50 protein-coding genes, 4 tRNA genes and 1 riboswitch (1 of these 55 cut by a window edge) are annotated in these 57,671 nt (G+C 46.0%); of the genes, 15 read left to right on the forward strand and 39 right to left on the reverse strand.

What is annotated here, in order from left to right:
* The 8 genes from KN811_RS08635 to KN811_RS08670 form a co-directional block, all read right to left on the reverse strand.
* Positions 1 to 437 carry the 5' portion of an acyloxyacyl hydrolase gene (locus KN811_RS08635; protein WP_187965340.1) on the reverse strand. 667 nt of this gene lie to the left of the window's left edge, so the window shows 437 of its 1,104 coding nt (coding positions 1–437); the start codon lies at positions 435 to 437; the stop codon falls past the left edge of the window.
* A gap of 142 nt (positions 438 to 579) precedes the next feature.
* Positions 580 to 1,533, reverse strand: a complete 954-nt coding sequence (metF, locus tag KN811_RS08640) for a methylenetetrahydrofolate reductase [NAD(P)H] (protein ID WP_187965341.1) — start codon at positions 1,531 to 1,533, stop codon at positions 580 to 582.
* Positions 1,534 to 1,613: 80 nt separating this feature from the next.
* Complete coding sequence (metH, locus tag KN811_RS08645) at positions 1,614 to 4,346, reverse strand: methionine synthase (protein WP_187965367.1); 2,733 nt, start codon at positions 4,344 to 4,346, stop codon at positions 1,614 to 1,616.
* Between the two features lie 151 nt (positions 4,347 to 4,497).
* Positions 4,498 to 5,508 carry a homocysteine S-methyltransferase family protein gene (locus KN811_RS08650; protein WP_187965342.1) on the reverse strand — a complete coding sequence of 337 codons (1,011 nt, stop codon included), beginning with the start codon at positions 5,506 to 5,508 and terminating at the stop codon, positions 4,498 to 4,500.
* A gap of 107 nt (positions 5,509 to 5,615) precedes the next feature.
* Positions 5,616 to 5,721: riboswitch (SAM riboswitch) on the reverse strand.
* A gap of 254 nt (positions 5,722 to 5,975) precedes the next feature.
* A complete protein-coding gene (locus KN811_RS08655; protein ID WP_187965343.1) occupies positions 5,976 to 7,034 on the reverse strand; it encodes an NAD(P)/FAD-dependent oxidoreductase in 1,059 nt (352 codons plus the stop codon).
* Positions 7,035 to 7,139: 105 nt separating this feature from the next.
* The gene (locus tag KN811_RS08660) at positions 7,140 to 7,718 is read right to left on the reverse strand and encodes a precorrin-2 dehydrogenase/sirohydrochlorin ferrochelatase family protein (RefSeq protein ID WP_187965344.1); all 579 of its coding nucleotides are present in this window, start codon (positions 7,716 to 7,718) and stop codon (positions 7,140 to 7,142) included.
* A gap of 22 nt (positions 7,719 to 7,740) precedes the next feature.
* The gene (cobA, locus tag KN811_RS08665) at positions 7,741 to 8,544 is read right to left on the reverse strand and encodes a uroporphyrinogen-III C-methyltransferase (protein ID WP_187965345.1); all 804 of its coding nucleotides are present in this window, start codon (positions 8,542 to 8,544) and stop codon (positions 7,741 to 7,743) included.
* 63 nt (positions 8,545 to 8,607) lie between these two features.
* Complete coding sequence (locus tag KN811_RS08670) at positions 8,608 to 10,725, reverse strand: HEPN domain-containing protein (RefSeq protein ID WP_187965346.1); 2,118 nt, start codon at positions 10,723 to 10,725, stop codon at positions 8,608 to 8,610.
* A 325-nt stretch (positions 10,726 to 11,050) separates the two neighbouring features.
* On the opposite strand from KN811_RS08670, the gene KN811_RS08675 reads away from it, so the two are divergent.
* From KN811_RS08675 to KN811_RS08690, 4 genes are all read left to right on the forward strand, one after another.
* A complete protein-coding gene (locus KN811_RS08675; protein WP_187965347.1) occupies positions 11,051 to 11,725 on the forward strand; it encodes a PrsW family intramembrane metalloprotease in 675 nt (224 codons plus the stop codon).
* 177 nt (positions 11,726 to 11,902) lie between these two features.
* Complete coding sequence (locus tag KN811_RS08680; protein ID WP_187965348.1) at positions 11,903 to 12,394, forward strand: acyl-CoA carboxylase biotin carboxyl carrier protein subunit; 492 nt, start codon at positions 11,903 to 11,905, stop codon at positions 12,392 to 12,394.
* A gap of 94 nt (positions 12,395 to 12,488) precedes the next feature.
* Positions 12,489 to 13,937, forward strand: coding sequence for an acetyl-CoA carboxylase biotin carboxylase subunit (accC, locus tag KN811_RS08685; RefSeq protein WP_187965349.1), 1,449 nt, complete (start codon positions 12,489 to 12,491; stop codon positions 13,935 to 13,937).
* A gap of 77 nt (positions 13,938 to 14,014) precedes the next feature.
* Complete coding sequence (locus tag KN811_RS08690; RefSeq protein ID WP_187965350.1) at positions 14,015 to 15,556, forward strand: acyl-CoA carboxylase subunit beta; 1,542 nt, start codon at positions 14,015 to 14,017, stop codon at positions 15,554 to 15,556.
* Between the two features lie 4 nt (positions 15,557 to 15,560).
* Here KN811_RS08690 and KN811_RS08695 read toward each other — a convergent pair whose 3' ends face one another.
* The 3 genes from KN811_RS08695 to KN811_RS08705 all read right to left on the reverse strand — a co-directional run bounded on the left by KN811_RS08695 (position 15,561) and on the right by KN811_RS08705 (position 18,677).
* Positions 15,561 to 17,321: an aromatic amino acid hydroxylase gene (locus KN811_RS08695; protein ID WP_187965351.1), complete on the reverse strand. Its 1,761-nt coding sequence runs from the start codon at positions 17,319 to 17,321 to the stop codon at positions 15,561 to 15,563.
* 153 nt (positions 17,322 to 17,474) lie between these two features.
* Positions 17,475 to 18,164 carry a tRNA (5-methylaminomethyl-2-thiouridine)(34)-methyltransferase MnmC2 gene (mnmC2, locus tag KN811_RS08700; RefSeq protein WP_187965352.1) on the reverse strand — a complete coding sequence of 230 codons (690 nt, stop codon included), beginning with the start codon at positions 18,162 to 18,164 and terminating at the stop codon, positions 17,475 to 17,477.
* Between the two features lie 21 nt (positions 18,165 to 18,185).
* A complete protein-coding gene (locus tag KN811_RS08705; RefSeq protein WP_187965353.1) occupies positions 18,186 to 18,677 on the reverse strand; it encodes a DUF4920 domain-containing protein in 492 nt (163 codons plus the stop codon).
* A gap of 130 nt (positions 18,678 to 18,807) precedes the next feature.
* On the opposite strand from KN811_RS08705, the gene KN811_RS08710 reads away from it, so the two are divergent.
* Positions 18,808 to 19,878 (forward strand): branched-chain amino acid aminotransferase, encoded by a 1,071-nt coding sequence (locus KN811_RS08710; protein WP_187965354.1) that lies wholly within the window; start codon positions 18,808 to 18,810, stop codon positions 19,876 to 19,878.
* Between the two features lie 80 nt (positions 19,879 to 19,958).
* Here the strand turns inward: KN811_RS08710 and KN811_RS08715 are convergent, their stop codons facing one another.
* The gene (locus KN811_RS08715) at positions 19,959 to 20,345 is read right to left on the reverse strand and encodes a pyrophosphohydrolase domain-containing protein (protein ID WP_187965355.1); all 387 of its coding nucleotides are present in this window, start codon (positions 20,343 to 20,345) and stop codon (positions 19,959 to 19,961) included.
* Between the two features lie 139 nt (positions 20,346 to 20,484).
* On the opposite strand from KN811_RS08715, the gene KN811_RS08720 reads away from it, so the two are divergent.
* The 5 genes from KN811_RS08720 (at position 20,485) to KN811_RS08740 (ending at position 25,624) form a co-directional block, all read left to right on the forward strand.
* Positions 20,485 to 20,673 carry a hypothetical protein gene (locus tag KN811_RS08720; RefSeq protein WP_187965356.1) on the forward strand — a complete coding sequence of 63 codons (189 nt, stop codon included), beginning with the start codon at positions 20,485 to 20,487 and terminating at the stop codon, positions 20,671 to 20,673.
* Between the two features lie 444 nt (positions 20,674 to 21,117).
* On the forward strand, positions 21,118 to 22,161 hold the full coding sequence (locus KN811_RS08725; RefSeq protein WP_187965357.1) for an SRPBCC family protein: 1,044 nt from the start codon (positions 21,118 to 21,120) through the stop codon (positions 22,159 to 22,161).
* Between the two features lie 606 nt (positions 22,162 to 22,767).
* On the forward strand, positions 22,768 to 23,106 hold the full coding sequence (locus tag KN811_RS08730) for a P-II family nitrogen regulator (RefSeq protein ID WP_187965358.1): 339 nt from the start codon (positions 22,768 to 22,770) through the stop codon (positions 23,104 to 23,106).
* 55 nt (positions 23,107 to 23,161) lie between these two features.
* Positions 23,162 to 24,406 (forward strand): ammonium transporter, encoded by a 1,245-nt coding sequence (locus tag KN811_RS08735; RefSeq protein WP_187965359.1) that lies wholly within the window; start codon positions 23,162 to 23,164, stop codon positions 24,404 to 24,406.
* Between the two features lie 150 nt (positions 24,407 to 24,556).
* Positions 24,557 to 25,624 carry a porin gene (locus tag KN811_RS08740; RefSeq protein ID WP_187965360.1) on the forward strand — a complete coding sequence of 356 codons (1,068 nt, stop codon included), beginning with the start codon at positions 24,557 to 24,559 and terminating at the stop codon, positions 25,622 to 25,624.
* Between the two features lie 236 nt (positions 25,625 to 25,860).
* Here KN811_RS08740 and KN811_RS08745 read toward each other — a convergent pair whose 3' ends face one another.
* Positions 25,861 to 26,508: a DUF1684 domain-containing protein gene (locus tag KN811_RS08745; RefSeq protein ID WP_187965361.1), complete on the reverse strand. Its 648-nt coding sequence runs from the start codon at positions 26,506 to 26,508 to the stop codon at positions 25,861 to 25,863.
* Between the two features lie 238 nt (positions 26,509 to 26,746).
* On the opposite strand from KN811_RS08745, the gene KN811_RS08750 reads away from it, so the two are divergent.
* The 3 genes from KN811_RS08750 (at position 26,747) to dnaJ (ending at position 29,922) form a co-directional block, all read left to right on the forward strand.
* Positions 26,747 to 27,970: an MDR family MFS transporter gene (locus KN811_RS08750; protein WP_187965362.1), complete on the forward strand. Its 1,224-nt coding sequence runs from the start codon at positions 26,747 to 26,749 to the stop codon at positions 27,968 to 27,970.
* Positions 27,971 to 28,126: 156 nt separating this feature from the next.
* On the forward strand, positions 28,127 to 28,705 hold the full coding sequence (locus KN811_RS08755) for a nucleotide exchange factor GrpE (protein WP_187965363.1): 579 nt from the start codon (positions 28,127 to 28,129) through the stop codon (positions 28,703 to 28,705).
* Positions 28,706 to 28,800: 95 nt separating this feature from the next.
* Positions 28,801 to 29,922: a molecular chaperone DnaJ gene (gene dnaJ, locus KN811_RS08760; protein WP_187965364.1), complete on the forward strand. Its 1,122-nt coding sequence runs from the start codon at positions 28,801 to 28,803 to the stop codon at positions 29,920 to 29,922.
* Between the two features lie 215 nt (positions 29,923 to 30,137).
* Here the strand turns inward: dnaJ and KN811_RS08765 are convergent, their stop codons facing one another.
* A complete protein-coding gene (locus KN811_RS08765) occupies positions 30,138 to 31,457 on the reverse strand; it encodes a replication-associated recombination protein A (RefSeq protein ID WP_216334781.1) in 1,320 nt (439 codons plus the stop codon).
* Positions 31,458 to 31,551: 94 nt separating this feature from the next.
* On the opposite strand from KN811_RS08765, the gene KN811_RS08770 reads away from it, so the two are divergent.
* Positions 31,552 to 32,241 carry a rhomboid family intramembrane serine protease gene (locus KN811_RS08770; RefSeq protein ID WP_187967707.1) on the forward strand — a complete coding sequence of 230 codons (690 nt, stop codon included), beginning with the start codon at positions 31,552 to 31,554 and terminating at the stop codon, positions 32,239 to 32,241.
* A 102-nt stretch (positions 32,242 to 32,343) separates the two neighbouring features.
* Here KN811_RS08770 and KN811_RS08775 read toward each other — a convergent pair whose 3' ends face one another.
* The 14 genes from KN811_RS08775 to KN811_RS08840 form a co-directional block, all read right to left on the reverse strand.
* Positions 32,344 to 33,141, reverse strand: coding sequence for a hypothetical protein (locus KN811_RS08775; protein ID WP_187967708.1), 798 nt, complete (start codon positions 33,139 to 33,141; stop codon positions 32,344 to 32,346).
* Between the two features lie 228 nt (positions 33,142 to 33,369).
* A complete protein-coding gene (locus KN811_RS08780; RefSeq protein WP_187967709.1) occupies positions 33,370 to 33,687 on the reverse strand; it encodes a DUF3467 domain-containing protein in 318 nt (105 codons plus the stop codon).
* A 78-nt stretch (positions 33,688 to 33,765) separates the two neighbouring features.
* Positions 33,766 to 38,067, reverse strand: a complete 4,302-nt coding sequence (gene rpoC / locus KN811_RS08785; protein WP_216334782.1) for a DNA-directed RNA polymerase subunit beta' — start codon at positions 38,065 to 38,067, stop codon at positions 33,766 to 33,768.
* A gap of 88 nt (positions 38,068 to 38,155) precedes the next feature.
* Complete coding sequence (rpoB, locus tag KN811_RS08790; protein WP_216334783.1) at positions 38,156 to 41,965, reverse strand: DNA-directed RNA polymerase subunit beta; 3,810 nt, start codon at positions 41,963 to 41,965, stop codon at positions 38,156 to 38,158.
* A 230-nt stretch (positions 41,966 to 42,195) separates the two neighbouring features.
* Complete coding sequence (gene rplL, locus KN811_RS08795) at positions 42,196 to 42,573, reverse strand: 50S ribosomal protein L7/L12 (RefSeq protein WP_187965634.1); 378 nt, start codon at positions 42,571 to 42,573, stop codon at positions 42,196 to 42,198.
* A gap of 48 nt (positions 42,574 to 42,621) precedes the next feature.
* On the reverse strand, positions 42,622 to 43,140 hold the full coding sequence (rplJ, locus tag KN811_RS08800; protein ID WP_187965635.1) for a 50S ribosomal protein L10: 519 nt from the start codon (positions 43,138 to 43,140) through the stop codon (positions 42,622 to 42,624).
* 26 nt (positions 43,141 to 43,166) lie between these two features.
* Positions 43,167 to 43,856: a 50S ribosomal protein L1 gene (gene rplA / locus KN811_RS08805; RefSeq protein WP_187965636.1), complete on the reverse strand. Its 690-nt coding sequence runs from the start codon at positions 43,854 to 43,856 to the stop codon at positions 43,167 to 43,169.
* 19 nt (positions 43,857 to 43,875) lie between these two features.
* Positions 43,876 to 44,313, reverse strand: a complete 438-nt coding sequence (rplK, locus tag KN811_RS08810; protein ID WP_187965637.1) for a 50S ribosomal protein L11 — start codon at positions 44,311 to 44,313, stop codon at positions 43,876 to 43,878.
* A gap of 72 nt (positions 44,314 to 44,385) precedes the next feature.
* Positions 44,386 to 44,937, reverse strand: a complete 552-nt coding sequence (gene nusG, locus KN811_RS08815; protein WP_187965638.1) for a transcription termination/antitermination protein NusG — start codon at positions 44,935 to 44,937, stop codon at positions 44,386 to 44,388.
* Positions 44,938 to 44,947: 10 nt separating this feature from the next.
* Entirely contained in the window at positions 44,948 to 45,139 is a 192-nt protein-coding gene (gene secE / locus KN811_RS08820) for a preprotein translocase subunit SecE (protein WP_247716437.1), read from the reverse strand.
* A gap of 15 nt (positions 45,140 to 45,154) precedes the next feature.
* Positions 45,155 to 45,225 (reverse strand) — tRNA-Trp (locus KN811_RS08825).
* Between the two features lie 73 nt (positions 45,226 to 45,298).
* On the reverse strand, positions 45,299 to 46,486 hold the full coding sequence (gene tuf, locus KN811_RS08830; RefSeq protein ID WP_187965640.1) for an elongation factor Tu: 1,188 nt from the start codon (positions 46,484 to 46,486) through the stop codon (positions 45,299 to 45,301).
* 55 nt (positions 46,487 to 46,541) lie between these two features.
* Positions 46,542 to 46,613, reverse strand: a tRNA-Thr gene (locus KN811_RS08835).
* 186 nt (positions 46,614 to 46,799) lie between these two features.
* Positions 46,800 to 46,872: transfer RNA gene (locus KN811_RS08840), tRNA-Gly, on the reverse strand.
* A 101-nt stretch (positions 46,873 to 46,973) separates the two neighbouring features.
* Between KN811_RS08840 and KN811_RS08845 the strand changes: the two genes are divergently transcribed.
* Entirely contained in the window at positions 46,974 to 47,162 is a 189-nt protein-coding gene (locus KN811_RS08845; RefSeq protein ID WP_187965641.1) for a hypothetical protein, read from the forward strand.
* Between the two features lie 82 nt (positions 47,163 to 47,244).
* Here the strand turns inward: KN811_RS08845 and KN811_RS08850 are convergent.
* The 11 genes from KN811_RS08850 to KN811_RS08900 all read right to left on the reverse strand — a co-directional run bounded on the left by KN811_RS08850 (position 47,245) and on the right by KN811_RS08900 (position 57,389).
* Positions 47,245 to 47,327 (reverse strand) — tRNA-Tyr (locus tag KN811_RS08850).
* Between the two features lie 127 nt (positions 47,328 to 47,454).
* On the reverse strand, positions 47,455 to 47,757 hold the full coding sequence (gene hpf, locus KN811_RS08855) for a ribosome hibernation-promoting factor, HPF/YfiA family (protein WP_187965642.1): 303 nt from the start codon (positions 47,755 to 47,757) through the stop codon (positions 47,455 to 47,457).
* 192 nt (positions 47,758 to 47,949) lie between these two features.
* Positions 47,950 to 48,840 (reverse strand): tyrosine-type recombinase/integrase, encoded by an 891-nt coding sequence (locus KN811_RS08860; RefSeq protein ID WP_187965643.1) that lies wholly within the window; start codon positions 48,838 to 48,840, stop codon positions 47,950 to 47,952.
* A 260-nt stretch (positions 48,841 to 49,100) separates the two neighbouring features.
* The gene (gene rpsU / locus KN811_RS08865) at positions 49,101 to 49,295 is read right to left on the reverse strand and encodes a 30S ribosomal protein S21 (RefSeq protein ID WP_187965644.1); all 195 of its coding nucleotides are present in this window, start codon (positions 49,293 to 49,295) and stop codon (positions 49,101 to 49,103) included.
* Positions 49,296 to 49,446: 151 nt separating this feature from the next.
* On the reverse strand, positions 49,447 to 50,586 hold the full coding sequence (locus KN811_RS08870) for an acyl-CoA dehydrogenase family protein (protein ID WP_187965683.1): 1,140 nt from the start codon (positions 50,584 to 50,586) through the stop codon (positions 49,447 to 49,449).
* A gap of 293 nt (positions 50,587 to 50,879) precedes the next feature.
* Positions 50,880 to 51,746, reverse strand: a complete 867-nt coding sequence (locus KN811_RS08875; protein WP_187965645.1) for a ComEA family DNA-binding protein — start codon at positions 51,744 to 51,746, stop codon at positions 50,880 to 50,882.
* A 26-nt stretch (positions 51,747 to 51,772) separates the two neighbouring features.
* On the reverse strand, positions 51,773 to 51,919 hold the full coding sequence (locus KN811_RS08880; RefSeq protein WP_187965646.1) for a hypothetical protein: 147 nt from the start codon (positions 51,917 to 51,919) through the stop codon (positions 51,773 to 51,775).
* Complete coding sequence (locus KN811_RS08885) at positions 51,916 to 53,589, reverse strand: sodium-dependent transporter (protein WP_187965647.1); 1,674 nt, start codon at positions 53,587 to 53,589, stop codon at positions 51,916 to 51,918. Before KN811_RS08885 ends, KN811_RS08880 begins: the two co-directional genes overlap by 4 nt.
* 15 nt (positions 53,590 to 53,604) lie before the next feature.
* Positions 53,605 to 55,440, reverse strand: coding sequence for an amino acid carrier protein (locus KN811_RS08890; RefSeq protein WP_187965648.1), 1,836 nt, complete (start codon positions 55,438 to 55,440; stop codon positions 53,605 to 53,607).
* Between the two features lie 359 nt (positions 55,441 to 55,799).
* Positions 55,800 to 56,018 carry a PspC domain-containing protein gene (locus KN811_RS08895; RefSeq protein WP_223129387.1) on the reverse strand — a complete coding sequence of 73 codons (219 nt, stop codon included), beginning with the start codon at positions 56,016 to 56,018 and terminating at the stop codon, positions 55,800 to 55,802.
* 93 nt (positions 56,019 to 56,111) lie between these two features.
* On the reverse strand, positions 56,112 to 57,389 hold the full coding sequence (locus KN811_RS08900; protein ID WP_187965650.1) for a DUF2851 family protein: 1,278 nt from the start codon (positions 57,387 to 57,389) through the stop codon (positions 56,112 to 56,114).
* Positions 57,390 to 57,671: the final 282 nt, after the last annotated feature.

Here is a 57,671-nt window from a genome sequence, read left to right on the forward strand (position 1 = left end):
CTCATGATCTGCGACCCGAAAGCAATGTTCCGGTAATTTTCTTCTTTGTCGTACGGATCGGTAGTATAGGCCAGTCCCTGCCCCACCCTTAGCATCAGGTTACGGTTAAAGAAATAGAAATTGTAGTGGGCGTAAAGGCCGTAGTTTTTCCCCAGGTATTCGTTTTTCAGGTTTTGATAACTGAAGGAAAGCCCGTAATCGGGATAGTTGTATAGCTGTTCCCATGCTTTTTGCCCGAAAGTCTTCCGGCTCCAGCCCAGGATCATCCCTTCCGGATGAGCTGTGATAAGATGTTGTATATCGGTGTTATGAAGCGCTATATTCCCATAGAAATAACTGGCATCCACATAGGAAAAGTGTTTGTTCCCTTCCCTTTTTTCCTGGCCGGAGACAAACACCTGAAACAAAATAAAAAAGACAGTAAAAACTTTCTTCATGCCGTTGAGTTCAGCACAAAAGTATATTTTATTTTCTACATAACGCAGGAGAACCGACCTAAGACTACACGGCATAAGACATAGGACTTCAGAACACTCTCTTTTATATCTTATGTCTTACGTCTTTTTGTCCTACGTCTTATTAAAACACTTCCGAAGCAATGGCCTTGATGTTGTTTGATTTTCCCATGGAATAGTAGTGCAGCACGGGGACACCGGCCTCCTTGAGCTCCCTGGACTGTTGTATTCCCCATTCTATACCCACCTGGCGGACTTCCTTGTTGTTCTTACATTGCTCCACGGCACGGATAAGTTCTTCGGGAATATCGATCTTAAATACCTGTGGCAACAATTGCAGATGTCTTTTCACTGCTATGGGTTTAATCCCGGGGATGATGGGGACATTGATCCCTATTTCCCTTGCTTTTTCTACAAATTCAAAAAATTTACTGTTATCAAAAAACATCTGGGTCACTACATAATCCGCCCCGGCATTCACTTTTTCCTGGAGCTTCTTCAGGTCGTAATCCAGCGAAGGGGCTTCCAGGTGTTTTTCCGGATATCCGGCCACTCCTATGCAAAAATCAGGATTGTTGTTGGTCTCTACCACATCGTGCAGGTATTTTCCCCTGGTAACATCCTTTATCTGTTTTACCAGTTGGTCGGCATAGGCATGCCCACCTTTTGTGGGTTCAAAATAACGCTGGTGTTTCATCGCATCTCCGCGAAGGGCCATGACGTTTTCTATGCCCAGGTAGTGGCAATCTACCAGCATGTATTCGGTTTCTTCTTTGGTAAATCCGCCACAGAGCACATGGGGTATGGTGTCTACATTAAACTTGTGTTTTATGGACGCACAGATCCCCACTGTTCCGGGACGCATTCTTACGATCTTACGGTCCAGCAGGCCTTCCTTTTCTATATAAACATATTCCTCCCTGGAGGTGGTTACATCAATAAACGGCGGATCGAACTCCATTAAAGGGTCTATATTGTTGTATAATTCCTGTATGTTCGCTCCTTTTTGCGGGGGAACGATCTCAAACGAAAACAGGGTTTTTCCGTTGGCTCGTTCTATGTGTTCTGTTACCTTCACTCGTTTAGTTATTTTTTTGTGGTCACTTTACTTTTTGAGGACACTTACTGTGTAGCCGTTGCATGCAACGGCTTTACGGGTTAATCTGCTATGTTGGGGCTAAGCCATTTCTGGGCTTCTTCTAGGGGGATTCCCCTTCTTTTGGCATAATCGGCTACCTGGTCGCCCTTGATCTTTCCCAGTCCGAAATACTTGCTTTCGGGATGTCCGAAATAGTATCCGGAAACGGATGATGCGGGCCACATGGCCAGGCTTTCGGTAAGTGCTACCCCACTATTTTCCTCGGCATTCAGCAGCTTCCAGATGGTTCTTTTTTCCAGGTGATCCGGACAGGCAGGATAGCCTGGTGCAGGGCGAATGCCTTTATATGATTCCTTTATGAGTTCCTGATTGGTCAGGGATTCTTTGGCAGCATATCCCCAGAACTCCTTTCGCACTTTTTCGTGCAGGTATTCGGCAAAGGCCTCGGCAAGCCTGTCGGCCAGGGCTTTTACCATGATGGAGTTGTAATCGTCAAACTTTTTTTCAAATTCAGCAGCCTTTTCTTCTACCCCAAATCCGGCAGACACACAAAAGGCGCCGACATAATCCCGGATACCTGCGCTTTCGGGAGCTACGAAATCGGCCAGGGCTATATTCGAAACCCTTTTGTTCTTTTTGGACTGCTGCCTCAGGGTGAGGAAGGTATCTATTTGATTTCCGTCCTCGTCATAGATAGCGATATCATCGTCATTGACCTGGTTTGCCGGGAACAATCCGTAAACTCCCCTGGCCTTTAACCATTTTTCTCCAATGAGAACAGCCAGCATTTCCCGGGCATCTTCAAAGAGGGATGTAGCCTGCTCTCCTACTACCTTGTCGGTAAGGATATCCGGATATTTGCCGTGCAGGTCCCAGGTGCGGAAAAAAGGTGTCCAGTCTATATAATCCAGTAATTCTTCCAGATTGACTTCAATGCTGTGAACTCCCGGTTTTTTGGGCTTCATTGGTTTGTAACCGTCCCATTCCAGTTGCAGTTTATTTTCGCGGGCTTTTTCAATAGTAAGGTATTCTTTTACTTTTGACCTGCTCAGGAAACCTTCGCGCAACTTGTCGTATTCTTCCCGGACGGACCTGCAATACTCCTTTTTTGTCTTTTCGTTGAGCAGGTTACTGGCTACGGTTACCGCACGCGAGGCATCGTTGACATGTACTACCGTCTCCCGGTATGCGGGGGCTATTTTTACGGCTGTATGTGCTCTCGATGTCGTTGCTCCCCCGATGAGTACCGGTATATTAATTTCGAGTTTATCCAGTTCTTTGGCCAGGTAAACCATTTCGTCCAATGACGGGGTGATTAGTCCGCTGAGGCCTATAATGTCCACATTTTCGTCCATGGCAGTCTGAATGATCTTTTCGGGCGGTACCATGACACCAAGGTCCAGCACTTCATAATTATTACATCCGAGTACTACACTTACAATATTTTTACCGATATCGTGAACATCGCCTTTGACCGTGGCCATAAGTATTTTCCCGACGGCCTTTGTCTCGGTCCCTGCGGGAAGTTTTTTCTTTTCTTCTTCAATGAAAGGCAGAAGATAGGCCACCGCCCTTTTCATCACCCGGGCGGATTTTACCACCTGGGGCAGGAACATCTTTCCGCTTCCGAAGAGATCGCCTACGACGTTCATTCCGTTCATCAGGTAGGTTTCGATGACTTCTATGGGTTTATCTACCTGTTGCCGGGCCTCTTCCACATCGCCTTCTATAAATTCGTCTATTCCTTTTACCAGCGCATGGGTGACCCGTTCCTGAAGGTTTCCGGAACGCCATTCCTGCAGTTTTTTCTCTGAGGACTTTCCGTTGCCTTTCACTTTTTCAGCATAATCCAGGAGCCGCTCTGTGGCGTCGTCCCTCCGGTCGAGCAGTACGTCTTCTATATATTCCAGCAGTTCTTTTGGAATTTCATCGTATACCTCCAGCATTTCGGGGTTTACGATCCCCATGTTCATACCGTGTTGTATGGCATGGTACAGAAATGCAGCATTCATGGCTTCCCGCACCGCATTATTCCCCCTGAAGGAAAAAGAAACGTTACTCACCCCTCCGCTTACACTGGCATAAGGAAGGTTTTCCCGTATCCATTTGGCGGCCCTGAAAAAGTCTACCGCATTCTTACGGTGTTCCTCCATTCCGGTGCCTACCGGGAAGATATTGGGGTCGAATATGATGTCTTCCGGCGCAAACTTTACCTTATCTACCAGAATATCGTAGGAGCGTTTGCATATTTCTATCCTGCGCTCGTAATTATCGGCCTGGCCTACCTCGTCAAAAGCCATGACAATAACCGCAGCACCGTATCGCCTGATAGTTTTGGCATGACGGATAAAGGTCTCCTCTCCTTCTTTCAGGCTGATGGAATTTACGATACATTTTCCCTGTACGACCTTGAGCCCGGCCTCGATGATCTCCCATTTGGAACTGTCGATCATGATCGGTACACGGGCGATATCCGGTTCGGATGCGATCAGGTTGAGAAATGTGGTCATGATGCTCACACCGTCTATCATTCCTTCGTCCATGTTCACATCGATGATCTGGGCGCCGCCTTCTACCTGTGCCCGGGCTACTTCCAGGGCTTCGTTATATTTTTCCTCCTTGATGAGGCGCAGGAACCTTCGCGAACCGGTTACGTTGGTACGTTCACCGATGTTGATAAAATTGCTCTCAGGGGTTATGATCAAAGGTTCAAGACCGGACAGCCTTAACGGCCTAACCGTTCTCCGGGCACCTTCTCCTCCCCCATTTTCAAACTGATTTTCTTCTGTTATTTCCTTTTCCACCTCTCTCGACCGATATATTTTATTGGATGTAATGATATTACATTTCCATTATTATGGGTTGGGGCGTAAAATATTACGCCCTTACTGTTTGATTGGGACGTAAAATATCACGTCCTTACTGTGGTGGGGGCTTAATGCATTACGCCCCTACGGTTTCTGTGTTTTGTTTTCGGGGGCTGTACCGGGCCGCTGCTTCTGCTATGAGGCGGATGTGTTCCGGGGTGGTCCCGCAACATCCCCCGATAATGTTTATCAGGTTGTCGTCCAGGTATTCCCTGATCAGGGCCTGCATTTCTTCCGGTGTCTGGTCATATTCTCCAAAGGCATTGGGCAGGCCTGCGTTGGGGTGTGCCGAAATATTGAGATCGGTATTCTGCCCCAGGCGCTTCAGGTAGGGTTTCAGCTGGTCGGCTCCGAGCGCACAGTTGAAACCTACGCTCAACAGCGGAATATGGGTAATGGATATCAAAAAGGCCTCTACGGTCTGCCCGGAAAGGGTTCTCCCGGAAGCATCGGTAATAGTGCCGCTAACCATGACAGGGGTATCCAACCCCCGTTCTTCTTTCATTTCTTCTATGGCAAAAAGTGCAGCCTTGGCATTCAGGGTATCGAAAATGGTCTCTACGAGAAGAATGTCTACCCCGCCATCCACAAGCGCTTCCACCTGTTGTTTATATGCTGTTTTGAGTTCGTCGAAACTGACAGCTCTGTATCCCGGGTCGTTGACATCGGGCGACATGCTTGCCGTTTTGTTTGTGGGGCCAATGGCTCCGGCGACAAACCTGGGCTTTTCCGGGTTTTTAGCGGTAAACTCATCAGCCACTTCACGGGCGATCCTGGCCGACTCGTAATTCAGCTCATAAACCAGGTCTTCCATATAATAATCGGCCATGGCTATTGTAGTGCCCGAAAAAGTATTAGTCTCCACAATATCTGCCCCGACTTCGAAATAACTGGCATGGATCTCTGCAATCGCTTTTGGCTGGGTTAATGACAACAGGTCGTTATTCCCTTTCAACGGGTGCGGATAGTCTTTGAAACGCTCTCCCCGGAAGTCTTCTTCCGTAAACTGGTATCTCTGGAGCATGGTTCCCATGGCCCCGTCCAGCACCAGTATCCTTTTTTGCAGTTCTTCTCTTAACGCACTCATAAGATGATACGGTTAATGACCGTCTTAGCTATAAATATCGGGCTTATAACGATCGGTTAAATTATAGAAAGTTATCAGGAAACAGGGGAAAAATACGGGAAGTATTTTTGTCATCTGTCCCTGCCGATGCAGGGTAGAATTTAGCACCTTCTCCGCAGTGGAGGGTTGCTAAGGCTTCGCCGGGTCTAGTCCCTCTGCCTTTCTTGATAACTTAATTCAATAAATTTGACTTATGACTTCATGACTTACGACATATGACTTTTTTACATATCTTATGCCTTGCATCTTGTAGTCTTTACGTCTGAGCAATAAATCAGATTGCAAAGAAATGTAATACCTTTTTCTTTTGCAAGCGAATTGTTGTTTTTTATTGATAAACAGCCCTCCCCGGATATCCGGCAGGGCTGTTGTGCAATATATGTTCTAAGCGGATCATCGGTGCAATGCATTGCACCCCTACGGGTTGTTTATACCTCGATGGCCTTGATAACCTCTTTCTTGGCTTCTTTTTTGGTGCCGTCGAAACCTTGTATTCCGCCTACGGTGGTGTATTTCATAACATACCGTTTGTCCGGGAATATACGTTGGTAGGCACTCTGGCACATGATAGCAGCCTCGTGGAAACCGGAGAGGATCAGCTTTAGTTTTCCTTTATAGGTGTTGACGTCCCCTATGGCATATATGCCCGGGACATTGGTGGAATAATCATACGAATTGTCTACCTTGATAGCATTCTTTTCGATTTCCAGTCCCCAGTTGGCAATAGGCCCCAGTTTGGGAGACAGTCCGAACAGAGGGATAAAATGGTCTGCTTCATGGATAAATTCTCCCTCGTCTTTATGTCGTATCACTACAGAATTTAACTCGTTTTCACCGAGTAGCCCTACCACTTCGGCCTGGGTTATGAGGTTGACCTTTCCGAGTTTGGCCAGTTCTCCCACTTTTTCCACGGAATCCAGGGCCCCGCGAAATTCGTTCCTGCGGTGCACCAGGGTTACTTCAGATGCTACATCGGCCAGGAAAATAGACCAGTCGAGTGCAGAATCTCCTCCCCCGGCGATCACTACCTTCTTGTCCCGGTAAACTTCCGGGTCTTTTATCATATAAGATACACCCTTGTCTTCGTAGTTCGCAATATTGTCTATAAGAGGCTTCTTGGGCTCGAAAGACCCCAATCCTCCGGCGATAGCGATGACCGGGGCATGGTGTTTCGTACCTTTATTGGTGGTAACGATAAACGTCCCATCTTCGAGCTTTTCAATGGTCTCGGCCCGTTCTCCCAGTGTAAATCCGGGGCTAAAGGGTTTTATCTGCTCCATCAGGTTATCCACCAGATCACCTGCTTTGATCTCAGGAAATCCGGGAATATCGTAAATGGGTTTTTTAGGATACAACTCCGAACATTGCCCTCCGGGTTGTGGAAGGGCATCTATTAAATGCGTCTTTAATTTTAACAACCCGGCCTCAAAAACCGTAAACAGACCTGTGGGTCCCGCTCCGATGATTAAAATATCCGTCTTTATCATTTTCTGTTTCTGTTATAATATTTAGTAGTGTTAATTTTTTCTTTTTCGTAGCAATTTTTTTTGGCGGAGGGAGGTTTATTTGGAGCCCCCCAAGAATAAATTCACTTAGCTTTTGTTAATGAATGACTTCGTTATATGATTCAGTTTTTCCACTTTATTTTCGAAATTTTCCCTGAGAGTGCTGCGGTATTGGTTCAGGTTTTCTACGAGTTCGTCAATATCGTCGGGGATGATCTCTTCGAAGAGCTGCCGCAATCTTTTGGCCATGGTGGGTGACTTTCCATTGGTGGATATAGCGATCTTTACATTACCCTTGGTAACAATTCCGCCGAGATAAAGATCGCACAGCTCCGGAGTATCGGCCACGTTGACCAGTATATTCCTTTCGCGGGCATCCTCACATATCTGTTTGTTTACCTCCGGATCGTTAGTAGCAGCTATGACCAGATGTTTTTTATGCAACACATTGGTGGTATACGGTCTATGCAACAGGGGTACGCCATGTTCTTCTGCCAGTACCCTAACTTCTTCACTAAACTCCTCAGCCACTACGATCACCCTGGCATTGGGACTGGATTTCAGCATAAAGGACAACTTTTCATAGCCTACATTCCCGGCCCCCACGATCAGCACATTGAGTTCGTGTAACTTCAGGAATACCGGGTATAGTTCGTTCTTTTTCATAGTATCTTTTCCCAGCGGGACATTATCGTTTAAACAGTTTCACATTTTTCCCCTCCGGGCCGAATACATGCGGAGCCAGGGTATTCACTTCTTCATACAGTCCCCGGAGTTTTACACTTTGCCTTACAACCTCCCCTATCACAATAATAGCGGGTGATCCCAGCTTTTTATCACGGACTACCTCATCTATGGTATCTACGGTCCCGCAACCGAAATACTCATTGGCCGTAGTGCCATTCTGGATAACCGCTACGGGAACTTCGCCTTTTCCGGCTTTCCGGAACAGTTGCATGATCTGGTTGATCTTGCTCATTCCCATCAGTATCACCACAGTGGCAGTAGACTGTGCGGCAAGCCGGACATCCCCGGACAGTTTCCCGGAAGATGTGGTGCCTGTTATCACCCAAAAACTCTCGGCCACATGTCTTTTGGTCAGGGAAATACCCTGGTATGCGGGGACAGCCACAGAAGAGGTTATTCCGGGTACTGTTTCGGTCTCCACTCCAAAGCTCTCGGCATAATCGATCTCTTCAGTACCACGTCCGAAAATAAAGGGATCGCCCCCCTTGAGCCTCACCACCGTTCCGGATTCAAAAGCATGCTGCACGATAAGCTTGTTGATCTCTTCCTGCGAACGGGCGTGATATCCTTTTCGTTTTCCGACAAATATCTTCTTCGCTCCAGAGGCATGCTCCAGGATATCCCTGTTGATCAGGGCATCATACAGCACTACATTTGCCGATTGCAATGCTTTTACCCCTTTCAGGGTAATAAGCTCTGCATCTCCCGGACCTGCTCCTACTAATATTAATTTTGGTCTTTTCATGTATATCTAAAAACAGCCTGTCTATATAGATGGCCTTACCGCCAATCTCAAATATTTCTTATCTTAACTAGCCACCAGTTCCTGCTCCCTGTAGCTCTTGATCTGGTTAAAGAAAGACCGGGAATCGGCCAGGTATTTTTTTGCAAAATCTCCAGACGGCTCGTTTTTGTTGATCTGGTATACCAGGTCTGCAAAGGTCTTTCCTGCTTTCTTGTCCAGTTCTATTTTTCCTTCGTCTACAAACACTTCCTGGAACTGCTTTACAATCCCGGCATGGGTATTGGTCTTCTTGTTTTCAGACAACAACAGGGCCTTAGCAGTATTTATCAGTGCGGAATAAGCATGGTAAATACTATCTGACCAGCGCTGCTCCTCAATGGATTTTATGGCATTGTCTATCTTTTCCTCGCTTTCGAACAGCAGGGTTGCTACCAGGTCTATGACCACACCGGCACATTCTCCCACACCAACTTCCTGTTTATAATCTTCGGTATGCCCCCAATCCTTGAAGTCATCTTCGGTGAGGTTGTCCGTATCCGAAAGCGGTTTAAGGATCTCGTAAAAATACGTTTTTCCCTGTCTGTCGTAATAATCCAGAAAAGTTTCTTTGCTTTCCGCATGATCCTTAAAGTCGTCCAGGATAGTTCTCAGGGCCTGGGGACCTCGTTTACTGGGTATTTTTATCACCTTATCAGCAAACCTTCCGTTCCCGTTACCCAGCACACCGCCTCCTAGCAATACCTGCAATGCGGGAGCCACCAGTTTTCCGGACCTTATGGACATGCCCTGGAAACCGATATGCGCCATCATGTGCTGCCCGCAGGCATTCATACAACCGCTTATTTTTATGGCTACATCCTTGTTATTCAGATATTCCGGGTATTCTTCCTTTAACACGCCTTCCAGCACTTCTGCTATCCCGGTACTGTTGGCGATTCCCAGGTTACAGGTATCGGTGCCGGGGCAGGCGGTAACATCTCCCGTGGTATTGTAGCCGGCATTGGTAAAGCCCAGTTTGCGCAGTTCTGTATAGAAGAATGGCAGCAGGTCTTCCCGGACATGACGTACCAGGATATTTTGCCTGAGGGAGAAACGCACTTCATTCCCTGCATAATCCCTAATCAGGTCGGCCAGCTTCCTGGCTTTGTCCGTATAAAAATCTCCCAGGAGTACTTTGATGCCGATAGCGACAAACCCTTCCTGCTTTTGCGGGATGACATTGGTCTTTTTCCATCCTTCATAGGCTTTCTTATCTTCTATATCTACTTCGGGCACCTTTATATTTTCCAGGGTTTTCAATGCGGTGGCATGACCGTCAAATCCATCAGTGTTGATAGGATATTTATCGAAAGGCAATGCCTTTTGCTCCTCCTCCACAAGACGCATAAACTCTTCTACCCCGACACTTTTTATCAGGAATTTCATCCGGGCTTTCATGCGCTTGGACCGTTCGCCGTAGCGGTCGAAAATACGGACCACACCTTCAATAAGCGGAATGAGGCGGTCTTCTTCCAGAAATTCATAGATCACATCGGCATGCCGGGGCTGTGATCCGAGCCCTCCTCCGAGCAATACCTTAAACCCCCGTTTTCCGTCTTTGATCCTGGGAATAAAACCCAGATCGTGCATATAACTCAATGCCGTGTCTTCATCAGAGGCAGAAAAAGATATTTTAAACTTACGCCCCATTTCCTGCCCTATGGGGTTCCTCAACATATACCGGAAAGTGGCATCGGCATACGGAGTAACATCAAAGGGTTCGTCAACATCAATTCCTGCGGTTTCACTTCCCGTAACATTACGTACAGTATTACCACAGGCCTCCCGGATGGTCACATCGTCTTTTGACAGTTCTGCCCACAATTCGGGGGTCCTGTCCAGGTTTACATAGTGGATCTGTATGTCCTGCCTGGTGGTTATGTGCAGGCGTCCGGTAGAATATTCGTCAGAAACATCAGCTATACGATGTAACTGTTCGCTCGTCACCTTTCCGTAAGGCAACTTTATACGTATCATCTGCACCCCCGGCTGCCGCTGACCATAGATCCCCCTGGCCAGGCGCAGGCTCTTGAAGCGCTCTTCATCCGTTTTCCCTTCGCGGAACAAACGTATTTTTCGTTCCAGTTCAATGATCTCTTTTTCAACAACGGGATTTTCTATTTCTGTTCTAAAGCTCTGCATCTCTATTAGTCTATTTAGTCGATAGGTTAATGGGTTTTAAATGCAAATGTATGATATAATTCTTTATAATCTATGGATTTACTAGATTTTTTTATTACACCCTCCGGAAAAATAGTTAATTGGCTCAGATTGATAGAGAGCAACAGAGGCAATAAATGAGGTTTGGCGATCGGGAGAAACCGAAATGCTAATGCACCAATTTAATCATAGCGCTCAATCCGCAGAGCTGAAAATAAAGTCGATTGTCCATACTTTTACCCAATCCCAGGGAAAAATTCCCTGACATTCCTGTACAGTATTGTCATTTTTTGATTATTTTTCGTCCATGAACATAATAATTTCCGCCCTGGCGCCAGTTGCCGCTGTTATTATTTATATCTACATCAAGGACAAGTACGAGAAAGAGCCGTTACGTCTGCTTTTTTTCAGTTTTGTCCTGGGGGCCGTAGCCAGTATTATTATTACCACCATTATTTCGATGGTATACCAGACCATGCTCCCCTTACCGGATAATTACAACATATGGCAACAATTCATAAAGGCCTTCCTGGTAGTTGGGCTTACCGAAGAATTCAGCAAATATGTCATTGTTCGTTATTTTGCCCAGCCCAATAAGGCTTTTAACGAACCTTTTGACGGGATTGTCTATGCGGTAATGGTATCTATGGGTTTTGCGGCAACCGAGAACATTTTCTATGTACTCGAAGGAGGTTATGAAGTGGCATTGCTAAGAGCTTTTACAGCAGTTCCCGCCCATGCCACTTTTGGTGTGCTCATGGGATATTTTATGGGAAAAGCCAAATTTTCCCGCAACAAGGCTGTGCTCAATTTATGCGGATTGTTTCTGGCCGCCATATTTCACGGAGCTTACGACTTTTTCCTGTTTATAAACTTTATTCCGGGAACATGGACCGGGGCCGTCATATCACTTGCTATCGGTCTCTTTTTGTCCCGAAAGGTCATAAAAAAACACCAGACCAATTCCCGGTTTAAGCTCTAATACAGAAGAATTTATCTGTTATTTTTTATTTGTTTTCAATAGGTCAGATAGAATGCCCTAAGAACATTATCGATCGATTTGACATTTGATAAATGGGCATTTCATATCTTTATACCAGCACTCAACATTTCCAGGCCACTCCTACCCCGCAATGTGTATGCTAATAATTGATTGTCTATGGACAAAACATATAAAGTAAAGGTTAACAATACCTTCGATTTTGTGATCGACACCCGTAACACGGCTCTTCCCGATATGATCAAAACCGGACAGGGTTCCTATCACATTCTGAAAAATCACCAGTCCCTCAACGCGGAAATACTGGAAACGGATTTTCTACGCAAAACCTATACGGTCAGCCTGGATGGTGAGATCTACACCGTAAAAATATCGGATGCCCTGGACCAGCTCATCGAAGACATGGGGTTTGCCCGGGGGGAAGCCGGGCATGTCTCCGAAATTACAGCCCCGATGCCAGGCCTTGTCCTGGACATACAGGCGGAAACGGGACAGCATGTTGAGGAAAACGATACCCTGATCGTACTGGAGGCCATGAAAATGGAAAATATCATCCTTTCGCCCCGCAGCGGCCTTATTAAATCCATAATGGTGGCCCGGGGAGATGCTGTGGACAAAGACCAGTTGCTGATAGCATTTGAAGAAGGATAACTATAAAACAACCCATATGAGCGTACGTCCTATCCTTCGTACCAGAACTACCAATACAACAAAAGATGTCATTGTTTAACCTAAACTTTTTGGGGTGAAAAAAATATTGATAGCTAACCGGGGAGAAATTGCTATCCGCGTGATGCGTACAGCACAAAAAATGGGCATTGCCACCGTTGCCGTTTATTCAGAAGCGGACAGGGACTCCCCTCACGTAAGATATGCAGATGAAGCGGTTTGCATCGGGGAAGCTGCCCCGGAAAAATCATACCTCGCCGCCGATACTATTATCCGGGTTGCCAGAGAACTGGGAGCAGATGCCATCCATCCGGGATATGGCTTTCTGAGTGAAAATGCTGGATTTGCGGAAAAAGCAGAGGCCAATAACATCACTTTTATAGGCCCGAAGTCCCGATCCATCAGGGTCATGGGCAGTAAACTGGCCGCCAAGGAAACTGTAAAAGCCTATAACATTCCTATGGTTCCGGGAACGGACAAAGCCATTACCGATATTGAGCACGCCAAACGTATTGCCGGGGACATCGGCTACCCGATACTGATCAAAGCATCGGCCGGGGGCGGTGGAAAGGGAATGCGCGTGGTGGAAACCGAAAAAGACCTGGAGTCGCAAATGAAACGGGCAGTGAGCGAAGCCACATCTTCCTTCGGGGACGGTGCTGTTTTTATCGAAAAATATATTGCCTCGCCCAGGCATGTGGAGATCCAGGTCATGGCAGATAACCACGGCAATATCATCCACCTTTTTGAACGCGAGTGTAGCATACAGCGCAGGCACCAGAAAGTGATCGAGGAAGCTCCTTCTGTTATCCTTACACCGGAACTTCGCTCTGCGATGGGTGAAGCTGCCGTAAAAGTGGCCAGGGCCTGTGATTATACAGGTGCCGGTACCGTGGAGTTCCTGCTGGACGAGAACCGGAACTTCTACTTCCTGGAAATGAACACCCGCCTCCAGGTGGAACACCCTGTAACGGAACTGATCACAGGCACCGACCTGGTAGAATTACAGATAAGGGTAGCCCGGAATGAGCCACTTCCCCTGAAACAGGATGACCTTCAAATCCGGGGACACGCCCTGGAGCTTCGGGTATATGCCGAAGACCCTCTGAACGATTTTCTCCCCAGCGTGGGAAACCTGGAACGTTATGATCTCCCTTCCGGCAAAGGAATTCGTGTAGACAACGGTTTTGAGGCCGGCATGGATATTCCCATATATTACGACCCCATGCTGGCCAAACTTATCTCTTATGGCCAAACCCGGGAGGAAGCCATACAGACTATGATAGCTGCGATTGACAGATATACGGTAAAAGGCGTGGAAACTACTCTGCCTTTCGGGAAATTCGTATGCCGGAGCGAGGCTTTCCGTTCCGGGAATTTTAACACCCATTTTGTCCGGGAACACTATGCCCCCGAAGCCTTGCTTGCGGAACGGGAAGCCACTGCCAGAACCGCTGCCTTGCTGGCTGTAAAACAATATACCGAAGACCTTAAAAAATTGCGCCTTCCGGGAATGAGAAAGTGAGAAAGTGAGAAAGCGAGAAAGCGAGAAAGTGAGAGGATGGGAGAGGTGAGATAACATAAAACCTAAACGTTTAAATTATGAGCTCCAGAATAAAAGACCTGAACGACAAACTGGCCCAGGCCTACCTCGGGGGTGGCCCTGAACGGATAGAAAAGCAACATCAAAAGAAAAAGCTGACTGCCAGGGAACGGGTAGCCTACCTCCTGGACAACGGTTCTTTTGAGGAGATCGGGGCGCTTGTCATCCACCGCACCAAGGATTTCGGGATGGAGAAACAACAGTATTACGGTGACGGGGTGGTTACCGGCTATGGCACCATCAACGGAAGGCCTGTCTATGTCTTTGCGCAGGATTTTACTGTGTTTGGCGGTGCATTGTCAGAGACCCATGCAGAGAAGATCTGTAAGATCATGGACCTGGCCGTAAAATCGGGCGTCCCTGTAATCGGGCTGAACGATTCCGGAGGTGCACGTATCCAGGAAGGGGTCCGTTCACTGGGGGGATATGCGGATATATTTCACAGGAATGTACAGGCCTCGGGGGTAATACCACAGATCTCGGCCATTATGGGGCCCTGTGCCGGTGGTGCCGTTTATTCGCCTGCCATTACAGATTTCACCATTATGGTAGAGGACACCAGTTATATGTTCGTTACCGGGCCCAATGTGGTAAAAACCGTGACCAACGAAAATGTAACTTCCGAAGAACTGGGAGGTGCCAGTGCCCATGCCTCCAAATCGGGAGTGGCCCATATCACCTCATCCAACGATGCCGAATGCCTGGACGATATCAAAAAACTCCTGGACTACCTCCCGCAAAACCACGGGGAAAAACCGTTGAAACTGCCTTTTGAGCCCGGGGACGAAATCAGGGACAGCCTGCTCTCCATTATTCCGGATCAGCCCAATAAGCCCTATGATATGCACGAGGTTATCTCCGGGATCATTGATAAAGATTCTTTTTATGAGATCCATAAAGACTATGCGAAAAATATCATCACGGGATTTGCCAGGCTGGGCGGGCGCAGCATTGGCATAGTGGCCAACCAGCCCATGTTCCTCGCCGGGGTGCTAGATGTAAACAGTTCTAAAAAAGCCGCCCGTTTTGTACGGTTTTGCGATAGCTTTAATATTCCGCTACTGGTATTGGTAGACGTACCGGGATTTTTGCCGGGAACGGACCAGGAATGGAACGGTATCATCTCCAACGGGGCCAAACTGCTCTATGCACTCAGTGAAGCCACCGTTCCGAAGATAACGGTCATTACCCGGAAAGCCTATGGCGGGGCCTATGATGTGATGAACTCCAAACACATTGGCGCGGATATGAACTTCGCCTGGCCCAGTGCCGAAATTGCCGTTATGGGCGCCAAGGGAGCGGCCGAGATCATCTTTAAAAAAGAGATCTCCGATGCCGAAGACCCGGATGCCAAACTTAAGGAAAAGGAAACCGAATATGCCGAACTCTTTGCCAATCCCTACATCGCCGCCAACCGCGGATTTATAGACGAAGTGATCCTCCCGCAATATACCAGGCGAAAACTCCTCAAGGTGTTTGCCATGTTGGAGAACAAGCAGATGCAAGGGCCTAAGCGGAAGCATGGGAATATTCCGTTGTAAAACTTCACACCTCCATCCTGGCATTATCCACTAAGCTGATCCCGTCGCCGATCAAATGAGCAATTCCGGGCGATGCTGCCTTGATCTTGTCCAGGTGCAGTAATATCTCCCGGGCAAGGGCATCGTCTCCCTGGTCTATTGCCAGTTCGTACAATTCTACCGACAGGAGCCAGTCTTTCGGATAGTTGGCCCTGACACTTTCGAAGATGCCCGGCAGGGCCGTGGCGATCTCCCGGCCTTCCCTGATATCCCGTACATTCTGATAAAGAGCCTCCAGGGCAAGCTGTTCTTTTGATTTTTTTATCTTGATGGTCCCTTCGGAAGGCACATGGGTGATCAGGTCAAAACTACCGGCATCGGCAGGGCCGGAAAAGGCGGATACCACGTTTTTACCTACGGCCATATCATATGTACCCCATTCCGGTTTAAAGAGTATTTTGTCTCCGTAAGTTACCGTACAGTTCTTAAAACTGATAAGGATGATCTTGCCCTGCAGGTTCCGGGTTCCGGTGATAATATCTCCCGTAACTTCTATACCGCCTTCAAATTCGAGGGTTGCCCTTTCTCCTTCGTAGATATTGTATGCTTTCAGGTCGCGCGGGCTCATATCCTCAATGGCAAGGTTGATCCCCTTTAACCTGCCTACCGGACTTCCGAATCCTTCGGCATGATAGTCCGTTCCGTGTCCTACCAGTTCTTTTTCGCGATAAGACAGGGCTGTTTTTCCCTTTGTCTGCAGGTAAATGGGGCTGCCTTCGTATTCTATCACCTCAGTAAACATCCCGGACACCTGGAGTCCTGTACTCAGTTCGGCCGTACCCAGCGCATCGGAAGCTATCAGTTTCTTAATGCCTCGCAATCCGCCCGTGCGAAGGGCCATGGTATTGGCAAATTCTTCGAGTACAAGGCTTAAGTGTGCAAAATCGGGGGTAACATACAGCTGGGGCTGTGGTTTGGTAATGTCAAATTCCTGGTAGGCTGCTTCTATGGTGTAAGGGAGTTTTTTTACGTGGTCTGTCATACACCAGGTACTTTCTCCTATGGAAGACAACAAGCCTGCCCCGTATATTTTGGGATGATCCACGCTGCCTATTAAACCGTATTCCACAGTCCACCAGTGCAGGTTTCGAATGAGTGCCATTTCACTGGGCTCTCCCATATTTTTTTGCAGTTCATCCACCTTTTTCTCCGCTTCCTCAATTTCTGTATCCGGCGTACCCGGAGCTTCCTTGATGATGGACAGGTGCCTGATAGCTTCGTACATTTCATAGTCCCTGGCACTGGAAATGGCCTTACAGCCTATTTCCCCGAACCTCCGGAGATATTCGGCATATTCCGGGTTGGCGATAATGGGGGCATGTCCGGCGCCTTCGTGGATGATGTCCGGTGCAGGGGTGTATTCGATATGTTCCAGCTGTCGTATGTCGGATGCGATGACCAGCACGTTATATGCCTGGAATTCCATGAAAGCGGCGGGGGGAATAAAACCATCCACAGCCACAGCAGCCCAGCCGATTTCTTCCAGGATACGGTTCATGCCGTACATATTGGGAATGCTATCTATGGAGATCCCGGTCTGCTTCAGCCCGTCCAGGTAGGAAGCATGGGCTACTTTACTGAGATAATCCACATTTTTGCGCATCACATAGCGCCAGACCGCCTGGTTTATTGCAGAGTAGCTTTCGTAGCTCTGGGGTTTTACGAACTGCTTTAAGTGCGCGGGCAGCTTGTCTAATATGGGATTGCTTTCGTACGCCGGTGTCATCGTGTTTTTTTATATTTTCCGTTATAAACAAATTTACGAAAAATAGCAGACACCTTCGGCTATACCCATCAGATAAATACGATCACCTCGCAGAGACGCACGGCCCCTTCACGTTGAGACGCACAGCCGTGCGTCTCAACAGGATATACCTATTTAAATGCCCTTAGCATTTAAATACATTGAATGCTTCGTGGCACGAAGCATTTCCCTTTTTCCGGGAGGGCCTGGCAGGCGTTCTACCGTAAACCCTACGGCCTGCATGGCCCTGCGTACGCTTCCCTTGGCAGAATATGTGACCAGCACTCCCCCATCCTTCAGGGCTGTATACATTTTGGAAAAAATTTCCTCAGTCCACAGTTCCGGTTGTACCCTGGGGCCGAAAGCATCGAAATAAACCAGGTTGAACTTTTCTTTATCTTCAATATCCGTAAAAGACTGTTTTCTCTTGGTAAGCACAAACTCCCCGGATATACGGTGTGTTTCTTCCCAGGAAACCGCATGCATTTTTTCAAAAAGGTGCGACTGCTGTCCAGCCTCCAATTCCTTTACATAATTGAGCTCTTGCAGCTCTTCGGCGGAGACCGGGTAAGCCTCCACTCCGGTATAATTTAGCTTCAGTTTGTGTTTTTCAGCTTCCAGAAGTGTAATAAAGGCATTAAGCCCCGTACCAAAACCGATTTCCAGCACAGAGATCCCTCCCCTGGGAAACACAGCCAGGCCGTTCTTAATAAATACATGATATGCTTCCTGTATGGCCCCGTGAACAGAATGATAGTGCTCATCCCATTCTTCAAGGTGAATGGTCGTGGAACCATCGGCCGTTTTTATGATCTTTCTTTTCAAGGGATTATCGGGTTATTTTACCTATTGTTTAATCAGTACCCCATGGGCTTCAACCGCATAAGTGATCTCAGGCTCGGTGATCTGTGCGATCTCTTCTTCAGATTTCCCGGCATCTTCGGCATAGTGTTTCAGGTCTTTCACAGGCATTTTTTCTACATAGGCCTTTCCTTCCATAACAACCTCTCCGGACGCATCGGTAGGCACAAAAAAGCCATAATCCTTAAACCGCACCATGGCTTGCCGGCCGTCGGTGAGCTCCACTTTCATCCAGCATCCTTTTTTGGGGCACACCTCTATGATCCTGGATGTAAATTTTACAGGGATAGTATCTCCTTTTTCCAGTTGCGCAAATCTGTTATCCATATCCCGGGTTTCCCATTTTCCGGACAAGGTTATAGAGTCTCCGAAAGACGCATAAGCCTCATTCTCCACCGGCTTTTTTACCTCCTGTTTACAGCCGGAGAGAACCATCACTGACAATATTGTTGAAAATTTCGCAATTAACAGCTTCATACTTTATTTTTTTAAGGATTTGAATAAAAAAATGCCTTTACACAGCTCTAAAATAAATGAATTTTATGTGATTTTTTAATTCCGAATACGTATTTATTTAATTACCTTAGCTATAAAATTTAATTTGACCATGAAGACAGAAGAAGTTACTCCTATCAAGATTGAAAAAACAACCAGTTCCAGGATCGGACAAGTGGATTTTGACAAGCTCGTTTTCGGAAGCGTGTTTACCGATCATATGTTCGTCTGCGACTATGTAGACGGCCGCTGGGAAACTCCTCAGATCATACCATATCAACCGCTGACACTCGATCCCTCCGCGAGGGTATTCCACTATGCCCAGGCTGTTTTTGAAGGGATGAAGGCCTACAGGGATGACAATGACGGGATATGGCTTTTTCGTCCTGATGAGAATTTCAAAAGGATCAACAGATCTTCTGAGCGTATGGCGATGCCCGTATTTCCGGAAGAATACTTTTTTGAAGGTGTAAAGACCCTGCTCAAACTGGATGAGGAATGGATCAGGAAAGGAGAAGGAAATTCGTTGTACATCCGTCCGTTCGTGATCGCTACGGAGCCCAGTGTTATGGCCTCCCCTTCCAATCAATACAAGTTTGTTATCATATGCTCGCCTGCCCAGTCTTATTACGGAGGTGAGGTACGTGTAAAAATAGCCGATCATTACAGCCGGGCCGCTTCAGGAGGAATCGGATATGCCAAGGCGGCAGCCAATTACGGTGCACAGTTCTACCCTACCAGCCTGGCCCAGAAGGAAGGATACCAGCAGGTGATCTGGACCGACGCCAATACACACGAATACCTGGAAGAAGCAGGCACAATGAACGTCTTTTTCCGTATAGGAGACACACTCCTCACAGCCCCTACCAACGACAGGATACTGGACGGGGTTACCCGTAAAAGTGTTATTGCCATAGCAGAGGCCAACGGTATAAAAGTAGAGGTAAGGCCGGTAAAAGTCAGTGAGATCATCGCCGCAGCCAAAGACGGAAGCCTCAAAGAGATATTCGGCAGCGGTACGGCAGCCGTGATCAACCCGGTAGCCGGGTTCGGATACGGGGACGAGAAGTTTGAACTTCCGAAAATGGACAAGCCTTATGCTTCCATGATCAAAAAACTCATTGTCGACATCCAGTATAACAAAGCGGAAGATCCGTACGGGTGGCGTTATAAAGTAGAATAGACCATTGTCCGTTAGCAGTCAGCAGCCGCTTGTCGAACCAAGTGGAAGCATTGCTGACTGCTAACGGCCCATTAACTGTTTTATTCTTCCAGCACTTTGGTAATATCCGGTTTAAAATAGTTTGGCCCTTTCATAACCTTGCCATCTTCCCGGTAAATAGGCTTGCCTTCCTCGCTCAGTTTACTCATATTGCTTCGTTGTATTTCCTCGAACACTTCTTCTATTTTGTGTTGCAATCCGTGTTCCAGTATAGTGCCACACAAAATATACAACATATCACCCAATGCATCGGCCACTTCCACAAGGTCGTTATTCTTTGCGGCTTCCAGGTATTCCTCATTTTCTTCCGCCATGAGGTTAAAACGCAGGTTTATTTTGTCTTCTCCCAGGTCTGTTGTAGGATCAGGAGCTATTCCCAATCCGAATGCCTGATGAAATTCGGCTACCGCCTCCAGTTTTCTCTTCATTGTTATTATCTGTTTTATTCGGTATTCAGTATTCGGTAATCGGTAGTCCGTAATTTAAAAACCGAACACCGAACACCGAATACTGAATACCGGTTACTGCCTACCGATAAATTGGTTATTTTTGCCTAAAATTAAATATATGTTCACAACAGGACAACTCATATTTGCCCTTTTTTTCTTCGTCGCTTTTGCCCTGGTGGTTTTCTTCAGTTACAGAAAGGACAAAAAGCTGCATGCCAGGCATTATACCGGGAGTATTAAGATCTTAATAGGTTTTATCCTCTTTCTCATTATCCTGCTCCTGCTAAAAGGTTGGATAAAGTCTTAATGATCATCTCAAAAACAGGAGCTATTTTAACATTCGGGCTATACACTCAGCCGTTTTTTGCGCCTTTGAACTGCCGTTTTTATAAAAAAAGTTATACATTAGCGTCGTGGTTTAAAAAAATAAAAGCAATGATTACATTTTTTGGTGTATTATCTTCGCTTCTTCTTATTAATGTCATCCTTTTGATATTTAGCATTAATAAGACAGAAAAGAAGACTAAAAAGCCTTTTCGGTTCTACCCCGAAAAGCCCGAAGAGAGCCTTACTTCTCATTTTAATATCAAAAACTACAAAGAAGCGGTATAGTAGTCGTTTCTCCCGTCAACGGGGAGTTTTGGTAATATTTAGTTACTCGTTTTTCAGTATTCGGAAAATGAGGAGGATTTCCTATGTGTAAATCTTTGTGTTATTATGTAAATTAGCATCATTGCAAACAAGAGAAATCATGAAAATCCTGAAATATCTTTTTTTCCTCATTCTTATATTGGTTATAGGCATTAGTATTTATATTGCCATACAACCTTCTTCCTATCGCGTTTCCCGGACACAGGTCGTAAAAGCACATTCTCCCGTAGTATACAACTATGTCCAGGACCTGAAAAACTGGAAAAACTGGATCCCCTGGCTGGAAAAGGATCCGGATATGGCTATTAAATACGGAGAGACTACCACAGGGATCGGTGCCAGTTACAGCTGGATAGGAGAAAAAATGAACGGAAAACTGGAAACCACAGCGGCTACCCCATTCACCAACCTGGATCAGGAACTCACCTATGAAAAACGCCCTCCCTCTGAAGTTTCCTGGACCTTCGAACCGGAAGAAAACGCTACCAAAGTAACATGGGAGATCAGTGGTGACCTTGACTTTATGTCCAAGGCCTATATCCTTTATAAGGGGAATATGGAACAAAATATCGGCCCTGAGCTGGAGAGAGGGCTCAAAAAACTGGACAGTGTGATCCTCGAAGATATCAAAAAATACAGCATAGAGATCGATGGTATTACGGAACACAGCGGGGGTTTTTACCTTTACACCACTACCTCCAGTAAAATTTCCGACAGCCGGAAAAAAATCCCGGAACGCATTCGCGTCATAGAAAAATACATTACAGCCCATAATATCACCAATGTTGGGACCCCGTTTACCTATTACCATTCGAGGGATGAAGAAAACAACGCCATGATATTTTCCAACGGGGTCTTAACCTCAGCCAGGATCATAACCGATCCGGAGAGCGACATACTCACCGGCCAAATAGCCCCTTTCCGCGCATTGAAACTAACCCTTACCGGAGACACAAAAAACCTGAAAGAAGCCTGGGACAGTGCTTTTGCCTACCTTGCCGAACGCCAGATAGCACAGGACTCCACAGGGCCATACCTGGAATTTTACCTGTCTGATGCATCCAAAACCCTCAACCCGGCCAAATGGGTTACCGAGATCTACGTACCCGTGTCCGAACTCAACATCCCTCCTATTGTAGAATAGCATACTACAGCTGATATCGATCAAATCCGGCATTTTTTTATACGAATAGTACATGAAGGTGTCTTCTATAAAATAGCATTTGCGTCAACCTGAACTTTTACCCTGAGCTTGCTTGCACTGAGCCCTTCGGTAGACTCAGGATAAACTTAAGCCGAAGTGTCGAAGGGTTGTTTCAGGTTCTCATCCCGGTCGTCTGATCAACAGGATGGGATGCTGAAACAAGCATGACGGGTTGTAAAACTTTTAGAAGATATTTTCTTTTATTCTCCCCCGACTCTTTTTTCCGGAACTTAAACATCTCTTCAGGGAGACTTTCAAAATTACCAAAAGCGATTGCTTTTGAGGTACACCTGTACTCTAAACTACCCGATAAGCCTTCCGAAACTTTCCGAAAACGTTTTCGATTTTCCCTTTCTGTTTCAAAAAACCCTGTTCTCAACCACAAAAAAATATAGAGTTGTCATTTTTTATATATTTTTTAGACATTACCCCCTATTTTAAATGGGGTATAAATGAAATATATTTAAAAATTAAAACATTTAGTATGTTTTAGTAAGGGGTGATTTGTATTTAATATAAATTTAACATTCTTAAAATTTAATCCTTATGAAAAAAATAGAAGCAATTATCAGAAAGTCAAAATTTGACGATGTAAAGGAAGCCCTGCACCAGGTTGGAGTGAATTTTTTCAGCTATTGGGATGTTACCGGACTGGGCAATGAAAAACAGGGCCATGTATACAGGGGAGTCACTTACAGTACTGCCGATATACAAAGAAGGTACCTGTCTATCGTGGTGTCTGATGAGTTTGCAGACAAAGCCGTAGAGGCCATTCTGGATGCTGCAGGTACAGGAAGTGTAGGCGACGGAAAAATATTCATATCGCCGGTAGAAGAAACCTATCGTATCCGTACACGCGAAAAAGGAAAAACCTCGCTCAATTAAATGAATGAACAAACAAAACTAACCGACAACGCAAACAATTTAAAGAAAACAAGTTATGGAAGAAATTTTATTGACAACCAATAATATATGGATGATGGTGTGTACCGGACTGGTATTCTTCATGCACTTAGGATTTTCCTTTCTGGAGATAGGGCTCACCCGGCAGAAAAACACCATAAACATTCTCTTCAAAAATGTATTTATTATATGTGCCGGCCTGTTGCTCTACTGCCTTATAGGTTTTAACCTGATGTATCCCGGAAGTTTCATAGGAGGAATCCTTCCCGATTATTTTATCAACCTCTTCGGGCTTTCACTCCCCGAAGACGGGTTAACTACGGCCTATGCAGACGGGGGGTACACCTACTGGACCGACTTCCTCTTTCAGGGCATGTTTGCTGCCACTGCCGCTACTATTGTATCCGGTGCAGTGGCCGAAAGGGTGAAAATAGGCAGTTTTATGCTTTTTTCCGTGATCTATGTCGGTATTGTATATCCTATTGCAGGTTCCTGGAAATGGGGCGGCGGGTTCCTCGAAGAGTGGGGGTTCTATGACTTTGCCGGTTCTACCCTGGTACACTCTGTCGGCGGATGGGCCGCCATAGTAGCTGTATATCTGCTCGGAGCCCGAATAGGCAAATTCGGAAAGGACGGAAAAGTCAATGCCCTGCCCGGCCATAACATTCCCATGGCCACAGCCGGAGTTCTTATTCTCTGGCTGGGATGGTTCGGCTTTAACGGCGGTTCAGTACTTTCTGCCGATCCGGGGGCAACCTCGCTCACTCTTGTAACCACCTGCCTTGCTGCAGCTGCCGGGGGTGTGTCGTCCTTTGTCTTCTCTTCCATTCGCTATAAAAACTACGACCTTACCATGTTCCTCAATGGTATCCTGGGCGGATTGGTAGGTATCACCGCAGGGGCAGACCAGATGTCTCCGACAGATGCCATTATTATCGGTATCGTGGCAGGGGTGATCATCGTTCTGGGTGTGGCCTTTATCGACAGGTTGAAACTGGACGATCCGGTGGGCGCCATAGCCGTTCACCTCCTATGCGGAATATGGGGGACCCTCGCCGTTGGTATCTTCGGTGCAATGGCCGGCTTTAATCAGTTCCTGATACAACTTGCAGGAGTAGCCATTATAGGTGCTTTCTGTATTATATCGGCCTTTATTATACTGACCATCATAAAGAAAACCATAGGGTTGCGTGTTACCAGGGATGAAGAACTCGAGGGGCTCGACCTTCACGAACACGGTGGTATGGAGGCTTATCCCGATTTCAGGATGAACCAGCACTAAACCAAAACCAGGACAATAACCGAAGGTTGAAAAGAGAAAGCGGAGCGTTCTGCCAAACGCTCCGCAAATAATCCTCATTCATTCAAAAGGTTCTCAGTGTTGCTCAACACACAAAAAATCAGTCAGAATTAAACAACTAATCCTTTTACTATGAAATCGATTACTATGACAAAGTTCGTAAAAAAAGTACTTTTTGCCCTGGTGGCGCTTATAAATTTAACTGTCCTTGCCCAGGAAGACAAGAAATTCCGGATAAGTGGCAGTGTAGATGGCTATTACCGCTATAATTTTTCAGACGAACAGCGACAGGCACCGGCTTCTTCCTTTGCCAACGATCCCGGGTTTGCCCTGGGTATGGCCAATATAATTGCTTCTTACGAGTCCGAAAAAGTAGGTTTTGTTGCCGACCTCGTGTTCGGGCCACGTGGGGAAGATGCCGTTTTCCTGTCCACCGGTTCCTCCAATATTGTCAACCAGTTGTATGTGTACTGGACCGTCAGCGATGCCGTTACCCTTACTTTTGGAAATTTCAACACCTTCCTGGGATATGAAGTGATCTCTCCTACCGGGAACTTCAACTACTCCACTTCCTATATGTTTTCTTACGGGCCATTTTCCCATACCGGACTTAAGGCAGATTTCAGCCTGTCCGACAACTGGTCTGCCATGCTGGCTGTTATGAATCCCACCGATTATACAGAATACAACCCGGCGGGGGTTTATACTTTTGGTGCACAGATCGGGTATGAAACCGAAAAGGGAGGCACGTGGTTTAACGCTATTTACGGAAAACAATATGATGGTGAAGCCATAAATGAAGAAGCTACCTTCCAGATAGACCTCACCACCGGGTATGACCTGACAGACATGTTCTATCTCGGACTTAACGCCACTTATAACGAAACCAAGGATGCCGGCGGATTCTACGGGATTGCCCTCTACCCCCAGATAAAGACAACCGAAAGTTTTGCCCTCGGGCTCAGAGCTGAATACTTCAAGGAGCTGGATGACGGCAGCCCTGTTTACGGACCGGATGTGGAAACCTTCGATTTTACCCTTACCGGAAGCTACACCGTGGGCAACCTTATCCTAAAGCCCGAACTCCGGCTGGACAGTGTTTCCGAAGATGTGTTCTTTGATAAGGACAGTTACAAAACAGGTATACCGTCTGAAGGCAGCCTCGGCTCATTTGTCCTGGCGGCCATCTACAAATTTTAAAATATTTTTAAGGTTATTGGTATCTGCGGAGGATGCCCCCAAAAGTAATACATACGTCATGCTGAACTGTCACCCTGAGCACAGCCGAAGGGTTGTTTCAGCATCCCATCACCCTGATCGGACAATCGCTGATGACATCCTGAAACCATACTGAAATAAATTCAGTACAGCGTTGTGTAAGTATTACTTTTGGAGGGGCACCTCCTTTTCCCTGGATCTGCCGTTAAAAAGGTATATTATTGTCCTTCAAAAGCCTTCACCCCGGCCCTTACAGGAACAGACAGGGTATTTTCTTTCGGTACTATGGGACAGGAGTATTTTTTGTTGTAGGCACAATAGGGATTATAGGCTTTATTGAAGTCCAGTACGATCTCATCGCCTTCGGGTATGCGGAGGTCCATATACCTGCCTCCCCCGTAAGTCTCCTCCCCGTTCGTAGCGTCTGAAAAAGGCAGAAACAGGTAGTCTTCAAACCCTTCCCGGGTTATCAGCTCCTGGCTTTGATAGACGTTGAGCCTGTATTCTTTACCGCCAATCCTGAAATACAGGATACCATACCGCACCTCTTCGGTTTCCCTGTCTGTCGTTGTAGGCATAAAAAAAGGGAGTTCTTCCGGGGTCCTCTCCAATTTTGCTTTTACTCTCAGGGTCGTATCGATCGGAAAAAATTCGAGCCCGCGGAAATGTTTACGGTCCCGGTCTTTTAAGGGCGATGTTTCCGGGTTCCTAAACTCTTCATTTAATTCCTGCTGAAACAGTTCTATACTCCCAACCGCACTTGTACTGTCTGCTGTTATAGTATGTTCCGTATCGCGATATCTTTTATCTCCTTTACAACCCGTTAAAAAAACGAGAAATGCCAATGTAACCAGCGTTGTTTTCATGTATTTGTTTTTAGGGCCCGAAGCCAGGGCAGAAACCCGAAATAGCATTGATTTGTATACTAAACTCCAAACCACCGATTTCGGACTTTTTCATAAGTTGTGGACTGTTTTTGTGTCCCTTGATATTTCCCGTTACAAAGCTATGATTTTATTTGCATTCCCGGGGCAAAAATAGCTTTTCCCTCACGCTGTGTTCCGCAAATATTGAGTAAGTTTGGCATTTCAATCTTACCTCATTATGCTTCGGTCACTCCTTAAAAAATATATCTCCTCCTTTGGGGGGTTTTCCAGGGAGATCTGGTTTCTTACCCTGATAACATTCATCAACCGGGCGGGGACCATGGTCTTGCCTTTCCTGTCCAAATATCTGAAGGAAGACCTTCACTTTTCCTACGGCCAGATCGGGTGGATCATGGTGTGTTTTGGTATAGGGTCTATGACCGGTTCCTGGCTGGGCGGTAAATTTTCGGATAAAATAGGGTTTTACAAGGTCATGGTCTTTAGCCTGTTTACCAGCGGGGTTCTCTTTTTTACCCTGCAATTCATCACCGGATTTTGGGGGCTCTGTGCGGCGATGTTCGTTATCATGACCATTTCCGATATGTTCCGCCCCGCTATGTTCGTTTCGCTCGGGGCTTACAGCAAACCCGGAAACAGGACCCGCGCCCTGACCCTGGTACGCCTGGCCATAAACCTCGGATTTGCTGCCGGTCCGGCCCTCGGTGGGCTTATTATCGTACAAATGGGATATGGCGGACTGTTCTGGATAGATGGCGCCACCTGTATTATAGCCATCCTGCTGTTCCGTGCCCTGGTGCCCGAAAAGAAAAAAAGTACCGAAGCCCCAGTGACCGACACAGTTGAAAAGGAGGGCAAACCGGTCTTTAAAGACAAACCCTACTGGGTATTCCTCTTTGTAACCTTTGTTCTTGGCATGCTGTTCTTCCAGATCTTCACCACCCTGCCCATTTATCACAAGGAAGTATATGGTCTTACAGAACTTCAGACCGGGCTGCTCATGTCCCTTAACGGGCTGCTTATATTCGTTTTCGAAATGCCCATGGTCAGCTATATCGAAAAACGGAAAACGGCCAAAACCAGGCTTATTTTCCTGAGTACGATACTCATGGCTACCAGCTTTTTTATACTGCTGTACCCCGGCTGGATCGGTGTACTGGTTATCAGCATGGTGATCATTACCCTGGGCGAAATGCTCGGTTTTCCCTATACCAATGCCTTTGCAATGAGCAGGGCCAGCAAAGGCCGGGAAGGACGTTACATGGCCCTCTATACCATGAGTTTTTCCCTGGCACACATATGGAGTGCTAAAACCGGTATGGAGATCATAGACCGTTGGGGATACAATGCCAACTGGTTTTTTATGGGGTCTCTGGGCCTGATCGCAGTGGCCTGTTCAATCCTGCTGCGGAACATGATAAACAAGGAGATACCACAGGGATAAAGCTATGCCCATCTGACGGTCGTACCTTAGGGAGTTTCCAGGCTTCCCATAATGACATTTTGACATTCTAACCGAAGGCCCGGCTGCCGGAATATCCTCCTGTAATGTTTGGCAACACTTTTGCGGTGTGAAAGCCGGTATAAATTATGTATACAAATGGCAAAAAAGAACAAAAAGGAAGAAACCAATAATAATGATATTATGGCAGAAGAGCAAACCGCACCTGTCACCGAGGAAAAGGCAGAAACTCAGGAAGTTTCAGCAGAAGAACAGCTAAAAGAAGAGCTTGCCAAAGAGAAAGACAAGTTCCTGCGCCTCTTTGCCGAATTTGAAAACTACAAAAAAAGGACTGCCAAAGAGCGTATAGAGCTGTTTAAAACAGCAGGACAAGATGTCGTGTCTGCCATGCTGCCTATACTCGACGATTTTGACAGGGCCCTGGCTGAAATACAGAAGTCCGGCAACGACAACAACGGTGTTACGGAAGGAAAGAATGAGCTCCTGAAAGGTGTGGAACTCATCAACAATAAATTCAGGGAAGCCCTGAAAGGCAAAGGCCTCACCGAGATAGAAACAACACAAGGCGATGCATTTGATGCAGAGCTTCACGAAGCCATAACCCAGATTCCCGCCCCGTCGGACGACCTGAAAGGAAAGATCATCGATGTGGTGGAAAAAGGGTATAAACTGGGAGAGAAGATCATAAGATATCCCAAGGTGGTTGTAGGACAATAATCCCCTTCGACTCCGCTCAGGGACCGGTTTCTTTCAAGTCCCCCTAAACCGATTCTATTCGGTTGCCGAGCGAAGCCGAGGCAAAAATGGAACACATGAAAGACGATTATTACGAAATACTGGGAGTAGATAAGGGTGCTTCGGCCGCGGAAATAAAAAAGGCCTACCGTAAAAAGGCCATACAGCATCACCCCGACAAAAACCCGGGAGATACTCATGCCGAAGAAATGTTTAAGAAATCGGCAGAAGCCTATGAAGTACTGAGCGACCCCGATAAACGTGCCCGCTATGACCAGTACGGTCACGCTGCTTTTGACGGCAATGGCGGATTTGGCGGGGGTGGCATGAACATGGATGACATCTTCAGCCAGTTTGGCGATATCTTCGGAAGTGCCTTTGGCGGTGGATTCAGCGGCTTTGGAGGTGGTTTTGGCGGCGGTCAGCGCCGTGTCAAGGGAAGTAACCTGAGGATCCATGTAAAGCTCTCCCTGGAAGAAATTGCCAGTGGGGTTGAAAAGAAAGTAAAAGTACGCAGAAAAGTACAGGCTTCCGGGGTTTCTTATAAAACCTGTCCTACCTGTCACGGTACCGGGCAGGTAACCCGTGTAACCAACACCATACTGGGAAGGATGCAGACTTCTGCCCCATGTAATGCCTGCGGTGGTTCCGGACAGGTCATTGACAAAAGACCCGCAGATGCCGATGCACAAGGCCTTAAAGTGGTTGAGGAAACCGTTTCTATCAGGATCCCTGCCGGGGTTGTAGACGGTATGCAACTGAAAGTCACCGGAAAAGGTAACGAAGCACCGGGCAACAACGGTATTCCGGGAGACCTGCTGGTAGCCATCGAGGAAATAGAACACAAAACCCTGAAACGAGAGGGAGACAATCTTCACTATGACCTGTATATCAGTGTTCCGGAGGCCGTACTCGGTTCCTCCAAGGAAATAGACGCTGTTACGGGCAAAGTAAGGATCAAGCTCGAAGCGGGAATTCAGTCAGGTAAGATATTGCGGCTAAGAGGCAAGGGTATACCGAGTATCAACGGTTACGGCAGTGGGGACCTGCTGGTCCACGTCAATGTATGGACCCCGAAAACGCTAAACAGGGAACAAAAAGAGTTCTTTGAACAAATGATTAACGACGAACATTTTACGCCCAAACCCGAGAAGAGTGACAAGTCTTTCTTTGAAAAAGTAAAGGACATGTTCTCCTAAAGAACAAAACTTCAAAAAATACAGCCGGAGCAAACAACTCCGGCTTTTTTATGGCCTGAAAACCTGAAATATACGGCTATGTAAAATATTTCACCCAAATTTTATTCAATTCTTAAAAATATCACAAAAAAAATGTATATTTGAAAACCCACTAAGAAATCTTAGTGTTAATTTTTTTCTTTTTCATAGCAATTTTTTCCCATCCTTGACGCCGATTAAGGATGGGTTTTGTTTTTCCCCTCCCGGTTATCGAGTGAAGCCGAGGTATATTTATCGCCCCAACGCTTTTGCATAAACTCCTTTATATTGTTTTCCCTGGCATTTTTTCCGGGAACATAAAACGAAGTCCCTTTAAGTTCATCCGGCAAAAATTCCTGGTCTACGAAATTCCCGGTATAATCGTGTGCATACTTATATTTTTCGCCATAGCCCAGTTCTTTCATCAGTTTGGTGGGTGCATTCCGCAGGTGTAGGGGCACGGAAAGGTCGCCGGTCTGCCTCACGGCCTCCTGTGCCTTGTTGATAGCCATATAAGCGGTGTTGCTCTTAGGTGATGTAGCCAGGTATATAGCACACTGGCTCAGTATAATGCGAGATTCCGGGTAGCCGATAGTGGTCACCGCCTGAAAAGTATTATTAGCGATCACCAGTGCCGTGGGATTGGCTATACCAATATCTTCAGCGGCATGGATAAGCATCCGCCTGGCTATGAATTTTACATCCTCTCCCCCTTCGATCATACGGGCCAGCCAGTATACCGCCCCATTGGGATCGCTTCCGCGTATCGACTTTATGAAGGCCGATACAATATCGTAATGTTGCTCACCGGTCTTGTCGTAACGTACCGTGTTTTTCTGTACCTTTTCCAGGACAAGATCATTGGTAACGGTCACCTCTTCCGTTCCTTCGGAATTGATGACCAGTTCAAAAATATTAAGCAATTTACGCCCGTCTCCCCCCGATAATCGCAACAGGGCTTCCGTTTCCTTTAAATTTATCTTCAGTTCCGACAGCACCGGGTCCTTTTCCATAGCCCGGTGCAGCAGGGCCTCCAGGTCTTCTTTATTAAAGGCATTGAGCACATAGACCTGGCAGCGCGAAAGCAGAGCGGGAATGACCTCAAAACTGGGATTTTCGGTAGTAGCCCCGATAAGGGTCACCCATCCTTTTTCTACTGCTCCGAGCAACGAATCCTGCTGGGATTTGCTGAAGCGATGTATCTCATCGATGAATAAAATAGGGTTTTTGGTCGTAAAAAGCCCTCCGCTCTTTTTCGCTTTTTCAATGACTTCCCTTACATCTTTTACTCCGCTGCTAATGGCGCTAAGGGTATAAAAGGGCCTGTCGCTTTCATTCGCAATAATATTGGCCAGGGTGGTCTTCCCCGTCCCGGGAGGGCCCCAAAAGATCAAAGAGGGGATCATACCCCTTTTTATCTGTTTGGTTAACGATCCTGTTTCTCCTACCAGATGCGACTGGCTAATGTAGTCTTCCAGGGTCCTTGGCCGTATTCGTTCTGCTAGTGGTTCATTCATGCCATAAAATTACTATATTTATTTTGATGACAATTTACCATGTTTCGGATTTTTGGCAACCTGTTTGCCAATTGACTAATAAAAAAACAACCCCATGCAAGACCACAAGGCTTTTCAGTTTTCACTGACCACTGTTCTGTATCCTTTTCTGTTCGTGGTACTGATCTGGACGGTATACTGGGTACAGATTAAATATGGCTATGACTTTACGGACTACGGAATACTTCCGCGCACCATCTCAGGCCTTAAAGGGATCGTATTCAGCCCTTTTCTTCACGGCTCAATAAAGCATCTCTATAACAACACTTTTCCCCTGCTTATCCTGGGAACTATACTCTTCTATTTTTACGTCCGGCAAAGTCCCCGGGTTATCCTTTACGGTATTCTCCTCAGCGGTTTTCTCACCTGGATCATAGGCCGGGAGGCTTATCATATTGGTGCCAGCGGGCTTATATACGTATTCAGCAGTTTTATATTTTTTAAGGGGATCTTTACAAAATATTATCGCCTTGTAGCACTTTCACTCCTGGTAGTATTTCTGTACGGGGGGTTGTTGTGGTATGTTTTTCCCATCGATGAGGAGATTTCCTGGGAAGGGCACCTTTCCGGCCTGATCACCGGGTTTATCCTGGCGGTGTTTATCCGGGGGAACCTTCCTAAACCAGTAAAATACGCCTGGGAAAGGGAAGATTACGACGAAGAGAACGACCCTTTTTTAAAGCATTTCGACGAAAACGGGAACTTTATAGAACATCCGGACCAGATCCCGGAAGAAGAAGATTAAATCGATAAAGGCCAGGCAAGGTCTTTTACCGGTCTAAAAGGTCCCGACTGCACTTGCAGATATATGTAGTAGTATCGGGCCAGTACAGTCGGGGAGGTCTCTTTAAAATTTGATCTTCAGCTCTTCTTCTATGCGCTCACCGCCTTCGTAATATTCGGCAATCCATTTTCCGTCTTTTTTGGTAAGCATACCATTCTTATCCCTTATAATATAAACATTGTCAGCACTGGTCTTTTGCAAAACAAAAATCACTTTCGGACTGCTGTCCACCAGTTGGTAACCATTTTCCACAGGTTGTGCATACAATACCCCGTCGTTTTTAATCCCAGCCTTTCGGGCCACAGGAACAGGGTTCTCTGTTTTTTCCACCACTTTTGGCTGCTCGGTAGTCTGTTGCCGGGAGGGAGCTACGGAAGATGCCTGTGCCGGGGGTGCAGTCGCCGTAGCGCGGCTTGAGGACACGATAGATATGGAGGGATCGTAATTGTAATTCAATTCTTCCACAGATTTAAAGGCTTTGCGAAGCGCATCGTGATAGGCTGTCTTAAAATCCTTCTCCTTGCTCTTTCCTTCTTCGGAAGTAAAAATCACTTCGCCCCTGCAATTGGTAAGTTCCACATTGAGCCTGGTAGTAAACATGTTCGAATTATCCTTGACATCGGCTTTCAGGGCCAGACAACTGTTTTCTTCAACCTCCGTAGTAAGATGGTTTGCGTAAACCGCCTTGAAATTGTATTTTTCAAAGAGAAACTTGGTCAGGGCATTGACCTGGTATTGGTTTTCCTTTTTGAGAAAATCGAACTTCTGGGGAACAATAACATATTTATAACCGTCAACACTGCTCTGAGCAGATCCCAACATTATACTGAACAAAGCGAAAACAAATATTATTCTTTTCATCGTTTTAATGAGTTTTTTAATTGAAAGAGTCCCAGGTTTCCGGGAACAGAGGTTTCGGTAAGAGAACTTTCAGCCCTCTCGCTCCTTCTATGTATCCTTCAGGCTTAACTATATTTTTGCTAAGTTCTGAAATTCTGTTCATATATCCATTAAAACCCGAAAAATTATATAGTTCAGGGACAAAAAAAGCCCCGGACTTTTAAAGTCCGGGGCTTATTGTTTTACGGTTTACGCTTCTCCCGTCGGGCCGAAGTTCATCGGTATGGGAGGCTGTTCGTAATCCTTGATCTCTCCATGAGCAGATTCAAAACGGCTGACATTGTCTGCAAGTGCCTTCAGAAAACGCTTGGCGTGCTGTGGGGTAAGTATAATACGGCTCTTTACTTTGGCTTTGGGAGCCCCGGGCATCATACTTATAAAATCCACAACGAATTCAGATACGGAATGGTTTATGATCGCCAGGTTAGAATATGTTCCTTCGGCAACACTTTCGTCCAATTCGATATCTATCTGCTGATCTCGTTTAGGTTTGTTCTGATCACTCATGATTTTATATTCAAAGTTTAAGGTTCAAAGTTCAAAGTTTATTAGTCAAACCTTGAACCTTGAACTTTGGCCCTTAAATTAATAAAGACTTGCTTCTTTCTTATTGCTCATTATTTCATCGTACTCTTCTTTAGAGCCTACGATGATGTTGTCATAGTCGCGCATACCTGTTCCTGCTGGGATCTTGTGACCAACGATCACGTTTTCCTTCAGGCCTTCCAGTGTATCTACTTTACCGTTCACTGCTGCTTCGTTCAGTACCTTGGTGGTTTCCTGGAATGAAGCGGCCGAGATGAACGACTTGGTTTGCAACGATGCTCTGGTAATACCCTGGAGTACCGGTGAAGCGGTAGCCGGGACCACATCCCTGGCCACAACCAGCTTCTTGTCTGCCCTTTTGAGGATAGAATTTTCATCCCTGAGCTGACGCAATGTAATGATCTGGCCGGGTTTGAGTGCGGTAGAGTCTCCTGCATCTTCAACAACTTTCTTACCGAACAGTTCGTCGTTCTCTTCGATAAAGTCGTCTTTATGAACGAGCTGTCCTTCGAGGAAGATGGTATCTCCGGGATCGTTGATCCTAACCTTACGCATCATCTGACGGACAACCACTTCAAAGTGTTTGTCATTGATCTTCACACCCTGTAGACGGTAGACTTCCTGTACTTCGTTAACCAGGTATTGCTGAACGGCAGACGGCCCTTTGATCTTGAGTATATCTTCGGGTGTCACAGAACCGTCAGACAGAGGCATTCCGGCCCTTACAAAGTCGTTTTCCTGTACTAGGATCTGGTTTGAAAGTTTTACGAGATACTTCTTCAATTCTCCCAGTTTGGACTCGACAATGATCTCGCGGTTACCACGTTTTATCTTACCGAACGACACTACACCGTCGATCTCGGAAACAACGGCAGGGTTTGAGGGGTTCCGTGCTTCGAAAAGCTCGGTAACCCTGGGCAGACCACCGGTAATATCCCCGGCCTTGGCCGATTTACGCGGTATCTTAACCAGAACCTTACCTTCTTTGATCTTTTCACCGTCGTCTACCATGATGTGGGCTCCTACGGGTAAGTTGTACGAACGCAGGGTCTCTCCTTTACTGCCTTTAATAAGCAGCGTAGGAATGAGTTTCTTGTTCCTGGATTCGGAGATCACTTTTTCCTGGAATCCGGTCTGTTCGTCGATCTCTACCTGATAGGTAATTCCCTGTTCTATATTTTCGTAAACGATGCTTCCGGAAAATTCGGAAATGATCACCCCATTATAGGGATCCCACTGGCAGATTACATCATCCTTGCTTATCTTTTGTCCATCCTTGATGAATATCTGTGATCCATAAGGAATGTTATTGGTACTCAATACGATACCGGTCTTTTTATCGGTGATCTTCACCTCCGAGGTTCGGGATATCACAACGTCGACTTTCTCTCCTTCCGAGTTCTCGCTCTTTACGATCTTGAGGTCTTCTATCGTAGCTACACCGTCGAATTTGGCCAGCAACTTGTTCTCTTCAGAAATGTTCCCGGCAATACCTCCTACGTGGAAGGTACGCAGTGTTAACTGTGTACCGGGCTCCCCGATAGACTGTGCTGCGATAACACCAACGGATTCTCCTCTTTGTACCATTTTCCCGGTGGCCAGGTTACGGCCGTAACATTTGGCACAGATACCTTGTTTGGCTTCACAGGTCAGGGCAGAGCGTACTTCCATACGTTCCAGCGGAGATGCGTCTATCTTTTTCACCATCTCTTCGGTGATCTCTTCGCCCGAACTTACGAGTAGTTCTTCGGTGAGCGGATCGTAAACATCGTTCAGCGATACACGTCCGAGTATCCTTTCCCCGAGCGACTCCACAACCTCCTCGTTCTTTTTGAGGGCTTCTACTTCCACACCTCTCAGGGTACCGCAATCCTCGGTATTGATAATGACATCCTGGGAAACATCCACCAGACGACGGGTCAGATAACCGGCATCGGCCGTTTTCAGGGCGGTATCGGCAAGACCTTTACGCGCACCGTGAGTGGAGATAAAGTATTCCAGGATGGAAAGTCCTTCTTTAAAGTTGGACAGGATGGGGTTTTCAATAATCTCCCCTCCTCCTGCCGTAGATTTCTTCGGCTTGGCCATCAAACCACGCATTCCGGTAAGCTGTCGGATCTGTTCTTTGGATCCCCTCGCTCCGGAGTCGAGCATCATGTACACGGAGTTAAAGCCTTGCTTGTCCTCACGGATACGCTTCATGGCAAGTTCGGTAAGCATGGCATTGGTTGATGTCCACACATCGATCACCTGGTTATAACGTTCGTTATTGGTGATCAGACCCATGTTGTAGTTCATCATAATGCCTTCTACCTGCTCATTGGCCTCACCGATCATCTGGTGTTTTTCTTTCGGGATAATAATATCTCCAAGGCTGAACGACAGTCCTCCCTGGAATGCCATCCTGTACCCGGTATTCTTTATTTTATCCAGAAAGTCCGCCGTAGCAGGCACATTGGTCACTTTCAGTACGTAACCGATAATGTCACGCAGTGACTTCTTGGTAAGTACCGTATTGATGTAGCCTGCCTCTTCAGGGACTACTTCATTGAACAGTATCCTCCCTACGGTGGTTTCTATGATCTGGTTGACCAGTTCCCTATCTTCATTAAAATCTTTTGTCCTTACCTTAACGATGGCATTGAGGTCCACTTTTTTCTCATTATAGGCAATGATCACCTCTTCCGGAGAGTAGAAGGTGAGCCCTTCTCCTTTTACGGGTTCTTCCGGAGTACTCCTTCGTTCCTTGGTCATATAGTACAGTCCGAGTACCATATCCTGTGAAGGTACGGTGATCGGCGAACCATTGGCAGGGTTCAGGATATTATGAGAAGCCAGCATCAGTAACTGTGCTTCGAGTATGGCCTCGGGGCCCAGCGGCAGGTGTACCGCCATCTGGTCACCATCAAAGTCGGCGTTGAATGCGGTACAGGCCAGCGGGTGCAGCTGAATGGCCTTTCCTTCTATCAGTTTGGGCTGGAAGGCCTGAATACCCAGCCTGTGCAGCGTAGGAGCCCGGTTGAGTAATACCGGGTGGCCTTTGATAACGTTGTCCAGGATATCCCAAACCACGGGTTCTTTTCTGTCTATGATCTTCTTGGCGGATTTTACGGTCTTTACAATACCCCTTTCGATCAGCTTACGGATTACGAAAGGCTTGTATATTTCCGCTGCCATGTCTTTCGGCAGACCGCACTCGTACATTCTCAATTCCGGACCTACAACGATCACAGAACGTGCAGAATAGTCCACACGTTTACCGAGGAGGTTCTGACGGAAACGTCCCTGCTTTCCTTTAAGGGAGTCGGACAGGGATTTCAGCGGCCTGTTTGACTCGGTCTTCACCGCAGAAGACTTACGGGTATTGTCGAACAGGGAGTCCACAGATTCCTGGAGCATCCTCTTTTCGTTACGGAGGATTACTTCGGGCGCTTTGATCTCCATCAGTCTTTTCAGACGGTTATTCCTTATGATTACCCTTCGGTACAGGTCATTCAGGTCGGATGTGGCAAAACGTCCTCCGTCCAGGGGTACCAGCGGCCGCAGTTCCGGCGGAATTACAGGGATTACTTTCAGGATCATCCATTCGGGTTTGTTCTCCCTGTTTTGCTGGGCCTCACGGAAGGCTTCCACGACCTGCAGCCTTTTGAGGGCTTCGGTCTTTCTTTGTTTTGAAGTTTCGTTATTGGCCTTATGGCGCAGGTCATAGGACAAAGCGTCCAGGTCTATCCTGTTCAGCAGTTCTATGATACACTCTGCCCCCATTTTGGCAATGAACTTGTTGGGGTCGGTGTCTTCCAGGTACTGGTTGTCCTGCGGAAGGCTGTCCAGTATGTTCAGATATTCTTCTTCGGTGAGGAAATCCATTGACTGTACGGGTTCCCCTTCCGCGTTCTTGGCATTCCCGGGCTGTATAACCACATAGCGCTCGTAATAGATGATCATATCGAGCTTCTTGGAAGGCAGTCCCAGCAGGTACCCTATCTTGTTGGGCAGGGACCTGAAATACCATATATGTGCAATAGGAACTACGAGGTTGATGTGCCCAACGCGGTCCCTTCGTACTTTTTTCTCGGTAACTTCAACACCACACCGGTCGCATACAATGCCTTTATACCTGATCCTCTTGTATTTTCCACAGGCACATTCATAATCCTTGACCGGACCGAAGATCCGTTCGCAAAACAACCCGTCACGTTCCGGTTTATGGGTCCGGTAGTTGATGGTTTCCGGCTTTAAAACCTCTCCGCGGGACTCCGCCAGGATAGACTCCGGTGATGCCAGGCCAATGGAGATCTTGTTAAATCTCGTTACTGTATTCTTATCTTTTCCTCTAGCCATGATGTATGGTGATAATGAATTAAGTGTAATTTGGTACGGGTTTCCGGCGGATGGTCTGTGAACCACCTGCCGGTCTCCGTGATATCAATTATTCCTCCAGCCTGATGTCGAGTCCCAGGCCTTTGAGTTCGTGCATCAATACATTGAAGGATTCGGGCAGTCCGGGTTCCGGCATGGCCTCTCCTTTTACGATAGATTCGTAAGTCTTGGCCCTTCCGATCACATCGTCAGACTTCACGGTGAGGATCTCCCTCAGTGTGCTGGATGCTCCGTAGGCTTCCAGAGCCCATACTTCCATCTCTCCGAAACGTTGTCCTCCAAACTGTGCTTTACCACCGAGCGGTTGCTGTGTGATCAGCGAGTAAGGTCCGATAGAACGGGCGTGCATCTTATCGTCGATCATGTGGCCGAGTTTTATCATGTAGATAACTCCTACGGTCGCAGCCTGGTCAAAACGTTCTCCTGTGCCTCCGTCATAGAGGTGGGTATGTCCGAATCTCGGCACCCCGGCTTCGTCAGTATATTTGTTGATCTCATCCAGCGAAGCTCCGTCGAAAATAGGCGTTGCAAACTTCTTACCGAGTTTTTTACCTGCCCATCCGAGTACGGTTTCGTAGATCTGGCCAATGTTCATACGCGAAGGTACCCCCAGTGGGTTGAGCACGATGTCTACCGGTGTACCGTCTTCGAGGAAAGGCATATCTTCCTGGCGAACGATACGGGCCACAATACCTTTGTTACCGTGGCGACCGGCCATCTTGTCTCCCACTTTCAGTTTACGTTTCTTAGCGATGTAGATCTTGGCCAGTTTCATAATACCGGCAGGAAGTTCATCTCCTACGGAAATGGTAAACTTGTCTCTTCGCAATGCTCCCTGAAGGTCATTCAGTTTGATCTTGTAATTGTGCAGCAGATCGGCGATCAGTGCATTGGTATGATCGTCTGTCGTCCAGGTTCCGCCTACGAGGTGAGCAAAATCGTCCACCCCGTTGAGCATTTTCAGGGTGTATTTCTTCCCTTTCGGCAATACTTCCTCGCCGAGGTCGTTCAATACCCCTTGTGATGTTTTTCCGTTTACGAGGGTAAACAGTTTTTCCACCAGTACACTCTTCAGGTCCTCGAACTTGGTGTTGTATTCCAACTCGAGTTTGGCGATATCCTCTTTATCTTTTGCTCTTTTGCGTTTATCTTTAAGCGCTCTGGCAAACAGTTTTTTGTCAATAACCACACCTCTCAGTGAAGGAGAAGCCTTGAGAGAAGCATCTTTTACGTCCCCGGCCTTATCTCCGAAGATAGCTCTTAACAGCTTTTCTTCCGGTGTCGGGTCTGATTCTCCCTTAGGTGTGATCTTACCGATAAGGATGTCACCGGGTTTTACTTCGGCACCGATCCTTATCATTCCCTGTTCATCGAGATCTTTTGTAGCTTCTTCGGAAACGTTCGGGATGTCGTTGGTAAGCTCTTCCGCTCCGAGTTTGGTATCCCTTACTTCGAGAGAGTACTCGTCGATATGGATAGAGGTAAAGATATCTTCCCTTACCACTTTTTCGGAGATCACTATCGCATCCTCAAAGTTATATCCTTTCCAGGGCATGAAGGCCACCTGCATGTTCCTTCCAAGGGCAAGTTCGCCCTGTTGGGTGGCGTATCCTTCACAAAGTACCTGCCCTTTGGCAACCCTGTCCCCCTTTTTAACGATAGGTTTCAGGTTTATGGAAGTCCCCTGGTTTGTTTTTCTGAACTTGATGAGTTCGTAAGTCTTGGAATCATTGTCAAAACTTACCAGTCTATCTTCTTCTGTTCTGTCGTATTTAATGGTGATCTTCTGGGCATCTACATATTCTACCTCACCATCGCCTTCGGCATTGATCAGCACCCTGGAATCAGAGGCTACTCTTCTTTCCAGTCCGGTACCTACCACCGGTGCTTCGGGCCTTAAAATAGGAACAGCCTGGCGCATCATGTTAGATCCCATGAGGGCACGGTTCGCATCATCGTGTTCCAGGAACGGGATTAGCGATGCGGATATAGACGCGATCTGATTGGGCGCTACGTCGGTGTAGTGCACCTGGGCCGGGTCTACTACCGGGAAATCGCCTTCTTCACGTGCAATAACCTTGTCTTTTAGTATAGTGCCATCCTCGTCCAGGGGGATATTCGCTTGTGCGATGAGTTTTTCTTCTTCTTCTTCCGCACTCAAATACCCGTATTCGGAAACATCTACTTTTCCGTTCTCTACTTTGCGGTAAGGGGTTTCAATGAAGCCCATGTTATTTACCTTCGCGAAAACGCTCAGCGAGGAGATCAGACCGATATTCGGCCCTTCGGGTGTTTCGATGGGGCAAAGGCGTCCGTAGTGTGTATAGTGAACATCACGAACCTCGAATCCTGCTCTCTCCCTGGAAAGTCCGCCCGGTCCGAGTGCAGACAAACGTCTTTTGTGTGTAATTTCGGCCAACGGGTTGGTCTGGTCCATAAACTGGGACAACTGATTGGTACCGAAGAAAGAATTGATCACTGAAGACAGGGTCTTGGCATTGATAAGGTCTATCGGGGTAAACACCTCGTTGTCCCTTACGTTCATCCGTTCGCGAATGGTCCTTGCCATACGGGCCAGACCTACGCCGAACTGTGCAGACAATTGTTCTCCAACTGTTCTCACACGCCTGTTAGACAGGTGATCGATATCATCCACCTCGGCCTTGGCGCTTATCAGCTCTATCAGGTATTTAATGATAGTGATGATATCTTCCTTGGTGAGGATCTGTTTCTCCATATCGATATTGAGACCCAGCTTCTTGTTCATCCTGTACCGTCCCACTTCACCGAGATTGTATCGCTGATCGGAGAAGAACAGTTTGTCTATGATACCACGTGCGGTCTCCTCATCGGGCGGTTCCGCGTTACGCAGTTGTCTGTATATATGCTCTACCGCCTCTTTTTCGGAGTTGGTAGGGTCTTTTTGCAGTGTATTGTGAATTATCGCGTAGTCTGCAGTCTGGCTGTCTTCCTTGTGCAGGAGGATGGTTTTTACATCTGCATCGATAATCTCTTCTATATGGTCTTTTTCGAGTACGGTGTCCCTGTCGAGCACGATCTCGTTACGCTCGATAGAAACTACTTCGCCGGTATCTTCATCTACGAAATCCTCGTGCCATGTGTTCAGCACCCTTGCGGCGAGCTTTCTGCCCAGTACTTTTTTGAGCCCGGTCTTAGACACTTTCACTTCCTCGGCCAGGTCGAATATTTCGAGGATATCTTTATCCCTTTCAAAACCTATGGCCCGGAACAGGGTAGTCACCGGTAATTTTTTCTTTCTGTCGATGTACGCGTACATCACGCTGTTGATATCGGTGGCAAATTCTATCCAGGACCCTTTGAACGGGATTACCCTGGCAGAATAAAGTTTGGTTCCGTTGGCGTGGAAAGATTGTCCAAAGAATACTCCGGGGGAACGGTGCAACTGCGAAACTACAACTCTTTCCGCTCCATTGATAACGAAGGTTCCACTCGGGGTCATATAAGGAATGGTGCCCAGGTAAACGTCCTGCACTATGGTCTCAAAGTCCTCGTGTTCCGGATCGGTACAATACAGTTTCAATCTGGCTTTCAAAGGAACACTATACGTTAACCCTCTTTCAATACATTCCTGAATGGTATACCTGGGAGGGTCCACAAAATAATCTAAAAACTCTAATACAAACTGATTGCGTGTATCAGTAATCGGGAAGTTTTCCATGAAGGTGTTGTACAACCCTTCACGTCCTCTTTCTTCAGATTTAGTTTCCAGCTGGAAGAAGTCCTGGAACGACTTGATCTGAATGTCCAAGAAATCCGGATAGTCCGGGGTGTTCTTGGCCGAGGCGAAACTTATTCTTTCAGTCTGATTTGTGAACATCAATGGACAAAATTTTGATTAAATAAAAGTAATATCAAGGCATATGGGATTCAAAGTTTCAGGTTGCAAGTTGCAGGTTTCGGTTATAGGTTGTTACTCAAATAAACCCGCAACCTGTAACTTAAAACCTGTAACCTTTAAAAACAGAATACACCTCATATGCAAAAGGGTTTAGGCCTAATTCGCGCAGGGCGAAAAGACCTAAACCAAGGCTTTAAAGCACGGCGAACTTATTTAAGCTCAACCTCTGCTCCGGCTTCTTCCAAAGAAGATTTGATTCCTTCTGCTTCGTCTTTAGCAATTCCTTCTTTAATCGCTTTAGGAGCGCTATCAACGATCTCTTTAGCTTCTTTAAGTCCGAGACCGGTAAGTTCTTTAACCAGCTTTACAACTGCCAGTTTAGATCCGCCTGCAGCTTTAAGGATTACGTCAAATTCAGACTTTTCTTCAGCAGCTTCTCCACCTCCGGCAGCAGCGCCACCAGCAACAGCTACTGCAGCAGCAGCAGGCTCAATGCCGTATTCTTCTTTCAGTATGTCAGCTAACTCGTTTACTTCTTTTACTGTTAAGTTAACCAATTGTTCTGCAAAATCTTTCAAATCTGCCATTTCTATCGTTTTTAGAATTTTAAAATATAATTGTTTTTAAGTGCGTACTTATTCCTTTTCTGATAAAGTCTTGAGGATACCTGCCAGTTTTCCGCCACCTGATTTAAGTCCGGAAATAACATTTTTAGCAGGCGATTGCAACAGTCCGATAATATCTCCGATAACTTCTTCTTTGGACTTGATGCTTACCAGCGCATCCAGTTGCTCATCTCCGATATAGATTGCCTCTTCGATAAATGCACCTTTCAGCAAGGGTTTTTCCGATTTTTTACGGAAATCCTTGATCAACTTGGCAGGCGCATTACCTGTTTCAGAAAACATCAGCGAAGTGTTGCCTTTTAAAGTAGAAGGCAATTCGCCAAAGTCTTTATCAGAAGCCTCCATTGCTTTGGCAAGCAATGTGTTTTTTACCACTGCAAGTTTTACATTAGCTTTAAAACACGCCCTACGCAAATTAGAGGTAGTTGCCGCATCCAAACCTGATATATCTGCGAGGTAGATATTGACATTATCCGCCAACTGTGCAGTTAAATCACTTATTACCGTTGCTTTTTCTTCTCTCGTCATGATTAAAAGAATTATTAACTACCAAATTAAACTGCCTTAGGGTCTACAGGTACACTGGGACTCATTGTGCTAGACAAATGAATACTCTTAATATAAGTACCTTTAGCTGCAGTTGGTTTTAATTTTATTAGAGTTTGAATCAGCTCATTCGCGTTTCCGGCGATCTTCTCCGGAGTGAATGAGGCCTTGGCTATCGCAGTATGTACGATTCCGGTCTTGTCTACCTTAAAGTCGATCTTACCGGCTTTTACTTCGCCTACGGCTTTAGCCACATCCATGGTTACCGTACCGGTCTTCGGGTTAGGCATCAGTCCGCGGGGTCCGAGAATACGTCCCAGGGGTCCGAGTTTACCCATAACGCTCGGCATGGTGATGATCACGTCAACGTCGGTCCAACCGTCTTTTATCTTTTGCAGATATTCGTCCAGGCCTACATAGTCCGCACCGGCTTCCTTGGCTTCGGCTTCCTTATCCGGAGTTACCAGCGCCAGAACCTTTACATCTTTACCTGTACCATGAGGAAGTGTTACCACGCCTCGTACCATTTGATTGGCTTTACGAGGGTCAACACCCAGCCTTACGGCGATATCAACCGATGCATCAAATTTTACATTGGTTATCTCCTTTATTAAAGCGGAAGCCTCATTTACCGAATACAGCTTATTCTTGTCTATTTTAGCTACAGCTTCTTTTTGCTTTTTCGTCAATTTTGCCATTTTCCTTGTCTTTTAAGATTTAAAAAGGCCTCTCACCTGTAACCGTTAATCCCATAGACCTCGCAGTACCAGCTACCATGCTCATGGCAGACTCTACGGTAAATGCATTGAGATCCTGCATCTTGTCTTCGGCAATAGCTTTTACCTGATCCCAGGTAATGCTTGCCACTTTTTTACGGTTAGGTTCTCCGGAACCACTTTTAATCTTAGCCGCTTCCTTCAATTGAACTGCCGCCGGCGGTGTCTTTACAATAAAGTCGAACGACTTATCTTTGTATACCGTGATAACAACAGGCAATACTTTGCCCGCTTTGTCCTGTGTACGCGCATTAAACTGCTTACAGAACTCCATGATGTTAACTCCGGCAGCACCTAAAGCGGGTCCAACCGGTGGCGACGGATTCGCAGCACCTCCCCTAACTTGTAGTTTAACTACTTTACTTACTTCTTTTGCCATTGTTCAGAATTTAATCTCGGAAGCGCCTCACTAAAGGAAGCAAAAGACACTCCTATTTATATATGTAACACTTTAAATCTTCTCTACCTGCATATAGCTGAGCTCGAGTGGAGTTTTACGACCGAATATCTTCACCATCACTTCCAGCTTACGCTTTTCTTCATTTACTTTTTCGACCGTACCGTTAAAGCCGTTAAAAGGACCATCTATTACTTTGACTGTCTCGCCCACGGAATAAGGTATAACCACATTGTCTGTCTTTACCGATAACTCGTCCACTTTTCCAAGCATACGGTTCACTTCAGACTTACGCAAAGGCACAGGATCTCCGCCCTTAACTTCACCGAGAAAGCCTATAACACCGGTAATCGACTTTATAATATGAGCTATTTCCCCTCCCAGGTTGGCCTTGACCATAACATATCCGGGAAAATAAACTCTTTCTTTATTTACTTTCTTTCCATTACGTATCTGGACTACCTTTTCGGTAGGCACGAGCACTTCATCCACATAATCGGAATATCCAAGGCGCGCTATCTCATTTTCAATATAAGATTTCACCTTGTTCTCCTGACCGCTCACCGCTCTTACCACATACCACTTTTTGACTAACGCTTCTGCCATTGCAATCTAGTTAACTAAAATTAGCGTAATACAGCTTAATAAGTTCACCGAAAACAGTATCTACTCCCCATATAGCCAAAGAAAACAACATAGAAAAAGTTGCCACCACAACCATCAGCCTTTGCCCTTCGGCCCAGCTTGGCCAGGTAACATTGTTTTTTAACTCTGTAAACGACTCTTTTATATAACCTATTATTGTCATCTTTTTTTCTCTTAGCACGGGTGGAGAGATTCGAACTCCCATCAACGGTTTTGGAGACCGCTATTCTACCCTTGAACTACACCCGTTGGTAAAGCCGGAAGGTCCTAAATCAAAAAAGGCATCTTCCGGCTTTGATTTTATAATTTTTCGACTGGAATATTAGTCGAGTATTTCAGTAACCTGACCGGCACCTACGGTTCTACCACCTTCACGGATAGCGAAACGCAGACCTACACTACAAGCTACAGGGTTGATCAGATCAACAGTGATCGTAAGGTTATCACCAGGCATCACCATCTCTACCCCTTCTGGCAGTGTAATAGTTCCTGTTACGTCAGTAGTTCTCAGGTAGAACTGAGGACGATAGTTGTTGTGGAACGGAGTGTGACGACCACCTTCTTCTTTTTTCAGAACGTATACCTCAGCCTTAAATTTAGTGTGAGGAGTCACAGAACCAGGCTTACAAATTACCATACCTCTTCTGATCTGAGTTTTTTCAATACCCCTCAGCAACAGACCTACGTTATCTCCGGCCTCACCTCTGTCGAGTATTTTACGGAACATCTCAACCCCAGTAATAGTAGAAGTCAATTTCTCCGCACCCATACCAATAATATCTACAGCATCTCCGGTCTTGGCAACTCCGGTCTCAATACGTCCGGTAGCCACAGTACCACGTCCTGTAATAGTAAACACATCTTCGATAGGCATAAGGAAGTCCTTATCCACATCCCTTTGAGGCAACTCGATCCAGCTATCTACAGCTTCCATAAGCTCTAAAACTGTATCTACCCACTTTTGCTCTCCATTAAGAGCCCCGAGAGCAGATCCCTGGATTACAGGCCCGTTATCTCCGTCGTACTCGTAAAAGCTCAACAGATCTCTAACTTCCATATCTACTAACTCCAACAACTCTTCATCATCTACCAAATCCACTTTGTTCAGGAACACTACAATTCTCGGCACACCTACCTGACGTCCAAGAAGGATGTGCTCACGAGTTTGCGGCATAGGACCATCCGTAGCAGCAACAACGAGGATAGCTCCATCCATCTGAGCAGCACCGGTAACCATGTTCTTTACATAGTCGGCGTGACCAGGACAGTCAACGTGCGCGTAGTGACGGTTAGCTGTTTGATATTCTACGTGAGATGTATTAATTGTAATACCTCTTTCTTTTTCTTCCGGAGCGTTATCAATCTGATCAAAGCTTCTTGCTTCAGAAAAACCGGCATCCGCCAAAACTTTAGTAATAGCAGCGGTTAAAGTTGTTTTACCGTGATCCACGTGTCCAATAGTACCAATATTCAAGTGCGGTTTGGAACGATCAAAAGTTTCCTTTGCCATGATGTAATAATTTAATCTTAGTTATATATTAGTGTTCAAATTTAAGTTCTCCGTGAGCCAACGACGGGATTTGAACCCGTGACCTCTTCCTTACCAAGGAAACGCTCTACCCCTGAGCTACGTCGGCATGATTTGATTCAATGCTCAAGGTTTAAAGTTCAAAGTTGGGCTTCAGAAGAAAACCCTGAACTTTAAATACCGAACACTTTTTGAGCGGGAGACGAGATTCCCTTCGGCTATACTCAGGGTAAATTTCTCACCTTGCTCTTTCCAAGCAAACAATTTACGAAACATAAACACGTTTACTTTCTTGAGCGGGAGACGAGGTTCGAACTCGCGACATTCAGCTTGGAAGGCTGACGCTCTACCAACTGAGCTACTCCCGCTTATTTAATTTTAGTTTCAAAATTCCATTTTTTTTCACAGAACAACAAATCACTTACAACCCGCAAGAACATCTCTTATACAGAACCCCAAACATCACTCTATGAAAGCCCTGAATTTTGATACCGGCTTTTTCAGGACACCAGGATTACCTCACTATCGCTCGGTGATCCGCAAGGGTGCCCCTTACTCAAAGTTTTCAAAACGCCGCCTTACAAAAACCTACCGGCTTTTTGATGTCAGCTTCTTCAGAACAACCAGGATTACCTCACTATCGCTCGGTGATCCGTAAGGGTGCCCCTTACTCAAAGTTTTCAAAACGCCGCCTTACAAAAACCTACCGGCTTTTGACGCCGGCTTATTTGAAAACTTTGTGGGGAGAGCAGGATTCGAACCTGCGAAGGTAAAAACCAACAGATTTACAGTCTGTCCTCGTTGGCCGCTTGAGTATCTCCCCGCTTTAACTGCCTTCCGGAGCCGGCCCACAAAGGCCTGAAAACAATAAAAAAAGCCCGTTATTTCTAACGGACTGCAAATGTATATATTTATTTTTTTATTCAAAACATTTTTTCTGAATTTTTTGTCTATATATACGCCCTGAGTTTCTCTTTCCGTTTTAACAACACCCTCTCTAACGAACCTGCCGCGGTATCTATCCCCTCTTCAAATGTCTTACACTGTTTTTTCACTATAAACTCATCACCTGGCACATGGACTTTTACTTCTACCATCTTGTTTTCTTTTGCACTGGTATTCTCCACTTTCAAATAAACATCGGAAGATACGATCCTGTCGTAATAATTGTCCAGCTTATCCATTCTTTTCTGAATGAAATCCACCAATTTTCCATCCGCATTAAAATTCACAGATTGCGTCTTAACTCTCATTGCATTAGGTATTAGATGAAACCACCCGTATTCCTATCCGTCCCTGCCGCCCTTACTGCTCCCCGATAGCTGACCTGTTCCGGACAAACTCACTTCGAAAAAAAACAGGGGACCGTATGAGCTTTGATCATCTGTACCGGATAAAATACAAGTGCTTTCTGGGTTAAACATTAATTCGTCCGGCTGCGGGAATTACTTCTTGTTCCTGGGGTGCGCTTCCCCATACACTTTCTTCAACTGCGCAATGCTGTTGTGCGTGTATACCTGTGTAGAAGCGAGACTGGAATGCCCTAATAGTTCCTTTACCGAATTCAGATCTGCGCCTTTATTAAGTATATGAGTCGCAAAGGTATGCCTTAAAATATGCGGACTCTTTTTCACCTTAAAAGACACCTCACTAAAATAACGATTTATTACCCGATAAACAAGTGTTTCGTAAATTTTATTCCCGTTTTTAACCAAAATTAAGATATCCCCGGATGCTATTGTAGCCACTTCCTTTCTTTTTTCCAGATAGGCCTTTATAACACCTCTTAAATGCCGAAGCAAAGGAACAACCCTCTCTTTATTGCGCTTTCCCAATATTTTAATGGTACCCGCAGAAAAATCGATATCCCCCACCTTCAGGTTCATAAGTTCACTCCTTCGCATCCCGGTAGCATAGAACAACTCTATAACACACTGATCCCGGAGCCCTTCAAAATCGTCTTTATAGGAAATGACACGGAGCACGGCCTGCATTTCTTCTTCAGAAAAAGGCACCTCTACTTTTTTTGGCGTTTTCAGGGACTTGTGTTTGGCAAGCGGGTTTACCTTGATATCTTTTATCCGGACAAGAAATTTGTAGTAAGCATTCAAAGAGGCTATCTTGCGGTTTACTGTGCGGTTCGAAAGCCCGTCATCCACCAGCTTCACTATCCAGTTCCGGATCAGGGGATAGGCAGCCTCACGAATACCCTCCACATCATACTCAGACAAGCAGAAATCTGTAAAAAACTCCAGGTCCCTCTTATAAGCTCTTACTGTATGCGCCGAATAGTTTTTCTCCAGGCGAAGATATTCCAGAAAAGCGGAAACAGACATAAACAAACCTTTAGACAAACAAAGTTACTAAACTTAAAATAAGGAATACAGAAAATGCCTTTCCCGACTTTTGACCGGGACAAGTACGATCCTTTTTTACTACGTTTAAATCCTACACGTTTTGCAACTCCGAACTCCAAAACTCCAAAACTTTTGGGGCCGAGCTTAGAAAAGTATAACACAAGAAAGGCTGTACCATAAAAAAACCTCCCGCATGTATAAATGCAGGAGGTTCTTATTTTATCCGAAACAGGAGAATACTAGATATCTTCCTGATCCCTCAAATGCTGAATGTATTGTGCTTTCTGGATTTGCGATCTTCTCTTCACAGAAGGTTTTGTGAATTGCTGACGGGAACGCAGTTGACGCATTGTCCCTGTACGATCGAACTTCCTTTTGAAACGCTTCAGCGCTCTGTCTATATTTTCGCCTTCTTTTATCGGTATTATTAACATGTCTTAACCACCCCCTTTCATTTAGGATTGCAAATGTACACCATTAATTTTAATATCTCCAAAATATTTTTATTTTTTACCAGGGGCATGCCTTACCCGAAACAAAGGCTCAACCCATAAAGACACACTATCGTGCACCTCAAACGTTTTGTTATTTCAGGATCTGCCTCGAAATAACCACTTTCTGTATCTCGGTTGTACCTTCTCCTATGGTACACAATTTGGAATCCCGGTAGAATTTTTCCACCGGAAAGTCCTTGATATAACCATACCCCCCGTGTATCTGTACAGCTTCGCTGGCTATCTTTACACAGGCCTCGGAAGCATACATCTTGGCCATAGCACTCACCTTGGTAATTTCACGGCCTGCATTCTTACCAAATGCCGCCTTGTGCAGTAACAGTTCCGACACCTCGATCTCGGTAGCCATATCCGCAAGTTTAAAGGATATTCCCTGGAACTCACAAATGGCTTTTCCGAATTGCTTTCTCTCTTTTGAATATTTCAATGCAGCTTCATAAGCTCCCTTGGCAGTTCCCAGAGACAGTGCCCCGATAGATATCCTTCCACCATCCAGGACTTTCATGGACTGTATAAACCCTTCTCCTACACTCCCCAGCCTGTTAGCATCGGGGATCCTGCAATTATCAAAAACCAGTTCGGCAGTTTCACTGGCACGCATCCCCAGCTTATCTTCTTTCTTACCACTGGAAAACCCGGGAGTCCCTCTCTCTACCGCAAAGGCCGTCATCCCACGGGAATCCCCCTTTTCCCCGGTCCTGACGATCACAACGGCAATATCTCCGCTCCTTCCATGGGTGATAAAGTTTTTAGCCCCATTAAGCACCCATTCACCTCCTTCTTTTACAGCTGTGGTATTCATACCTCCGGCATCAGACCCCGTATTGTGTTCGGTAAGCCCCCAGGCACCGATCCACTGTCCTGTGGCAAGTTTAGGCAGCCATTTCTGTTTTTGTTCTTCGTTAGCAAATTCGAGAATATGATTGGTGCAAAGCGAATTGTGCGCCGCTACGGAAAGACCTATGGAAGGGTCAACCCTCGATATTTCCTCAATGACCGCTATGTATTCGTGGTAGCCCAGCCCGGAACCTCCGTATTGCTCAGGAACCAAAACCCCCATAAACCCCAGTTCCCCGGCTTTTTTGAATAACTCTACGGGGAATGTCTGCTTTTCATCCCACTCCATGACGTGAGGCCTTATAAACTGTTCCGCAAATTCCCTCGCGGAGGCCTTGACCATTTTCTGGGTCTCAGAATAGTCAAAGTTCATAGTGGTGTTTATATCGATATCCATTTAACGTATTATTTAATTAAATATATGATAATCAAGTTTTAAAGAACAACAAAAATACGACGTTCAAATATATAAAACAAGCTGAAAACCCTAAAATAAAGATAAAAAAACAGGAGGCAGATTTCACAACCTCCTACACTTTTTTTCTATGGTATAACGACATAATCTGGCAGATATTTTCATACGGCCGGGTCATCCATTCCGAAAATCCGGATGGTCGTTACCGGCTTCCGTTTTTCTTTCCTTCATACGTATTTTACGCTATGCCATTATTCCGTGGTCAAATATAGTTTAATTCTACGAATTTTTCCCGGAGAGAAATTTTCAATTTTACGGAGTTCATCTAACGATTTTATCTTTCCCGCCCTACTCCGGTAGGCTATTATCTTCCTTGCCTCTTCGCGGTTCAGGTATGCCAGGGAGGCCAATTCTTTGAGTGAAATTGAATTGATGTCCAGTTTCTGTATCACGGGTGGTTCGATCACTTCGAAGCGCTGTAAAGCTCTTTTTACAACTGTTGAATCCAGGCCATACACTTCATAGAGTTGTTCGCTCAGCGAGTATCCGCCGAGCAGGTCCCGGTATTTTACAATACGGGCAGATAGCTTCTCCCCTATTCCCGGCACACTCCTGAAGTCAGCTTCGACCGCATGGTTCAGGTCCTCTTTTTTAACAGCACTCCCGGCTTCCCGCACATAATCATCTGTCCTTGCTCCTCCGGATTTTCCCGAAAAAACGGGAAACCGGAAATAAGGAGATATTTTGCGCAACAGCGAATCGGAAACACCGGTTACCTCACCAAATTCTGAGGTTGTATTTACAAATTTCCCCGCATTTCTGTACCGGTGCAACCTGTCAATTTCTTCTACGGTCATCCCCAGGACATATCCTTTATAGTCCGAAATATAATTGGGATTAAAGGGATATACGGTATCCTGACGACCACCTTCAACGGCTTTCAGTGAATCTATCTCTTTCTGAAACCCTTTCAGCACTTCATTTTTTCCGGTCTCCTCCGAAGGCCCTATAAAACCCAGGCCAAAATAAACGCCCTGCGCCAGTATAATGAGGAACAATAAAAAGAAAATCCCACTTCGCTCTCTTTTGTTGAAACGGAAGTGGGACAATATCTTCATCACGGAATATCTTTTAATGGCACGTACTATTCCCGGGCCTCTTCATCATTTTCCGAAAAGGAATCCGGCTCCTGTTTAGGCGGAGTGGTCAGTACCCTGTAAAGGAAATAGCCCGCAATACAGGCTACGATGCCCTGGGCCAGTATCATCATTATCAATGCTGTTGTGTTCATATGCTTGTTACCCTCCCTTCTCTAACTCTTTTCTTATAGGACAAATATATCAATCCCAGTATAAATACCAACAAGACCAGTAATAGCCCCCTGGCCATACTCACCCAGAACAGGGTATCCTGAAGCTGTTGGACCACTGCCGGGTCCGTAGCGGCAGCTATTTGTTCCTTGAGTCCGGCATTGCTGATCGTTTTTATAATGGACGAATTATCCAGCGTCCAGCCATTCCCGGAAAACAGGCTCTTGATATTGCCCGACCAGTCATTGTCTTTGGGTGCAAATACAGTGCCAAGAAAAACCACAATCAGTATTACGGGGGTTACGAATTTTATAATGTATTTATACACTTCCGGAATTTTAATATCCGACCCCATATTGATCTCCTTCCAGCCTTTTTTCAAACCGAACACCCAGGAGAACAATATGGTTTCCATCATGGCAAAGAGCACCAGGCTCACTGTCCCTGCCCAGTAATCATATTCGTTAAAAACCCCGTAATTGAACAGGAACACGGTAGGCAGTCCCATAATAAGGGTGACCAGGCCAAAGCCTATGGCCCCTTTTTTCCGGTTCCAGTTAAACTCGTCCTGCATAAAGCTCACACAGGGCGTTCCCATCGCAAGGGAACTGGTTATCCCTGAAAAGAACAGCAACCCGAACCACATGACTCCTGCAACGGCAGCAAACACAGTACCCCATTGCTGGAAAAGATAGGGCATGGTCTGAAAGGCCATTCCGAAACCTGCGTTTTCCCTGACCCAGTCCATCCCGAGGTATCCGGCAGCAATAGGTATAACAATAGAACTCCCTATCACGACTTCGATAAACTCGTTCATAAAACCTGCTGAAACTGCGTTAAGCGCAATATCATCCTTACTTTTTACATAGGCGGCATAGCAGTGTACGGTCCCCATCCCTACGGAAAGGGTAAAGAATATCTGCCCGGCAGCAGCCATCCACACTTTCAGGTCGAGTATGGATTCGTATTGCGGTGTCCACAGAAAATTCAGTCCGTCCCACGCATTGGCATCAGGGAATATTTCAGAAGCGCCGCTTGTTCCCAGGGTAATTCCTCTTATGGCCAGCACTATACCGAAAAGGATCAGCAAAGGCATTCCGATCTTGGCCACTTTTTCCACACCCTGAAGCCCCTTGGACAGTACATATACATTAATAGACAGGCAGAGAATATAGAAAACAACGGCTTCGAAAGGGATTCCCGTAGTACTGTGCAGTACATCGGTATAGGAAACGAAAAAGTTAGCCACTTCCGTCTGGTCCATCCCATTGAAGGTGCCTCGCAGGGAGTGGAGCACATATGACATGGTCCAGGATTCGATATAGGCGTAATATGCAGCTACGGCTATGTTGGTAAATATTCCGAATACACCTATATATTTGAGTATTCTCCCCTTGGTCATCGTATCGAGGATATAAGGAGTACTGTGGTTACCAAACCTTCCTCCATATCTTCCGGAAGACCATTCTATGAATAGCAGCGGAATTCCCATAAGAAGAAAACATACCAGGTATGGTATAATAAAAGCTCCTCCTCCGTTTTCCACTGCCTGTACCGGGAAGCGCAAAAAGTTCCCCAGTCCAACGGCATTTCCTGCCATGGCAAGAATAAGCCCAATCCTGGATCCCCAGGACTCTTTAGTCTTTGTCATGCTCAACAATAATGTTTAATCCTGCTGCTCACCAGCTCTAACTGTCGCTTTTACCTGTTTTGGCTTCTTAAAAAGCTCATTCGCCCGTAGCTTGCGTATGTATTCTTTCATATCCTTGCGGACTTCACCAGACATAATATACAATCCGATAATATTAGGCAAGGCCATGGCAAGAAGCATCATATCCGAAAATTCGAGTACGGCACCCAAACTGATCGAAGCCCCCAAAACTACGAACATTAAAAATAATATCTTATATACAAGCTCTACCTTTTTACTTTTTCCGAAAAGAAAAGTGGCAGCTCTCATTCCGTAATAAGACCATGAAATAGCTGTTGAGAAAGCAAAGAGGAATATTGCTATGGCCAGTACGTAAGGGAACCATGAAATAACACTTCCGAAGGCCTGGGAAGTCAGTTGCGCTCCGCCGAGCCCTTCTGATTCGTGATAAACCCCCGTAAAGATCAGTACCAAAGCGGTCAGGGTACACACTACTATGGTATCTATAAATGGTTCCAAAAGCCCCACAAACCCTTCAGATACCGGATTCCTGGTTTTCACCGTAGAGTGTGCTATGGCGGCAGACCCGACTCCGGCTTCATTAGAAAACGCCCCTCTTCTAAGGCCTTGTATCATAACACCGACAAGCCCGCCTTTCAGGGCATCGGCGTTGAAGGCACCGTTAAAAATCTCGGTAAAAGCCTCTCCGACATGACTGATATTCAAAAATATGATCAGCAAAGCGGATGCCACATAGATCGAAGCCATCACAGGCACCACCTTACTGGTTACCTTGGCTATACTTTTTATACCACCGATGATCACGGCACCGACCATGATGGCCATGATAACACCAAACCAGAAACCGTTACCTTCCAAAGCTGGGAACTGCCCCTGCATCTGGTCGAAGGCCTGGTTGGACTGGAACATGTTCCCGGCGCCAAAGGAAGCACCAATACACAACACTGCAAAGACTACGGCCAGGACTTTACCGAATTTTTCCATGCCACGGACCTTCAGTCCTTTTACCAGGTAGCTCATAGGCCCTCCAAAAACCCTTCCGTCTTCTGTTACCTCCCGGTACTTCACTCCAAGAGAACATTCCACGAATTTGGAAGACATGCCCACGAATCCTGCGAGCATCATCCAAAAGGTAGCTCCGGGGCCTCCCAGGGATATAGCTATGGCCACCCCCGCGATATTTCCCAATCCCACAGTACCGGAAACGGCCGTCGCCAACGCCTGGAAATGGGTTACCTGCCCGGGAGCATCGTGTTGGTCGTATTTTCCCCTGGCGAGCTGCAAGGAATGCCTGAAGCCTCTCAGGTTTATGAATCCCATACGAAATGTAAAGAATATTCCCCCGATAACAAGCCATATTACAATAAAAGGTACAGCTGCCGTCATAGGATCACCATTGGGGTGCAAAAGCATCTCACCATTGTCATCATAAATCACAGGATCGTATATACCCACCGCTGCAAAAGGGTCCCAAAACAAAACGGAACCAATTGCATCTACTATAGGTTGCGTGGTTCCGTTGAAAATTTCTGTGATGGACTTTGCCGGGATCTTGTATTCCTTAGTGACTGATAGTCCGGCAGCATCTGTGACCGTGACCTCGTATGGGATCCCTTCCGTAAGTCCGGAGGCCTTGTTCGACGCGAGGGGGGTGTCCTGGTCACTCCATTTATATGTATACGGTTCCTGCCCCCCTTCCACCTGTAATACGATCTGTCCGTCATTGATCACTTTTGATGGATTCTCCAGGGTTTCCCGTATTGCTAATTCCTGTGAAAATACTGTAAAAGAAGTTAGTGTTAGAAAAATAGAGAGAAATTTATTTCTCATAAAATTCATATGTTTTAAAGATTAGTTTAGATTTAGTTTTATTGTCCGGAGCCGCAACATACTTGCATCGGGCCCAAGGTCTCAGGTTTAACAAAAGAAGGGGGCAATATCCAAAAAAAAAGGGTCTAAATCAAATTTTGACCCTGATTTCGTTATTTAATCATCAAAAAAAGTTAAAAAAAATATTAAAAATGCTTTTTAAAAACATCGTAGAATAATGAAGTGACTTAAACGCTTTTCGTGGGCATTTCTAAAAAAACAGGCTCCTTAAAACAAAGGCCTATAATTATGTACTTATAGAGATTTATGGTAACTTATAGTGATTTTTTGTAGTAAGCTGCAAACCACCTTTATTTTATTTAAAGGTCAAAAACGGAAGTTCTCTTGGTATAGACCATGTCTTTCAGTTTAAGTACAAAAGCCAGGGTAAGATAAACGCCAAACCATACACCAAAAGTGGCAAAAGACACATATATAAAGAACAACCGTACGTTTTTGGCTTTCATCCCGAGCCTGTCGGCAAGACGGGAAGATACGGCAAAACCGTGCTTTTCAAAAAAATACCGGATGTTGTTCAATACTTTCACGGGGATAAAAATAAAGATAATGTGTCAATTGTCCTATGAGATCATTTGATAATTGATGCATTGGCTTCTTAACTCATTGGCACATTAATTTTTAAGAAGATGATGCCCTATAACGCATTCCAGGCATCTGTTTTTGGAACAATAGGTATTGTACAATTGCAGCAGGGCCTGGCTTTCTCCGGCATTTCGGGCTTTTATTCCCGTTGTGGCAAAACGGTCTGTTACCCTGTTCTTTTCCGGCTTCAGGCTTTCCATGATCTCTAGTATGGCGGCATTCGCATCCCGGCCGGTATGACGGGCATAGCAAAATTTCAGAGGGATCACCGTATTGATCATCAGCAGGTCTATAAAGTTCCCGCTAAGGTTTTTCGAACGTTTCTTTCCGGATACCTTACCAAAAACATAGTGGCGGTCCCAGTAAGCAGAAGCCGTACTGTCAAACAGGTCGTAAAATTCACGGATATGGCCTGCTTCCATCGCCGCAGCAAACAGCTTCCCCTGATTAACGTAAAGGTTGGCAAGCTGCGACAACCGCAAAGTAGGAAAGTTGGCCGGACGCAGCTTGTGGAACAAAGGACGGATCACACCCGCTCCGGACAATTGATACTTTTTCTTTAAATAGATATATTCGCTGTGCAATTCCCCGGTATACGAATCCGGGACTTCTGTATTTTCCAGCAACCCGGCCTGGCCAAACAACAGGGCTTCGAGCTGAAGCAGGTCGCTCCGTACTTTTCTTACCGTATTGTAACTTATGGAATCGGCTATGCTCCTGAAAGACTCCCCATTGACTTTTAACCCGAAATTTTTTGTCAGATTTTTAAAGAATACGGCTTCCCAATCGTTCCGGGAACTTTCCAGATCTTGAAGAACAGCCAGGGACTTTTGTTCCAGTCTTTCGAAAAACAACCGTTCGAGGTAATTATCCCGCAAAAACGGGTCTACCTTCCCGATCTCCTTCTCACAATTTATAAAATCATAACTCCCTTTCAGCAAGCTGGTATAATTGCGCCAAACCCCTTCAGGGACTACCGCTTTCAGTTCCAGTGCCGGAATAGCGGAATTGTCTTTCCGGAAAACGGGCATATCGTCTTCCCAAACCACATGAAGCACCACATTGTCATAGGCCATATCCTTTTCGTGATGATGTACATACCAGTCTGAAGACTTCAGATGGATCTCCACATTGCCCGCCCATAATTGTCCGCCTATCCGGAGTTTAGCGTTAAAGAAATCGGGACCGGAGCTGCCATTGTGCTGTCCCGTGGCTATCACCTCTACCTTCTCCCGTGAAGAGGTGTATAGCTCTTCCCTGTGGAATTTTTGAAATTTCCACAGGTAGTGCAAAAAGTCTTCCTTCATACCTTAAGTAAATACTGATTTATAAAGATCACGAACCAGGCAGCGTAGTTTAATTTGTTCGTAATCAGGTATAAATGTAAAGAATAAGGAAGGATTATACAAAAAATGGATTGACAGGAGATCGAATAAAGGTTAATGAAGATTGAATGCGGAATTTATTTTACCGCAAGTACATAAGGAGCAGCATAGGAATTAAAGGCATAGCCCATAACTCCAGGTGTTTTACGACCTACCCTATAAATCCGTAAAAAAAGTTGTGTATTAAGAATTAAAAATTAACTT

Source organism: Sinomicrobium weinanense, from assembly GCF_018863395.1.
Taxonomy (GTDB): domain Bacteria; phylum Bacteroidota; class Bacteroidia; order Flavobacteriales; family Flavobacteriaceae; genus Sinomicrobium; species Sinomicrobium weinanense.

Excerpts from the sequence above, each read along its gene's own strand:
- KN811_RS08650 (WP_187965342.1), bottom strand. The coding sequence starts at position 5,508 with ATGAGTGCGTTAAGAGAAGAACTGCAAAAAAGGATACTGGTGCTGGAC.
- KN811_RS08655 (WP_187965343.1), bottom strand. The coding sequence starts at position 7,034 with ATGATAAAGACGGATATTTTAATCATCGGAGCGGGACCCACAGGTCTG.
- KN811_RS08660 (WP_187965344.1), bottom strand. The coding sequence starts at position 7,718 with ATGAAAAAGAACGAACTATACCCGGTATTCCTGAAGTTACACGAACTC.
- cobA (WP_187965345.1), bottom strand. The coding sequence starts at position 8,544 with ATGAAAAGACCAAAATTAATATTAGTAGGAGCAGGTCCGGGAGATGCA.
- KN811_RS08670 (WP_187965346.1), bottom strand. The coding sequence starts at position 10,725 with ATGCAGAGCTTTAGAACAGAAATAGAAAATCCCGTTGTTGAAAAAGAG.
- KN811_RS08675 (WP_187965347.1), top strand. The coding sequence starts at position 11,051 with ATGAACATAATAATTTCCGCCCTGGCGCCAGTTGCCGCTGTTATTATT.
- KN811_RS08680 (WP_187965348.1), top strand. The coding sequence starts at position 11,903 with ATGGACAAAACATATAAAGTAAAGGTTAACAATACCTTCGATTTTGTG.
- KN811_RS08690 (WP_187965350.1), top strand. The coding sequence starts at position 14,015 with ATGAGCTCCAGAATAAAAGACCTGAACGACAAACTGGCCCAGGCCTAC.
- KN811_RS08695 (WP_187965351.1), bottom strand. The coding sequence starts at position 17,321 with ATGACACCGGCGTACGAAAGCAATCCCATATTAGACAAGCTGCCCGCG.
- KN811_RS08705 (WP_187965353.1), bottom strand. The coding sequence starts at position 18,677 with ATGAAGCTGTTAATTGCGAAATTTTCAACAATATTGTCAGTGATGGTT.
- KN811_RS08710 (WP_187965354.1), top strand. The coding sequence starts at position 18,808 with ATGAAGACAGAAGAAGTTACTCCTATCAAGATTGAAAAAACAACCAGT.
- KN811_RS08715 (WP_187965355.1), bottom strand. The coding sequence starts at position 20,345 with ATGAAGAGAAAACTGGAGGCGGTAGCCGAATTTCATCAGGCATTCGGA.
- KN811_RS08720 (WP_187965356.1), top strand. The coding sequence starts at position 20,485 with ATGTTCACAACAGGACAACTCATATTTGCCCTTTTTTTCTTCGTCGCT.
- KN811_RS08725 (WP_187965357.1), top strand. The coding sequence starts at position 21,118 with ATGAAAATCCTGAAATATCTTTTTTTCCTCATTCTTATATTGGTTATA.
- KN811_RS08730 (WP_187965358.1), top strand. The coding sequence starts at position 22,768 with ATGAAAAAAATAGAAGCAATTATCAGAAAGTCAAAATTTGACGATGTA.
- KN811_RS08735 (WP_187965359.1), top strand. The coding sequence starts at position 23,162 with ATGGAAGAAATTTTATTGACAACCAATAATATATGGATGATGGTGTGT.
- KN811_RS08740 (WP_187965360.1), top strand. The coding sequence starts at position 24,557 with ATGAAATCGATTACTATGACAAAGTTCGTAAAAAAAGTACTTTTTGCC.
- KN811_RS08745 (WP_187965361.1), bottom strand. The coding sequence starts at position 26,508 with ATGAAAACAACGCTGGTTACATTGGCATTTCTCGTTTTTTTAACGGGT.
- KN811_RS08750 (WP_187965362.1), top strand. The coding sequence starts at position 26,747 with ATGCTTCGGTCACTCCTTAAAAAATATATCTCCTCCTTTGGGGGGTTT.
- KN811_RS08755 (WP_187965363.1), top strand. The coding sequence starts at position 28,127 with ATGGCAAAAAAGAACAAAAAGGAAGAAACCAATAATAATGATATTATG.
- dnaJ (WP_187965364.1), top strand. The coding sequence starts at position 28,801 with ATGAAAGACGATTATTACGAAATACTGGGAGTAGATAAGGGTGCTTCG.
- KN811_RS08765 (WP_216334781.1), bottom strand. The coding sequence starts at position 31,457 with ATGAATGAACCACTAGCAGAACGAATACGGCCAAGGACCCTGGAAGAC.
- KN811_RS08770 (WP_187967707.1), top strand. The coding sequence starts at position 31,552 with ATGCAAGACCACAAGGCTTTTCAGTTTTCACTGACCACTGTTCTGTAT.
- KN811_RS08775 (WP_187967708.1), bottom strand. The coding sequence starts at position 33,141 with ATGAAAAGAATAATATTTGTTTTCGCTTTGTTCAGTATAATGTTGGGA.
- KN811_RS08780 (WP_187967709.1), bottom strand. The coding sequence starts at position 33,687 with ATGAGTGATCAGAACAAACCTAAACGAGATCAGCAGATAGATATCGAA.
- rpoC (WP_216334782.1), bottom strand. The coding sequence starts at position 38,067 with ATGGCTAGAGGAAAAGATAAGAATACAGTAACGAGATTTAACAAGATC.
- rpoB (WP_216334783.1), bottom strand. The coding sequence starts at position 41,965 with ATGTTCACAAATCAGACTGAAAGAATAAGTTTCGCCTCGGCCAAGAAC.
- rplL (WP_187965634.1), bottom strand. The coding sequence starts at position 42,573 with ATGGCAGATTTGAAAGATTTTGCAGAACAATTGGTTAACTTAACAGTA.
- rplJ (WP_187965635.1), bottom strand. The coding sequence starts at position 43,140 with ATGACGAGAGAAGAAAAAGCAACGGTAATAAGTGATTTAACTGCACAG.
- rplA (WP_187965636.1), bottom strand. The coding sequence starts at position 43,856 with ATGGCAAAATTGACGAAAAAGCAAAAAGAAGCTGTAGCTAAAATAGAC.
- rplK (WP_187965637.1), bottom strand. The coding sequence starts at position 44,313 with ATGGCAAAAGAAGTAAGTAAAGTAGTTAAACTACAAGTTAGGGGAGGT.
- nusG (WP_187965638.1), bottom strand. The coding sequence starts at position 44,937 with ATGGCAGAAGCGTTAGTCAAAAAGTGGTATGTGGTAAGAGCGGTGAGC.
- secE (WP_247716437.1), bottom strand. The coding sequence starts at position 45,139 with ATGACAATAATAGGTTATATAAAAGAGTCGTTTACAGAGTTAAAAAAC.
- tuf (WP_187965640.1), bottom strand. The coding sequence starts at position 46,486 with ATGGCAAAGGAAACTTTTGATCGTTCCAAACCGCACTTGAATATTGGT.
- KN811_RS08845 (WP_187965641.1), top strand. The coding sequence starts at position 46,974 with ATGAAAGCCCTGAATTTTGATACCGGCTTTTTCAGGACACCAGGATTA.
- hpf (WP_187965642.1), bottom strand. The coding sequence starts at position 47,757 with ATGAGAGTTAAGACGCAATCTGTGAATTTTAATGCGGATGGAAAATTG.
- KN811_RS08860 (WP_187965643.1), bottom strand. The coding sequence starts at position 48,840 with ATGTCTGTTTCCGCTTTTCTGGAATATCTTCGCCTGGAGAAAAACTAT.
- rpsU (WP_187965644.1), bottom strand. The coding sequence starts at position 49,295 with ATGTTAATAATACCGATAAAAGAAGGCGAAAATATAGACAGAGCGCTG.
- KN811_RS08870 (WP_187965683.1), bottom strand. The coding sequence starts at position 50,586 with ATGAACTTTGACTATTCTGAGACCCAGAAAATGGTCAAGGCCTCCGCG.
- KN811_RS08875 (WP_187965645.1), bottom strand. The coding sequence starts at position 51,746 with ATGAAGATATTGTCCCACTTCCGTTTCAACAAAAGAGAGCGAAGTGGG.
- KN811_RS08880 (WP_187965646.1), bottom strand. The coding sequence starts at position 51,919 with ATGAACACAACAGCATTGATAATGATGATACTGGCCCAGGGCATCGTA.
- KN811_RS08885 (WP_187965647.1), bottom strand. The coding sequence starts at position 53,589 with ATGACAAAGACTAAAGAGTCCTGGGGATCCAGGATTGGGCTTATTCTT.
- KN811_RS08890 (WP_187965648.1), bottom strand. The coding sequence starts at position 55,440 with ATGAGAAATAAATTTCTCTCTATTTTTCTAACACTAACTTCTTTTACA.
- KN811_RS08900 (WP_187965650.1), bottom strand. The coding sequence starts at position 57,389 with ATGAAGGAAGACTTTTTGCACTACCTGTGGAAATTTCAAAAATTCCAC.